Consider the following 40,433-nt stretch of genomic DNA (forward strand, 5'->3'; position numbering starts at 1 on the left):
ACGTTCAACATTGGCAGTACTACGACGAATCTGTCCACTTTCACGCACACCATCACGGTAAATATCACCTGAATCAGCACTGAACCCACGCAGCATAATGCCATCACCACGCATGTCATAGCTGGTTGAGACACCTGGTGTTCCCTGTAACATCACGCTTAAATCATTTGCGCCGTACAACTTATATTTGGACACATCAATTGTATCTACAGTTTGTGGGATATCTTTTTTATCTAAACCATTTCGCGTGACATTGGCTTGTTTATAGTCCACATACGTTTTAATGGGGTCACCATCAGCCATTGCTTCAATCGCAATGGTCGGAAGTGTGGCCGTATTGGCTCTTTGCTCTTCCTTGGCAATATCAGAATTAGAAAATACCATAGGAGATACAAACAGGCATCCCGTTGATAGCATCATGAGTGTTAAGCTTTTTTTGACAAAACGCATTCCATTCCCCAAAAATAGTAATGATAATAATTATCATTATAATACAATTTTTCATAAAAATTTACACAAGTATGCCAATCCCTTCACACAATGGTCTATATTGCCTTCGCTCAAAAGTATTTTTTATTGAAAAAATCTAATCACTCTCTTAAATAAAAACTAAATAATTAAAAAAACATCATTAAAATTCAAAAAAATAATTAAAATGCCATATATGGTTCATGAAGTATTATTCACTTGAATAATTTTTTAATTATTTGATTCAATTGATTAAATTAACAACAATTAATTTCGTTGAGCCAACCAAACGGTATGACCTGTACAGTTAGGATCTTCGGCTATCATTATGATCACTTTAAAACCAAAGCGATTAAGCAGTTGGGTATATTGTTCTGAGGACAAACTGGCATGGTATAGAGGTTCTCCGAATAAATCGCCAATCTGCTCCCCATATGCTGGACCACTAGTAAACATTAAAACGGTATCCTGCATTGAAAAATGATCAAATTGCTGAAACATGGCACTTTGATGTTCCGGTGATAAATGGAAAAAGCTGTCCCAAACTAAAATTCCCTGAAACTTTTCAATCAGTTTAACTGTACGCATATCCCCTTGAATCCAATTACATTCTGGAAACAAGTGTTCTGGAAAATTCTGCCGAGCCATCTCCAACATTGCTTTTGAACTATCTACACCCGTAACACGATGCCCTTGCTCAATCATATAAGCCGCTATGGGTTTTGCGGAACCACAACCTAAGTCCAGTATATTGGAGTGTTGTGGAAGTAATGCCAAAAACCGATCCAACCATACTTTTTCATATAGGTACGTCCCTCTTAACCTAACCCATACATGAGCTTTCTTCTCATAAATTTCAATAATATTTTCAGCTAGATGAGTATGGTCTTTCATCATGCAGCAAATCCCATTCAAAGATTTCATTGTCAAATAAGTATAAAGTTTTTAGCTTGAATAAAATCGTAAAACTTTAGCCTAAAAATCCATCAAAGCCACCACAAAACAAGCAATATCACGTATAATTCTGCCCGCTAGCTAACAGCCCGCTCAAGAGATTTTTGATATGACAACTATTATCAAGCAAGATGACTTGATCACATCGGTCAAGGACGCGCTTCAGTTCATTTCGTACTATCATCCACAAGACTTTATCCAAGCGATGAGCCGTGCTTATGATCGTGAAGAGAACAAAGCTGCAAAGGATGCAATCGCACAAATCTTAATTAACTCACGTATGTGTGCAGAAGGTCACCGTCCAATCTGTCAAGATACTGGTATTGTTAACGTATTTGTTGATGTGGGCTTAGACGTTAAATTTGATTTAACCATGAGTTTAGACGATGCAATCAACGAAGGTGTACGTCAAGGTTATTTAGAAAATACCAACGTACTTCGTGCATCCGTCCTGGCAGATCCTGCTTTCGGTCGTAAAAATACTAAAGATAATACCCCTGCTGTGATTCACTATAAGCTTGTTCCGGGTAACAAGGTGGATATCACTGTTGCTGCCAAGGGTGGCGGTTCTGAAAACAAATCTAAACTTGCGATGTTAAACCCATCCGACTCTATCGTCGACTGGGTACTTAAAACTGTTCCAACAATGGGTGCAGGTTGGTGTCCTCCAGGTATGCTGGGTATTGGTATTGGTGGTACTGCTGAAAAAGCCATGATGCTTGCAAAAGAATCGCTCATGGAAGAAATCAATATGGATGAATTACTTCGTCGTGGTCCACAAAACCAGATTGAAGAACTTCGTATTGAAATCTTTGAAAAGGTAAACGCTTTGGGTATCGGTGCACAAGGTCTGGGCGGTTTAACCACAGTGCTTGATATCAAGATCAAGGATTACCCTTGCCATGCGGCAGGTAAACCAGTGGGAATGATTCCAAACTGTGCTGCAACACGTCATGCGCATTTCCAATTAGATGGTTCAGGTGTTGCACATATCCAAGCACCAAAACTTTCAGACTATCCTGAAGTGACGTGGGATTCATCTACCTCTAAACGTGTAGATTTAGACAATATCACTCAAGAAGAAATGAATGCTTGGCAACCGGGTGATACCTTATTGCTCAATGGTACAATCTATACAGGTCGTGATGCTGCACATAAACGCATGGTTGACATGCTCAATAAAGGCGAACAGCTTCCTGTGGATTTAAAAGGCAAATTCATTTACTACGTTGGTCCTGTCGATCCTGTTGGTGATGAAGTGGTTGGTCCAGCAGGCCCAACAACTGCAACACGCATGGATAAATTCACCCGCCAAGTACTCGAAGCAACGGGGCTATTTGGTATGATTGGTAAAGCTGATCGTGGTCCTGCTGCGATTGAAGCCATCAAAGACAATAAAGCCACCTATCTTATGGCTGTAGGTGGTGCTGCCTACCTTGTGTCTAAAGCAATCCGTGAAGCTGAAGTTGTCGCATTTGCTGACTTGGGTATGGAAGCAATTTACAAATTCAAAGTACAAGATATGCCTGTATCTGTTGCTGTGGATGTAAATGGTACTTCTGTTCACGCGACAGCACCAAAAATTTGGCAAGCAAAAATTGGAAAAATTCCAGTGGTTGATGCTGCACAATAATATCCATAAAGCTTAGATTAAGCTTGAGGATTACTTGAAAAGCACTCTATGATTAGGGTGCTTTTTTATTTTGAGCCAGATCATGAACTTTATAAAATATATTATTTTTTCTGTGCTGTTTTCATCTTCGATCTCAATTCAAAGTTTCGCATCAACAACTGAAAGTGAAGCACTTGACCAACTCGCGCAAGGTATCATTAATAATCAAATATGGCGTCTACAATACAATGAAAGCGCAAAAGAGATTTATCAGCATCAAGCAGAAAATCTAATCAAAAATGGCTTAAGTACGATAGAACTCACAGATCAAGAAAAACAACTCATTCCACAAATTGTAGAAATTTATCAGGCAATGCCCGAAAAAATTCTCCGGGATCCACAATTTATCGCCCAAACCAAACGAATTCTTTTAGAATCGTTAAATCCTCAAGAGATTGAAACCTTATATGATAGTACTACGACTCCAAGTCAGCAGTTATACACAAAACTGACAGATGCTGACACGAAAATATTCCTAGAAAGCAATGCTGCGATTTCTAAAGCAGTCAATGATCCTCATTTTATCCAACCATATCGCAATAAAATTGGACAAATTATTCAACAACTGCCTCAGTTAGATGAAAATAAATAAAGGAAAACCCATGAAAATTAAGCAGTTCATTTTTACTTTAAGTTTATGCTGCATCACAGTGTCAAGTTTTGCTTCTCCAGCAACAGATAAAAGCGTCGACAAATTGATGCAACTTTCCAATATTACTGAAATATTCAGACAAAGTACTCGTGATATGCAACCCTATTTTGATGAGCAAGCTGAAGATCTTGTTCGCCAAGTGACTGGGGCTCAGACTCTCAACATTGATCAGCAAAATGCTGCACTGCAAATTAGTGCCCTTTATAGCGATATTCAGCAGAAACTGATTACAGATCCAGAATATCTTGATCTATTCAAATCGCTTTTTAAAAAAACCTTTACTGAAGAAGAAATCCAAGCCAATATTGCGTTTCTCAGTACACCTTTAGGGCAATCAATTAATCAGAAGATGAACCTATTAATGACTGAAGTCATGCAAGAAACCACTCAATTTTCACAGAGACAAATGCTCAAAGCAGAAAATCAACAAGTGATTAAGGATAAAATGGAAGCCATTTTAAAACCGATACTGCAAGCTCAATAGAGCTTTATATGGTTTTTTCAGTGTGGGTCCCCCCTTGTCGTATAAATAACAACGTTATCCTATAGGTATATTATGAAATTATTACAACATTTAGTGCTTCTTGGTTCATGTATATCCGCCAATTTTGCTTTTGCAGCACAAGCATCAGATCAGCAAGTACAGCAATTGCTAAAAGTGATGAATATTGATCAACTTTTACAAGAAACCATGCAGCAGATTCGTCCTCAATTAGACCAGCAGGCATATCAGATCATTCAAATGACCGTAAAAAAGGAACAATTGAGTCCACAAGAACAAATCGTTGCCAATGAACTGGCAGATAAAATGTATGCCCAAAGTCAAAAAACGGTATCTTGGGAACAGATCAAACCGCTTTATCTAAAAATTTATAAAGACGTTTTCAATGCTGATGAAGTACAAGCACAAATCGACTTTTATTCGAGTGCTATAGGTCAGTCCATACTGAAAAAATCGCCTCAGGTTGCTCAAGAAACTATGAAGATTATGAATGCTCAACTCAGCAAAACGCTTCAAAATACAGAACAGGATTTTAAAGACATCAATAAAAAACTCGCTGAGTTAAAAAAAGCAGCGAATACACCGTAAGCTTTAAAAAAGAGAGCTAAGCTCTCTTTTTTACATCTGAATGTTTATTAAAAAAGCTTACCAAGTCGTTGGATTCCAAAGCTTAAAAGGTTGTCCTAAATGCACATCATCACTTACCTTATATGGTGCACCTTTAATTTTCTCTTGCGGTTTAATTACTCGCCCATCCGCTGTTACTTCAGCAACAAAATTCAATCCAGGCGTTTTAAGTTGCGTCATGGCAATTTCTTTTAAACCCTGTCGTGTTGGCATTTGCATCAATGGTCCAACTCGTAATAGCCCGGCCTCACCGTTTGGTCCACCACGGAATTTCTCTTCCTCGTATTTAACAAAATATTGCCCGCCTGCCTCTACAGAAAAATAGGCAACTTTAGGCTTCTGAAAATGAAAAACTGTTAAGGGTCGACTTAGACTTAATTTATAATCACCTTCAGCAAGCTCAATCCAATAGTAGTGATTGCTGATTAAACTTGGAATGCGTTTACCATTTAAAAAGAAATTGGTGGGAATGATTTCCTGCCTATTCCAGCGACTATCTGGGCGATAGAAATAAATCACAGCAGCTTGAGGATTCTGTGGTTTCACCAAATGAAAGTATTGACCTGGTTTTTGATTTACCCAAGAGCCAACGGAAAAAGATTTCACTTTATATTGATCAAGCTTTTCATGAACCAATGATTGTTCTTTTTTAAAATCAATAGGATCTAAAGTTGAAACAACTTTGGTTGATTGCTGTTCAACAGATTGATGACTTTGACAAGCTGCTAATCCACAACTCATCAAAACGAATAAACCGATGTAACGCATGATTTTCCCTCACCGCGTATTTTTTATTTTCATTCTTAATAAACAATATTCTGCACAGTGAGCTTAACATTACAATGACAATTTAAAAATAAAAAAACGTGTAAATAGTCAAACTACTTACACGTTTCAGATAAGATGCAAAAGTGATGTTGAATAAAATCCAACATTTAAGCCGATTTACTGTCCAAAACCTTTAGATCTACTTTTTCAACTTCATTGCTTTCTTGCTTGGGCTGTCTTTCAGGTTTGAACTGAGGTACAGCTTTGTCATTGATCACAGCTTCGTTGATAATGACTGTACCAATATCAGAGCGACTTGGTAAATCATACATCGTCTCAAGTAGAACGTTTTCTAAAATAGAACGTAGACCACGCGCACCTGTATTGCGCTCTAAAGCCTTTTTCGCAATTGCACGTAATGCAGAGTCTTCAAATAAAAGATCGACATTTTCCATTTCAAACAAATATTGATATTGGCGTGTTAATGCATTTTTTGGCTCAGTCAGAATCTGCATTAATGCTTCTTCATCAAGCTCTTCCAAGGTTGCAATCACAGGTAAACGACCAATAAATTCTGGAATTAGACCAAATTTCACTAAGTCGGCTGCTTCAACTTGACGGAATAATTCAGAGACTTTTTTAGTATCATCCTTATTCTTCACATCTGCATTAAAGCCGATTCCACCTTTCTCTTGACGTTGCTGCACCACTTTCTCAAGACCAGAGAATGCACCACCACAGATAAACAAGATATTTGCAGTATCCACTTGAATAAATTCTTGCTGTGGATGTTTACGCCCACCTTGAGGTGGAATAGATGCAACTGTACCCTCAATCATTTTCAACAATGCTTGTTGTACACCTTCACCAGAGACATCACGTGTGATTGATGGGTTTTCAGATTTACGGGTAATCTTGTCAATTTCGTCAATATAGATAATGCCTTTTTGGGCTTTCTCTACATCGTAATCGGCTTTTTGCAACAGTTTTTGAATAATGTTTTCAACATCTTCACCAACATAACCTGCTTCAGTCAATGTTGTTGCATCAGCCATTGCAAAAGGTACATCGAGTAGACGCGCCAGCGTTTGTGCAAGTAATGTTTTACCCGAACCTGTTGGTCCAATCAGCAAGATATTACTTTTTGCAATTTCAACTGCATCTTTAGGCTTATGACCCGTTTGAGAAACTTTCAAACGTTTGTAATGGTTATATACCGCAACTGAAAGCGTTTTCTTGGCAGTATCTTGACCAATTACATATTGATCTAAAGCCGCACGAATTTCATGTGGCTTCGGCAATGGACGTGATGCCCAATCGCCAGTTTCCACTTGTTGACTCGTTTGCACTAAGTCTAGACATACATCCACACATTCATTACAAATATATGCGTCCTCGCCTGCAATCAGCTTACCGACTTCAGACTGCGTTTTACCGCAAAATGAACAATGCTTTTGTCCTTGAGGAAGATCGGACATTTTCACTCCAAATTCTTAAATCGTATCTATAAATGCTTAGTTCTGTGGTCGTTTACTTAATACCTGATCCACTAAACCATATTCTTTTGCTTGCTGAGCGGTCATGAAATTATCACGATCTGTATCTTTAGCAACAGTTTCGTAATCCTGACCACTATGTTCAGCCATTAAACGGTTTAAACGTTCTTTGATGAATAGAATTTCACGCGCATGGATTTCAATATCCGATGCCTGACCACGGAAACCACCTAATGGTTGGTGAATCATCACACGAGCATTTTCCAGGCAATAACGTTTACCCTTCGCACCTGCATTCAATAAGAATGCACCCATTGATGCAGCCTGCCCCATACAATATGTCACAACATCAGGTTTGATAAATTGCATGGTATCGTAAATTGCCATACCTGCAGTCACAGATCCACCCGGTGAATTGATATATAAATGGATATCTTTGTCTGGATTTTCAGCTTCTAGAAACAACATTTGCGCAACGATAAGGTTCGCCATGTTATCTTCAACTTCACCCGTTAAGAAAATCACACGCTCACGTAAAAGACGTGAAAAAATATCGAAAGAACGCTCACCGCGTGAAGATTGTTCTACGACTACTGGCACTAAAGCGCTTTCAATTGATGGAACATACATACGTTATTTATTCCTGAATTTTTGTTACGTCACTCATGTTCACAATATGAGGGATAATTGCTGAAAATGCAAAATATTCCCAACTAAATATCCGATATTTTTTGCATAAGTATTGTGAACAGATTGACTAAGCCAATGTTTAAACTCATAAAAAAAGGCGCCAAAGCGCCTTTTTCAACATCAAACAGCTTAGCCTTGTTGACGTGCTTGTTGCTCTTTTAACAAATCTTGATAGCTTACAGCTTCATCAGTCACTTTAGCGCTAGCCAAGATGTGATCAACCACTTGATCTTCTAACACAACGCCTTCGATTTGAGCACGTTGTTGCTTGTCATTTTTGAAATATTCAATCACTTCTGTTGGATCTTCGTAAGAAGATGCCATATCTTCAATATAAGCATCAACACGTGCTTGATCTACTTCCAGTTTAGCATCAGCCAATACTTTACTCACTAGTACGCCAAGCTTCACTGCTTTCTCAGCTTGCTCTTTGAACAACTCATCTGGAAGCATGCTGCTGTCAAATGCTTTTGCACCTTGAGCACCAAACTGCTGAGTAAATTGTTGAATCATTTGCTGACGTTGACGGTCAATTTCTTGAGCCAACATAGACTCAGGAACTTCAACTTCGTTTGCTGCAACAAGTGCATCAAAAGTTGCACCTTTCACTTGGTTACGCAAACCATTTTTCACTTCACGTTCCATGTTTTTGCGAACATCAGCTTTTAATTTTTCAACGCCTTCCTCTTCAGTTAAACCAAAGATTTTTAAGAATTCAGCATCTATTTCAGGAAGTTTTTGTTTTTCAACAAGTTTAACTGTGATTTTGAATTGAGCAGCTTTACCAGCCAAGTTTTCAGCTTGATAGTCTTCAGGGAAAGTAACATCAATGACTTTCTCTTCGCCTTTCTTCATACCAACGATACCGTCTTCGAAGCCAGGGATCATACGACCAGAACCTAAAACAAGTTTAAAGTCTTCAGCAGCACCGCCTTCAAACTTTTCACCATCTACAGTTCCTTCAAAGTCGAAAGTCACTTGCATGTCTTTCTTCGCCATGCCTTTGGTTTCAGTCCACTCAGCACGCTGCTTTTGAAGGTTCTCAAGCATTACATCAACATCTTTGTCTGTCACTTCAGATGATTTACGCGATACTTCAAGACCATCAAATTTAACTTCAACTTCAGGATAAACCTCAACAGTTGCTTGATAAACTAATGCATCATCTTTATTTTCAACTTTGTCAATGTTTGGCATACCAACAGCATTGATTTTTTCTTGTTGAATCGCTTCGAATACTGTGTCACGAATAATATCATTAACAACTTCTTGATAAATACCCGCGCCGTATTCACGACGTACAACATTTACTGGCACTTTACCTTGACGGAAGCCGTTAATCTTCACAGTTTTAGCAGTGCGTTTCAAGCGAGCTTCAAACTGCTCGTTAATACGGCTCGTCGGTACAGATACATTTAAACGACGGGCAACGCCCGAAACCGCTTCAGAAGTTACTTGCATGGCTTCCTCGATAGAATTTAATAATTACAGTTTTTAAAAAAGTGCCACATTATATGACAACATTTAAATATATACAAAACACCTGTGTAAATCATTTTATTTTGATGATTGTTATTGCCTTTATGCTCACATTTCAAACAATAAATAGTAAATCAATCGATTTCTTACAATCGATTATATTTTGATAATTTTAGCTAAATCTAAAGTCTTATTCACAATAGGTTCATTTTTTTACATTTTAAAATATCAAAAAATTTTAATTAAATTTATTTTTTTCATGCAATTAGTTTGAAATTAGCGGTAAAACTAATTTATTTTTACTTAAAAACTCTTTAACTTCATCGACAAATACAATAACAAATAGATGCATGAAAAAATAAGAATCATTATTATTCGCATACAAATTTACACTACTCTTTGTGAGTTAAAGTATGTCATTTATCAAATCACGCAAAAAAATTGTTTCTACAGCAATTGCTTCATCACTGTCTGTTATTGCTACGTCAGCCATCGCTCAGGACGAAATTGCAAAACTGCCAACAATTAAAGCGCAAGCAACTGCAGAACAAAGTTTAAAAGTAGATGAATCTGCCAATCAAAAATTTGTGGCTCCTTTATTAGATACCCCTAAATCTATATCCGTTATTTCAAAAAAACTCATCGAAGATACACAAGTCACCACACTTGCCGATGCACTTCGCACAGTTCCCGGGATTACTCTTGGTGCAGGTGAAGGCGGTAACCCAAATGGTGACCGTCCATTTATCCGCGGATATAATTCCGAAAGTTCGATGTATGTAGACGGGGTTCGTAATTCAACTTCACAAAACCGTGAAATGTTTGCCGTAGAGCAAGTTGAAGTAACTAAAGGTTCTGCATCATCATTGGGAGGTGCTGGCTCTGTCGGTGGTAGTGTCAACATGATTTCTAAAGTTGCTAAAAAAGGCGACTACCTAGAAGGTTCAGTTGCAGGTGGTACAGATAATTACCAACGTATTACCCTCGACGGTAATAAAGATTTTGGTAATGGTATTGCTGCACGTGTTGCTGTGATGGGACATCACAACGAAAAAGCTGGGCAAGATGATGGTGCAGAATATAAACGTGCGGGTATTGCACCCAGTATTACTTTTGGTTTAGACACACCAACTCGTGCAACTTTAAGTTATTATTATTTAAAATCAGATGATACACCTGATTCAGGTGTGCCATATAATTATGATGCTTCCAAGAAAGCAACATTTGGAAAACCTGTAGATGTCAAACAAGGCATTTACTATGGATTACATGATCGTGATTTCCAAAAACAAGAAAATCAAATTGGTACGATTAAATTAGAACATGATTTAAACGAAAATTTAACGATTACCAATACTGCTGTATATAACAAATCAACCAATGATTATCTTTGGACTCAACCCGATGATTCAAAAGGTAATGTATTAAATGACAAAGTTTGGCGTCGTATCAATTCACGTATTACTGATACAAATATTTTCACAGATCAGTTGGCATTGACGGGTAAGTTTAATACTGGAGAAATTAAGCATAAATTTAATGTTGGTGCTGAGTATAGTGATCAAAAATCTGACAAAGGCAACTACACAATCACCTATCCTGGTTATACTGGTACTACGACTGGTGGTTTTAACAGCGATTGCAAAATCAATGATGCATGGTGTACGTCTTTAACCAATCCAAATTCAAAAGAAGAATGGTTAGGCTCAGCTAATGCAAATCGAAAAACGACGACAACTACAACAAAAGTGACCTCGGTTTATCTACTCGATAATATTGAGTTTAATCCACAGTGGTTACTCGATTTAGGTGTTCGTTGGGACAAATTTGATACTGAACAAGTTACAAATGCTACAGGTCTAAAGCTTGAAAACAATAAAGACTTTTTCACTTATCAAGCTGGATTAACATTTAAACCGATGAAAAATGGTTCACTTTATGCCAGCTATGCAACATCTGCTAACCCAGTTGGTGTAGATGGTGGTGATGGTTCCGAAGCAATTGGTCAAGCTTATATGGACTTAAAACCAGAAGAAGCGCGCACCTATGAGCTTGGGACAAAATGGGATTTCCTCGATGAACGCTTGAACTTGACTGTAGCAGTATTCCGTACTGAAAAACAAAATACCCGTATTCAATTAGATGCAGGCACCTATACCAATGGTGGTGAAAGTAAAGTTGATGGTGTTGAGTTTACTGCAACAGGTAAACTCACGGACAAATGGGACATAACTGCTGGATATTCTTATCTAGATAGCGAAATGACAAATCCTGGACCATCATGTACTCGTGCAGGTGTTTGTACCTTGCCTAACCCAGCTAAAGGCAAACAACTTCCAAACGTTCCTAAAAACAGCGCAACACTTTGGACAACATACCAGGTACTTCCGCAGTTGACTCTTGGTGCAGGCGCTTTAGCGATGGACAAAGTTTATGGCGATGCTGCAAATACCAAGTTTGTTCCAGGCTATGTTCGTTATGATGCAATGGCACGCTACAATGTTAACAAAAATGTAGATTTGCAATTAAATCTAAATAACCTTTCAGATCAACGCTATTTTACTAAAGCTTATGCGTCACACTATGCAACAGAAGCTGAAGGTCGTAACGCAGTATTATCGATCAACTTTAAATATTAAAATTTGACTTATCTTAAAGAGAATGGCTTCTATTTTATAAATAAAGCCATCCTCTTTATCTATCATCTAGCCATCAGCCCCCATTATTAAAATATATTAAAATAAAGCGCTATTACTCCCCAACATATGCAAAAAAAAATATAAATTTCATAAATATGCTAACCACCGCCAACTTTAATCATAGTTTTATTTAATTAAACTTAAAAATTTAAACAGTTTTTCCGTATAAATAGATCATTTCAGCTATTGTTAATGATAATAATTATCAATAAAATTCGCATTATTACATTCCTTAACAAATTCTCCATTATTGCAACACAAAGGTTGCTGTGCAGTATTGGATAAATTCAACATGATCTGCGATGGATGCAAAAATGGCTCAAAAATATGCTGTAAAAAACAAAAAAGTGAAAACAGTTGCACTAGCAATTGCTTTACCGAATTTAGCGTTTGCTGCAACTGAAGAAACAGTTACTCAACTGCCCACAATTCAAGCGCGTGCAGAACAAAATGCATCTTATTTGGCAGCTAAAACCTCTTCGACCAAGCGCACAGAAACTCTTCTAGACACAGCTAAAAGCGTTCAAGTGATCACTGAAAAAGCACTAAAAGATCAAGGCTTGCTTTCACTTCAGCAAGCACTTGCAACTACACCAGGGATCAGCTTTGGTGCGGGTGAAGGTGGTGGTGGTTATGGAGATAAAATCAATTTGCGTGGTTATGATGCAACCTATAACACTACAGTTGATGGTTTACGCGACGCAGCGTTGACCAACCGTTCAGATTTATTCAACTATGAAGCTGTTGAAGTCATTAAAGGCGCTAACTCTGTTGAAAACGGTGTAGGACAAATCAGTGGTGGCGTGAATTTAGTTTCTAAAACACCAAAAAAACGCGACAGCAATGAAGTAACTTTAGGTTTTGGTTCCGACAGTTACAAACGCTTCACTGGTGACTTCAATAAAGTGGTTGATGATGATTTAGCATTCCGCTTAAATGTCATGGGACATCAAAATACTTATGCAGGTCGTGAGGAGGAAATGAAACGTTGGGGGATTGCACCATCGCTTACTTTTGGAATCAGTGACACAACTAAGGCAACATTATCGTATCTTTATCAAAAAGATGAAAACGATCCACAGTACGGTGTGCCTTATTATAATGGCAAACCAGTGAAAGGGATTTCAGATAAAAACAACTATGGTTATAGCAACTTAGATCAACAAAATATTGAGAACCAGGTTGTTACACTAAAATTAGAGAGTGAAATCAGTTCCAACGCAAAACTCAACTCCATCACCCGTTATAGTGATATTCAACAAAAAGCAACTGTTTCTGCACCACAAGGTACATTTTGTTTGGCTGATGGTAAAGCACCAACTGCTTTCACAAATAACAATTTAACAGGGTTTATAAACTGCGCAACCGCAGGGCAATATGTTGTTTCTGGTCCACGTGGATATTATCGTGATACTCACAACAAGCAGTTTGCCAATGATACAAATATCAATGTGCAGTTTAAAACCGGATTAATTGATCATACCCTTGTTGCTGGAGTCGGTATGAGTCGTGAAGATTATGAAATCACGACTGCAGGTTATATCTACAATACGAATGGTACAGTGCCCACCAAGCCAAATATGGATGTATATAACCCAGATCATTATTGGAGAGGCGCAACTAAATTTACAAAAACAGGGGTTGCCGAAGGCTATTTAAATGTTTACTCAGCTTATCTATTTGACACTTTAAAGTTTGGTGAACAGTGGTTACTTAACCTTGGTGTACGTAATGATTACACCGATGGTCAATATCGTTCAGATACGATTTCAACAACCAATGCTGCTGTAACACGTGGTCAAAATTACAAACAGTCTGACAATTTAATTTCGTATAATACAGGTTTGACATTTAAACCAACACCTGCAACCAGTCTTTACTTGTCTTATGCCAATGCGCAAAAGCCTGTTCAAAATACCGCAAGTGGTGGCTGCGCTCAGACCATTACCAATAATGTAATCACAGCAAACACTTGTAATACTGATCCTGAAAATGCTGTTGCTTATGAAATAGGAGCCAAGTGGCAAGCGAACCCTAACTTCTTATTGTCTGCGGCAGTCTTCCGTAATGAACAAGATAAGGTACGGGTTAGAAGTGATATAGCTGGTCAACCAGATGCCAAACTCGATGGTAAGAACTATGTCCAAGGTGTTGAGCTTGGTTTAGCAGGTGAAATTACACCGAAATGGAACATCACAGCCAGTGCAGCTTATATGGAGGGAGAATATGATCAGACTAAAGTCAATGGTTCACCCAATATTGATTTCCAAAAAGGAGATAAGTTAGTCAATGTACCTAAAGTTTCTGGTAGCTTATGGACAACTTATCAGTTGAATGATCAATGGCAAGCAGGTTATGGCTTAACTTATCAAGGTGAAATGTATTTAAGTACACATTCTGCTGCAACAAACGATCGTGTACCACAGGTCAAATCTGAAGATTATTTAATTCATAATGCCTCTGTAACCTACAGCTACAACAGAGATTTAAGTTTTCAATTATTGGGTCAAAACTTAAGTGACGAGAAGTACTATACCCATATCCGTAACAATGGTTGGGCAATGCCAGGTGAAGGTCGCAAAGGCGTGTTTAACGTTAACTATAAATTCTAAGATTTAGACAAACTATGTTAAAATTCAGCGTTCAGCTTATTGGACGCTGTTTCTTTTTTGGGGAAGAAAATCATGATTTTACATATTCCAAATTTACTCAATCTGGATGAATTAAATCATTGTCGTCAAACACTTTCTCAAGCCAAATGGAGTGATGGGAAAGCCACTACAGGCTATCAGTCAGCACATTTAAAAAACAATTTACAACTTGCACAAGACTCCAATGAAGCTCTGGAGCTTGGTCAAATCATTCACCATGCAGCGAATTCAAATCCACTTTTTTTTAGTGCAGCTCTTCCAAAAACATTTTTGCCACCTCTGTTTAATTGCTATCAACATGGTGGCAACTTTGGCATGCATGTTGATAATGCGATTCGTCATCATCCTCAGTTAAATCAATATTTAAGAACTGATGTATCCTGTACTGTATTTCTAACTGATCTCGATGAATATCAAGGTGGAGAACTGGTGATTGAAGATACGTTCGGAACTCAAGAAGTAAAACTCCCCGCAGGCGATGCAATTGTCTACCCTGCCACAAGCTTGCATCAGGTTAACCCTGTCACTGAAGGTGTACGTATTGCATCTTTCTTCTGGGTGCAAAGCTTTGTCGCATCGGATGCTCAACGGCGAATTTTGTTTGACCTTGATCAAAATATTCAAAAGTTAACCATAGCGCTTTCTGCCACACATGAGCAAGTCATCAGCCTGACTGGGATTTATCACAATCTATTGCGTGAGTGGAGTGATTTATAAATTTAAATCACAGATTGTTTATACAGTTATTGATCTGCCCTTTTTGTGTAAATTTGGATAAATGAGAAATCTGCAATGAATAAAAACATCCTCCCTCCTTTCTCTCAAATCCCTCCCCATTTACAGACTATTGCTGATTATGAAAAACAGGCTGAACTGCACTTGGCTGAAAATACTTGGCACTATCTTCAAGGGGGGGCGATGGATGAGCAAAGTGTCCGAGACAATTTAGAACAATTTAAAAGAATTCAACTCGTCCCCAGATTACTAAATGATCTAACTCAAGGCTCAACACAATGTGAAATTTTAGGAGAAACATTTCCTCATCCGATATTTCTTGCTCCGATTGGACATCAGCAACTGTTTCATCCAGAGGGTGAAGCAGCAACAGCCCTTGCTGCGGAGGTACTCGGAAGTAATATGCTGCTCAGCACATTTACCAATACCGATATGCGCTTGATCAAGAAAGAAAATACATTTAAGTGGTTTCAACTGTATTGGCAAGGTGACCGAGAAAAATCACTCGCTTTAGTGCATCTAGCACAACAACAAAACTTTAAGGCAATTGTGATTACTGTGGACTCTCCACATACCGGTATTCGTGACCGTGAGCGCCGTGTGAACTTTCAGCTACCCGAAGCGATGCAGCATCCACATACGCCGACACACATTCCTTTGCCAGAAATCGCTGACAATCAACATCCTGTTTTTCAAGGCTTAATGCAGATTGCTCCGCAATGGGCTGATATTGAATTTATCATAAGGCATACATCCCTACCTGTAATTTTAAAAGGTGTCCTACATCCACTTGACGCTCAAAAAGCAGCCAATATTGGAGTAAAAGGGCTGATCATTTCCAATCATGGTGGACGGGTACTTAACACCTCCATGTCACCCCTCAAAGCACTGGAAAAAATTCGCAAAGTTGTACCTACCGACTTTCCCCTGCTTTTAGATGGCGGGATTCGTCGCGGCACAGATGTCTTTAAAGCATTGGCTTTAGGTGCCAATGCAGTGCTGATCGGACGTCCTGCAATCTATGGATTATCTGTTGCAGGTGCTTTAGGCGTAGCGCATGTTATCAAGATTTTGAAGGAAGAATTCGAAATCACCATGGCATTAATGGGAACTGCTACCGTAAATGAAATCAATCAAGAATATATTTTTCAAGATTGAGTCATTCAAAGGAAATTTTTCTCTCAACTGATATTTTTTGTGCAAATTAAGGAAATTATTTCCAGGATAACTGTTTTAGAATTAATCTCAAGTTAAACCATTTGCAAGTCTTCAGTGTTTAGATTTATATCGTGATATCCACGTTTGAATTTATGAAAATTTACTTTATTTTCACCATAAAAATACTTGTAAATTGAACAGATAGACACAATCTATATTTGTAGTAAGTTGCCTTTACCCAAGAAGCGAGCAACAACAACTACACAAGGAGTTCCCTCATGATGTTGGCTGATCCAAGTAAAAAATACCGTCGCATGTACCAACGTGTAGACTTGCCTGACCGTCAGTGGCCAAACAAGGAAATCAATAAAGCGCCGATTTGGATGAGTACCGACCTCCGTGATGGTAACCAAGCAATTTTTGAACCAATGAACATTGAACAAAAATTTAAAATGTTCCAAATGTTGGTCAAAATTGGCTTTAAACATATTGAAATTGGTTTTCCTTCAGCATCCCAGATTGATTTTGATTTCACACGTAAATTGATCGAAGAAGGTCATATTCCAGATGATGTTTATATTGAAGTTTTAGTACAAGCACGTGATCATTTGATTGCACGTACCTTTGAATCTTTACAAGGTGCTAAACGTGCTATTGTTCATATCTATAACGCAAATTCGCCGACCTTCCGTAAGAAAGTGTTAAATGTCGATGTGAATGGTGCCAAACAGTTGGCCATCAATGCAGCAAGCAAAGTCAAAGAATACGCAGCAAAACAACCTGAAACTGAATTTATTTTCCAATACAGCCCAGAATGCTTTACCGCGACTGAATTAGAAGTGGCAAAAGATGTCTGTGATGCCGTAACAGAAATTTGGGAAGCTTCTCCTGACAATAAAGTGATCTTAAACTTGCCTGCAACTGTGGAAGTATCTGGTCCACATGTCTATGCTGATCAAATTGAATGGATGCATCGTAATTTAGCCCGTCGTGATGGTGTGATCATTTCAGTTCACTGCCACAATGACCGTGGTTGTGGTATTGCAGCATCTGAGTTGGCAATCATGGCGGGGGCTGATCGAGTCGAAGGTTGCGTATTTGGAAATGGCGAACGTACAGGTAATGTGGATGTCGCTGCAATTGCATTAAACATGTATACCCAAGGTGTTGCTTGTGAATTAGATTTTTCCAATATCAATGAAATTATTGCGACTATAGAAGAATGTACAGGTTTGCCAGTACATCCGCGTCATCCATATGCGGGGGATTTAGTATTCACTGCGTTCTCGGGTTCACATCAGGATGCGATTAAAAAAGGCTTTGAATTCCAAAAAGATGAAGAAATCTGGGATATGCCTTATTTACCCATTGATCCTAAAGATTTAGGTCGTGACTATGATGCTGTCATCCGTGTCAACTCACAATCTGGTAAAGGTGGTATTGCGTACTTATTAGAATCAAACTACAACGTCGTGTTACCGCGCCGCTTACAGATTGAGTTCTCACAAATTGTGCAACAAGTTGCCGATGAAGAAGGTGTCGAAGTTTCAGCCCAACAGATCTGGACTCTATTCAAAGACACTTATGTTTCTGCAAAAGATGCTCATTACTCAGCGAAAAACTACAGATTATCGGATGAAAATGGCAATCAGGTCATTGAGCTTGATGTTGTAGTGAATGGTGAAAGTCAACGCTTACGTGGTGAAGGCAATGGTCCAATTTCAGCTATTTTAAACGCGCTTCAATTACCGATTGATGTCTTGAACTATGAAGAACGTAGTATCAGTTCTGGTGCGCATGCAAAAGCTTTGGCTTTAATTGAGCTTCAAGTTCAAGGTACAGGTAAATCAGCATTTGGTGCAGGGGTCCATGACAACATCGTGACCTCGTCTATTGAAGCGATTATTGCAGCGACCAACCGTTTAATTGATCAAGGTGTACTCAGCACAGATCAAGTAATTGCTGCTGCCGTATAAGCTATATCAATTAAATGACTTTAGAAAGGATACCCCCTAATGGTATCCTTTCTTTTATCTATTGATATTGATTGATGTTACGAATCAAAATGCTTTGATGATCCCTATCGTCAAAATATGTATTGAAAATGCCTTAACAGCGATAAGCGACATTTCACAACCTATGTTTTATTGATCCTGCCCACAGATTGCAAAACAAAATCTGAGTAAAATTAAAGTACTGGCTGAATCATCATCACATAAGACATTGAGATCTATTCGTTACACCAACGCTATGGTCATATACAGTTGAAAAATCACTTTCGTATCATTCATTTATTAGCAATAATCATGATAATGTAGGTATCCGTAACATCAGTTTATTCTTCTTCCTAAAATTTAAGGCGAACATTTCCAGTGTCTTTTCCAGCTGATTCAGTGGGGCTTGTTACTCCACAAAAGTTTGAATTTGAAGAACCGTTAGAACTTGAATGTGGTCGAGTATTGCCACGCTATGAAATCATGGTAGAAACATATGGTGAGTTGAACACGGACAAGTCCAATGCAATTCTTATCTGTCATGCACTTTCAGGGCATCATCATGCTGCGGGTTATCATCATGATGACGATAAAAAAGCAGGTTGGTGGGATGCCTGTATTGGACCAGGAAAAGCCATTGATACTTCAAAATTCTTTGTTGTCGCCTTAAACAATATTGGTGGTTGTAGTGGGTCCACAGGTCCCACATCACCTAATCCAGAAAATGAAAACCGCCCTTATGGTCCCGACTTTCCTTTAGTGACTGTCCGTGACTGGGTAAAAACTCAAGCTCTTCTCTCTGATCGTCTAGGCATACAAGTTTGGTATGCAATCATTGGTGGCTCATTAGGTGGTATGCAAGCTTTACAATGGTCTGTCGACTATCCTGACCGTTTACAAAAATGTGTAATTATTGCCAGTGCCCCCAAGCTTTCTGCACAAAACATCGCCTTTAATGAAGTCGCTCGTCAGTCTATTTTATCTGATCCAGACTTTCATAATGGTCGTTATCTGGAATTAGATAGTTATCCAAAGCGCGGCTTGATTTTAGCGCGTATGGTTGGACACATTACCTATCTTTCAGAAGAGGCCATGAAGCAGAAATTTGGTCGTGATTTAAAATCTGGCAAATTTATGTATGGTTTTGATGTTGAATTCCAAGTAGAAAGCTATTTACGCTATCAAGGTGAACAATTTAGTCGTAACTTTGACGCCAACACTTATCTAATTATGACCAAAGCCTTGGATTACTTCGATCCTTCTCGTGAATACGAACAATCATTAACCAAAGCATTGTCCAATACCAAATGTCGCTTTTTAGTGGTGTCCTTTACAACGGATTGGCGTTTTAGCCCAGAACGTTCTCAAGAAATTGTCAATGCATTGATTACCAATCAAAAACCAGTAAGTTACCTAGATATTGATGCAGAACAAGGGCATGATTCTTTTCTATTCCCGATTCCATTGTACGTCAAATCCTTACGTGCATTTTTAGGGGGTCCTGAACACCTCAATTCGACACCTAAGGAGGCTGTTTAATGCGTATTGACCAACAATTGGCTGAAAAATGGATCAATGCTGGTGCAAGTGTGCTCGATTTAGGTTGTGGTGATGGTGAATTATTGTCACAAATGAGCAAAAAACAGCAAATTCATGCTTATGGATTAGAAATTGATCAAGAAAAGATTGCAATTGCTGTCAGCAAAGGGTTAAATATTATACAACAAGACTTAAACCTCGGTTTGGGACGCTTTGCTGACCAGTCTTTTGACTACGTGGTGATGGCACAAGCTTTGCAAGCTGTAGATGCACCTGATGTGCTTCTGCGCGATATGGTGCGTGTGGGGAAACAAGCAATTATTACGTTTCCTAATTTTGCGTATTGGAAAGCACGTTCATTCCTTGCGCTGAAAGGAAAGATGCCTGTTTCTGATGCCTTACCGTATATGTGGTACAATACACCTAACATCCACTTATGCACTTTTCGCGATTTTGAGGCCTTATGTGCTGAAAATCAGATTCAAATTATTGATCGACTCGCTGTAAATGGGAACCAACAAGGGAGCTTTTTAAGTAAAGCCGTCCCGAATTTGTTCGGCGAAGTCGCTATTTATCGAGTGAGCGCTCTATGAAGAAATTATTATTAGGCAGTACATTATTTTTTGGGCTGCTCAGTATTCAAGCCCATGCGGACTATGTGCCGCAGCAGCAACAATCTGTTTCAGCAATGGCAGCTCAATATGCACATATGAATGTTTCAGATTTACAGAAAGCAGCAAAAGCTGGGCAACCGGCAGCACAGTTTTATTTAGCGACACATTTCCAAGCCGGTACAGGTGGTGTATCTAAAGATCTGAAACAGGCATTTACATGGTTTAAAGCAGCAGCTGATCAGGGCATCTCTGCGGCTCAGTTAAATGTGGGTCGTATGTATGCGGACGGTTTGGGCGTTGCTAAAAATGAAACCTCTGCACGCCAGTACTTTGAAAAGGCAGCAAGCCACGGCGATAATCGTGCAAGCTTTAATCTTGCCGTAATGGAAGAACAAAAGAAAAACTATATGGGTGCATACCAATGGTATGAGCTTTCCACACGTGATGGCATGTTAGACAATAAAGTCATTAATATGTCTCAAAGTAAAAAAACTGCTTTGGCTGCGAACTTGACTCAAGATCAAATTCGTACAGCTACACAACGTGCAGACCAGTGGATTCAAGCTCAATAAGCTTGAAAATATTTTAAAGCACCTTCGGGTGCTTTTTTTATGCAACAACGAGTAGTTACCATGACATATATGGTCCAACTTTTTCATAACACAAGAATTTCAATTATTCCTTAAAATGAGCTTACGGCTTATTTATTGCACAATATCAACAACCTGTTGAGTTTGACATTTGCTGAAATTATATAGAGCGGATTGCATTGTCTGTAGCATATTTAGAAAATGGAATTGCGGGCGAATTCATTCAAAAGTTTGCCAATTATAAAATCCGTTTGGCATTTGTGGGAAATATTAAAAAATATATCCACAACAGTAAAGCACTCACAGATTTTGTTTAAGAATCAAGTCATGGAAAAGCATGCTGGTTTATAGAAAATCATGCTGATTTGGAGCATAGACTTAAAGCAGAATTAAAAAACTCGTTTAAGTAGATAACACTTCGTGCACAACAAGGCTCATTTCAATCAGCAATGATGGTCAGACATTTAAATATTTCAATAGGAGTTCAACATCATGCAAGAAACGCTCGCACAATTAATCCAATTTGAATGCCAATTGCACCATTCTGAACGACGAAATCTTACAATATTAGATCTGCGCTTACACACCGATTTCAAAGAAATCACTAAATCAGGTCAGGTCATGAACAAAAGTCAAATGCTTGATGCACTTTTAAATGATCTAGACACAAATATGATTCATGCACAAGACTTCGAACTACAGCAACTCTCTGCTCATAGTGCTTTGTTGACTTACCTCAGCTATCAAGTCGATACCAATACTCAAGTAAAATATAATTCGGCTTTACGCTCGTCAATCTGGGTAATGAATGATCAGCAATTCTGGCAAATGATTTTTCATCAAGGCACGCTGTGCTCGTCAGCCATCTAATTAAGGTCACAACAAGTATGGGAAACATGGATAAGAAAAACTATTATGCTTCACGTCAACAAATCCTGCCACTATCAATTTTTATAGGTATTTTTGCATGCCCATTTTGGTTTACTACCCTACTCTTCACTATTGAACTATTTGAATTTAAGTATGGTATTAAAAGTCTTTTTTTGATTATTTTAATCGCATTATTGGGAAGTTTTTCATATTTCTTGAGCCGAAAAGCTGTTTTAATATTTAAAAATCAATCTCCTATTCTGGTTCTAACACAAGATAAAATTCGAACCATCGAATTCAAAGGCAGAGGTGTCATTAAGAAAGAAGTTTTGTTGCATGATATTGCTCAAGTAGAACTCAAAAAAACATTATTAGACCGTCATTATTATTTACGCTTGATCATGAAAGACCGAAGTATTCAAAAGCTCAATCTTGGCTTAGGGCTGATGCAGAATAATGACATCATTGATCTTAAACAAGCACTAGACTATTACATTCCGCCTAAAGCTAAAACTTATTGAATGATCGATATCTGATGAACAAATTTAGCCATATTTAAAACTACAGATTCAGTTAAAATAAGCTCATTTTAACTTTCTGAGTTTGGATCATGTCATCTAAAGATTGGTTATCCCAAGGAACTCTGGTACTTGCGAGCAATAATAAAGGCAAGATTGCTGAGTTTGAAAAACTGTTTGCTGAATTGGCATTACCTGTTGATGTAATTCCTCAAGGTCAACTGAATATCGAAGATGCGATTGAAGATGGCTTAAGCTTTGTTGAAAACGCAATTATCAAAGCGCGTCATGCAAGCCGTATTTCGGGTAAACCTGCAATTGCAGATGATTCTGGGATTTGTGTTCCTCTATTAGGTGGTGCGCCAGGAATTTACTCAGCACGCTATGCAGGTGAACATGGTGATGACGCAGCAAATAATGCAAAACTACTTGAAAACCTCAAACCTTTGCGCAAAGCGAATCAAGTGATTGAAGGCATGTTTGTGTGCGTTTTGGCATTGGTTGAACATGCCGATGATCCTTTACCTCAGATCTTCCAAGGTATTTGGCAAGGGGAAGTACTAGAACAAGCCCGTGGTGAAAATGGCTTTGGTTATGACCCTCTCTTCTGGTTACCAGAGCTTGGGATTTCCAGCGCAGAAATGAGCAAAGAAGACAAAAATAAAATCAGTCATCGTGGTCAAGCAATGCAATTGTTTAAAGCCAGTTTGAAATAGCATTTATTTCATAGATTCCTCCCCTTTTTTTTAAAGCGGGAGGAACACCATGAATAGACGCAAAAATTCATGATGATGTTTTTAAAGTCCATCTAAATTAAAAAAAAGAAGGAAAACTATAAAAAATGAATCAACACACCGTATAAGACACATACCACACAACTGACGATGGTTCCCGAAGCAATATACTTTGCGGAAACGCCAGTGCCTTGATAATGCGTTTCCAATGCCACAATATTAGCGGCAGGTGGCAAACAAAAGAGTAAGAACATCACGCCAATATAATCATGAATTTGTGGAACAGGTAAAATGAAATAGGCCAAACCACACAATATAAGCCCACAACACAGTTTTAGTATTGCAAGTCGGGTACTGATCATTAAGTCATCCATATGCACTTTGGTTTTTCTTAACCACATTCCCAATACGCACATCCCAGTGAAGCTCATGCTCCATTTAGAAGCGTTATATATCCAATCTACCCATTGTTGGGTTTGAAATTGTTGCACATCAAAACAGCGTAAAAGTCCTGCAATGATCAATGCAATCACAGGTGGTGATTGGAGCACTTTTTTGAAGAGCAATGTTTTAGATTGTGGCTCAGAACTGACAGAAGTTACAGCCCATGAATTGCCAAAAATCGAAACACCAATATAGAGTGGAATCATTGCCATACTATGCTCAGCGCCAAAAATTGCCAAAGCGATTGGAAAGCCCAACCATGCCATATTCGTATAACTAAAACACAGTGATGCCAAGCGATCTTTAGAACGTTTTAAATAAACAAAGAAAAGGATAAAGCAGGAGACAAAGGCAAATAGAATTAAAGCAATACTGCCCGATTTATAAAAAACCATATTGTAAACGATGACAATCGGAATAAAGACACGTGCCAACAATAAGGACATCATCGTCTTTAAATTGACTGAAAATTTGCTATTCGCCAGTATTAACCCACAAATAAATGACAGAACTGGAAATAACAAAGCCACAATATACCCCTTATTCTCAAATCATGATCATACTAGCACTTTCCAAAATCTATAGCGTTTAACATCGCAAAATATTTCAAAAAAATTTTCTGTCTTTAAATTGAAATATTAATGTCACTTTTCTGTCACGGATAACTGTTGTTATAGCTCTAAATAAAATAGGAGTTAAAACTATGGCTGGATTATCGATTTGGCACGTACTTATTTTTGCAATCGTTGTGATTTTATTATTTGGTACGTCGAAACTGAAAAATTTAGGTAAAGATGTGGGTGGTGCAGTAAAAGATTTTAAGAAATCAATCAAAGATGAAGAAGCGACTCAGGCTTCAATCACTGAAACTCGTACATTAGAACATCAAACGACCAATACTGATGTGAATTCTACTGTAAAACACTAATCGGTGAGGCGTAGATCATGTTAGATATTGGATTTTCAGAACTGTTAGTTTTCGGGATCATTGCACTGTTGGTATTGGGACCCGATAAGCTTCCTGAAGCTGCTCGTTTTGCTGCCAAATGGTATAGTAAATTTAAACGAGCGATCACAAGTGTTCAAAATGATATCGATCGTGAGTTACGTCTTTCCGAATTTAGAGAACAGATGCAACAAGAGATGCAGAAGATCCAAGAACTTGAACAAAAAATGCAGGCTCAGATGCAAGAGTTACAACAACAAAAAATTGCGATAGAACAAGAAACCCATGCAGAACAGCTAGGTCAACAAAATCCTTTCGCAACATATTATTACCACAAACTGGATACTCAAGTTCCTTATATTTATATGTCAAAAAATTGGTTAGATCAGCAAAGTTGCATAATGACCACTTCACAGATTATACCCATTGAAACAGTAACCATTCCAAAACTGAAGGTGGCGGTATGACAGATTTACTCGCACCTCAGGTACAAGACAATGCATCAACAGACCGTCCTCCTTTGGATGCGATGCCGATTACACAGCACCTGATGGTGTTACGTAAGCATTTATTTAAAATTGTCGGGGCGCTCATCCTGATCTTTTTTTGTTTATTGCCTTTTGCCAACAAGACCTATATTACCCTCTCAGAACCTTTGAGAAAACAATTGCCGGCAACATCCACCATGATTGCTACGGATGTTACTGCAACATTTATGGCACCGTTTAAGTTGAATTTTTTTATTGCGCTGATGCTGGCAATGCCCTTTATTATTTATCAACTTTGGGCATTTATTAAACCTGCCCTGTACGAAAAAGAAAAAAATCTGGCATTCCCGCTGTTATTTGGCAGCATTATTCTGTTTTATTCGGGTATCGCATTTGCCTATTTCATTGCTTTGCCGTCAATTCTACATTTCTTCATCAGTGTCTCACCTGAAACCGTTGCACCAATGACCGATATCAATAGTTATCTCAGTTTCTGTTTAAAACTATTCTTGGTGTTTGGTGTGACCTTTGAAATTCCAATTATTACGTTAGTGTTGATTCTTATTGGCTTTGTAAGCACAAAAACATTGGCCGAAAAACGTCGTTTTATTGTGGTCGGCTGCTTCTTTATCTCGATGTTTATTACCCCGCCAGACGCAATCTCAATGATTATGTTAGCCATCCCAATGTGGATGTTATTCGAACTCGGCTTGTTGCTCGGTAAAATGATTGAAAAACGTAAAACTGTAGCTGTCTAATCACGACAATAAAAACATATTCAACACTCAAATGGCTTTTTTAAAGCCATTTTTTATTTTCAAAATTTATCTGATCAGCTCCTTCTAACAAAATCTATATCACTTGATTTTTATTACTCATATTTAAAAAAATTTGATTAAAATTTAGTGAATATCGATATTTAACCTTCCACTTATTCTCACAATCAAATATACAACACGTCTTTAAATCACGATTAAACAATAAATTAATCTAGATTTATCTTTTTATGACAGTCCTATGACTTTCTTAAACTAAAATTAAATTTAACCAATATTAAATATAAAAGTAAGAGATTTTACATATTAGTTCGCTATGTTTTTAAGCTTGTTCAAAATCATATTTAATCAAGAGTTAAAGCTATAGGGAATCTTATGTCAGACCTCACGCCATATCATGAAAATCAAGAGTTAGACAACAATACTTCAAATAACATTCATTTCCGCGATATTTTAGAACAACGGATTTCTCGTCGTAGCCTAATTACAAAAACAGCCAGTGGTGCAGCAGCTTTAGCTTTGGCATCTAGCTTAACAGGTTGTAATGATGACAATGATCGTCAATCAAATACCGACAGCTCAATAAAAAAACCCGAAAAGCTCAGTTTCACACCTGTTGCAAAGAATCTCAATGATATTGTTACTGTTCCGACGGGCTATGAAGCCAATGTACTGTATGCACTAGGTGATCCACTTACGCAAAATATTGCTGAATGGGATGATAATAATGTCCCATCAGGCGTAAGTTTTACTGCACGTTCAGGAGACTGTCATGATGGGATGAGCTATTTTGGTTTAAATTCCAATACAGCCAAATATGATGCCAAAGCATCAAACCGTGGTTTATTGGTCATGAACCATGAATACATCAATCAAACCTTTTTGCATCCTCAAGGCGCGACCAAAGTTAATGGTCGCCGCCCAGAAGATGAGGTTATTCGTGAAATGAATGCACACGGCGTATCCATTATCGAATTAAAAAAAGATGCCACTACTCAAAAAGTAGAAGTTGTTAAAAGCTCACCATTTAATCGCCGTATTACCGCATCTACAGTGATGGACTTTGCAGGGACAGTTGCAGGTTCAGATTTGATTAAAACCAAATATTCACCTACGGCCAAGCAGACACGTGGTACACATAATAACTGCGGTAATGGTTATACACCTTGGGGAACCTATCTCACCACAGAAGAAAACTTTATTGGGTATTTTGTACGTAATAAGGGAGATGATTCAAAACGTTCCGCTTCAGAAATTATTGCACTCAATCGCTATGGCTTAAAAGATGGTGCAAGTTCTCGTTATGGTTGGGAAACTGCAATTGGTGCAATTGAAAGCCAAGATTTATATGATCGCTGGAATTCATCAACAATCGCAGAAACAGCAGATAAAGATTACCGAAACAGTGCCAATACCTTTGGTTGGATCGTTGAAATTGATCCGTTTGATAGTCGTTCAAACCCCGTTAAACGTACATCTTTAGGTCGTTTTGCGCATGAAGATTGCCGTGCCAGCCGTTTAATCGAAGGCGAGAATTTGGCTTTTTATATGGGTGACGATTCACGCGGTGAATACATTTATAAATTTGTATCGGATGCCAAATGGGATGCCAAAGATGTAAATGGTGGTTACCGTGCTGGCGATAAATATATGAACAGTGGCAAACTTTACGTGGCTCAGTTCAATAGCGATGGTACGGGTAAATGGATAGAATTGGCATATGGAAAAAATGGTTTAAATGACAGCAACACGATTTACCCATTTAAATCTCAAGCTGAGGTGACCACATTTGCTCGTCTTGCCGGCGATGCCGTCAAAGCAACTAAAATGGACCGTCCAGAATGGGTTGCAGTAAATCCTGAAAATGGTGAAGTCTATGTTACGCTCACCAACAACTCAAATCGTGGCACAACACATGCTTTAGATGCTGCCAATCCAAGAAACTATAGTGATCCTGAAGGCGGTAAAGGCAATGTCAATGGTCATATTATCCGCTTCCATGAGAAAGACAATAAAACCACAGCGGAAAGCTTCACTTGGGATATTTATCTATTTGGTGCTGAAGCAAAAATGGCGAGCAACATTAACCTTTCAGGTTTAAATGATAATAACGACCTATCTTCCCCAGATGGCATGTGGTTTGATCCACGTGGTGTTCTTTGGATTCAAACCGATGATGGTGCCTATACCGATACAACAAACTGTATGATGCTTGCCGCGTTGCCAGGCAAAGTGGGTGATGGTGCAAAAGCAGTCACTTCATCGGGACAGGAAACCATTGTCGGTAAGCAAGTGACCGATGAGAATCTGCGTCGTTTCCTTACAGGTCCGAAGCAATGTGAAATTACGGGTGTAACCATGACACCAGACTACAAGGCAATCTTCATCAATGTTCAACACCCTGGTGAAGATTCACCAAGCTATGATAAACCGTCAAGCCATTGGCCCGCTTCCCAGAAAGATGCAAATAATAAAGTTGCTCGCCCACGTTCAGCAACAGTCGTGATCACACGCAAAGATGGCGGCATCATTGTGGGTTAATCAACAGTATCTTCTTTTTAAAGCCATACAGGTTTCGGTTTGTATGGTTTTTTATCTTTCAATATTACACTTAATTTCCACACGTTCCCCAGCATGTTCGCCTTGTTGTGTTTTTTCGATCCAATCTATCTTCTTATGCCCAATTCTCAAAAAATTTGAACAACGGGTTCCATATATGGGACTTTGAATAAATGTTGAAGACAATAATGCTTCCATATCTGCATTGATCCCTGTGTTAGGAAGTAAATCGGGAATAACTTTACGCTCATCTTCCAAAATATCCCAGACAGCATGCTGTAAATCTGATTCAGGCATAACAGCAACTTGTAGCATAGGTAAAAATTCTTGAGTAAAACGTTTACGAAGGTGTCTGGTTTTCTCCCAATCATCAGACATTAACCCATTAGAAACCACAAATACGCCTTGAGATAAAACCTGAGGAGCTTCACCACGATTGCTCATATAAACGGCTTGATGTTGGTCACCTATAAATAAATTAAAACCTGCGTAATCTCGCTGGCGTTGTTCAAAGGCTTGAGCAAAACGGATAGGTGTTTGCTTCGATTCTAAAAAATTTTGCACCAAATCACCTCGCGTAGTGGGATAAATCTTTTTATCCGCACCATCACGATAATTAGTGACGATTGCCCATCGCCCCTGCGGAGTAACCCCCATCCATGTTCCACCCGACTGCAGATCTTGTCCGGCAATAATTGGACGATCCATCCACTGTTGTAATTGAGTACTTGGACGGTGATAGAACTCATCACGATTGGAGATCAAACATACAGGTAAGTCATCTAAAACCTGCCAAGCCAATGCCACAATACACATAAAACACATTCCATGAAGTTTACACATTGAATGTACAACATTTTTAATATCTTTCAGCTAAAATCTGTGCAAAATAGAAAATCAAGGATTAGGAATGCTCACCTACCCGAATATTGACCCGGTTGCGATATCACTGGGTCCAATCAAAGTTCATTGGTATGGACTCATGTACCTGCTGGCATTTTTGTGTGCCTGGGGGCTTGCCAATTATCGTGCCAAACAACGCGATCACTGGAATGCCGAAATGGTTTCTGATCTGGTGTTCTATGGCGCACTTGGTGTCGTTTTAGGTGGTCGTATCGGTTATGTCCTGTTCTATGAATTCGATAAATTCTTAGCGGACCCAATCTGGCTATTTAAAGTCTGGACAGGTGGCATGAGTTTCCATGGGGGATTTCTTGGTGTAATGATTGCCATGCTGCTGTGGTGTCATAAATATAAAAAGACTTGGTTTGAAACCCTTGATTTTATAGCACCTTGTGTACCCACAGGCTTAATGTTCGGTCGTATTGGCAATTTTATTGGCGGTGAGTTGTATGGTCGTCAGGTATCTGATCCTAACTTTGCTTTAGGTATGATTTTTCCAACTGACCCACTGCATTTAGTTCGCCATCCTTCACAAATTTATCAAGCATTATGTGAAGGTCTGTTGCTGTTCCTGATTCTCTGGTTCTATAGTGCCAAACCTCGTCCACGTTATGCAGTTTCTGCAATCTTCTTAATGGGGTATGGTTGTGCGCGTTTCTTTATGGAATTTTTCCGCGAACCAGATGCAGATCAGGGCTATATTTTGTTTGGTTGGATGACCAAAGGACAAATCCTTTCATTCCCAATGATTCTTGTAGGCCTATGGATGATTTGGTATGCGTACCAGAAGAAAATTTTCGATTGGGGACCACAAAAAAACACTTAATCATTTCGTTTTAAGTTTAAAAAGGTGAAGCTATGCTTCACCTTTTTTATGCTAAATTAGAAAGGTCCAATTTTAATGAAATTACTATGCTTGAATTTTGGTTTGATCCTAAAGTCTCAATCACCAAGAAATTAATTTTCTTCATCTTATCGGCAATCCTCAGTATTGGGTTGTATGGGTATCAACCTTTAACAACCGATAATATTTTGCTTTTTGCAGGCACAGGAATTATTTTTTTGATCTGTCGGTACTGCAAAATCCATTTTGCTGCGAAAAATCCAACTGGACTATTCTATCGTTTATTGACATGGATTCCCTTAGCCTTGCTCTTGGTATTGATTTTCAAAAATATGAATCACGGTGAAATTTTAATTCCGGGCGCACAAGGGATCGGTTTTATGGTTTTGACAGTATGTATTTTTTCGCCTTTATCCTTGCTCAATAAAAACACATCACAATCCGTGTCTAAATAATGTTAGATTTTTGGTATTCCTCACGTTGTACCCATGAAATTAAATTGATCAGCTCAATCTTGACCTGTGCAATCATTTACTCTTGTGCTTCGATTGAAAAGTTAAGCCCTATTTTCACAGTTGCATGTCTATTATTGGGTGTATTGATCCATATTCTGTTCCAATTGCGCTTAAAACTTTCCGTAGCTCACCCGAATAGGCAAGACTTTAAAATTATTTTTTCGATCATCCCAATTTTCGGTTTGTTGCTGATTTTGTTTTTATTGCCGCCATCACATAAATTATGGACATCAATTCAAGCGGTTGGTTTTACTGCATTGGGTCTATTTATTGTATCAATCTATCAAAATCGTGCTAAACGATTTAAATAACACTCATCCAATCAAAAATACCCAATATAAAAGCAAACGAATGATTTAAAACTTGCTTCTGTATTGGGTATTTTGAGAAAAGTGGGCGAGTCAACTAGGCTTCAAGACGATAATATTCATATGTTACATTGGGATCTTTATAAACATCATAACTACGTTGTCTGAAATCAGAAACCCATTGTGTGCCTGTAAAACCTGCTATATGCCCATAGCGATGCCGGCTTGTACTGTTGATGATATAAATATCACCTTCTTGAGGATTATCAAAATCTGGGCGTATTTGCTTATAACCAATTTCTGTCAGGGTTGAACCCCAATCCGATGCTGCTACAGGATGATCAGAAAAACGAGCACCTGCTGACTCTAGCGCAATCCTCACATATCTTGCACAGCGGTGTGCTGTGGTGCTTCTCGACATGCTGACAAGTTTTTCAGTGAATTTGCTAATATCGATTAGACTTTCTTTCTTAAACGCTTCGGTTTGATTTTTAAAATTTTCAAAGGCTTTACTTTTTAAGTATTCTTCTGGTCGAAAATTATTATTTTGATTTTCCGATCGAATCTGAATATGAACCGTGGGATTCACGTATTCATTCATATTAACATTGTGGTCGTAAATCATGTACTGTCCTCAAACTGCCCTTTTGAATTGATTCAAACCACCTTGTTTAAACCAATAACAACTTTTCACAAGCCATGAATACTAATCAGCAAATCTTAAAATGTAGACTTAAAACATGTAAAAAAATATGTAAGTGTTAATAAATCTCATTTGTATGCTTTCAACTTACTGAAACTCTTGAAATTACCTTAAAGTTTATAAGGATTTGTTTGAATAAAAAATAATCAACAATAATAAAATCAGCCGCATTGGTAAAACTTTTCCTTAATCTAATCAACATATTAAACTGTCAATTTAGTCACATTTTTTATATTTTATTTAATTTATACCCCGCTGAACTATTGAGCGGATGACTTAAAAAAGCTGATGTAAAGACATCAGCTTAGTCGCTCATCATAAAATGCTTAATAGCAATCCCAATTGTAAACAACTTTGGAAAAATCTCTCTTGGCGAGATCATCCGGGTGGATAAAGAAATTTCCCACCCCTGAATCTCCCCACATAATATCTACCTCACCCGCATCATCTGTATCAATCTGCAGTAACAACACATAGTCTTGAATCGACTCGTTGTATTCACGTGGGTCTGTTTGGGTAAAGAAGGGATAGCCACCTAAACGATGCCCATTTGCTGAAATAACTTCGGTATATTGATCACAAAAATCTTCCTCATCATCTCTGTCATAAGGATCTGTCACTTTTTCAGCAAAATCAAAGTTATTCATATCGATATAACTTTCAGATTTCTCAAACTGAATTGCAGCTTGACCTGAAATAGGACTATAAATGTCAGCTCCATCAAAGCTTGGAAAATCAGTTTGTAAATTTGCAGAATCTTGTTCAACGCTGTCATGAAAAATGATTTTAAAGCCATCTTGCTTTTGTTGATCATCAAAATTCATACCATATAAATCATCATGTGGATTGATAAAAAATTGCAAAATCCCAGACTTCGGATAAATCTGATTTTCAGGTAATTCCTCAAAATTAATCTGTGCCAACAGTTGTAGATTTTCACCCTCTGAACTTTGTGGATATTGCTGTGCTGAAGGTAAATAAGGATTCCCACCGACTTTGCTCTGCCAAATTTCTAAATTCTCAGCAGCCTGCAATGATATTTCGATGCTGTCTTTTTTAGTTGCGGCAATTTGTTGTTTATATGCCTGCAAAGCTGCTGGAAGTTCATTCAAATTTATACTCATTTTAAAATTCTCTAAATATTCGATTAAAGTCACAAACAGAAATAATCTTTGTTAAAAACAAAGTCAGATTAGTATAAACTCTGAGACTATTCAAAAGTATTACGAATGGGTCATGGTGCGACATAACCTGTCATTTGCATCATCAACCATTCTCAAATTGGAACTTCTATGAAAGCGTATTTAGACCTTCTACAACATATCCTAGACAATGGCGGTGACAAAGGTGATCGTACAGGTACAGGTACTCGTTCTGTATTCGGTCATCAGATGCGTTTTGACTTGTCTAAAGGCTTTCCTCTGCTCACGACTAAAAAAGTTCATTTCCGCTCGATTGTGGTGGAATTATTGTGGTTCTTAAAAGGCGACACCAACGTTCAATATTTACAAGACAATAAAGTATCAATTTGGGATGAATGGTCAACTGCGGAACAAACAGCCCGTTTTGGTCGCCCTGAAGGAGAACTTGGACCTGTTTATGGTCACCAATGGCGTAATTTTGGCGCAACTCAAAAAGACAATGGTTTATTTGAAAATGATGGCTTTGACCAGATCAGCTGGTTAGTCAATGAAATTAAGACCAATCCAAACTCACGTCGCTTGATTGTATCGGGTTGGAACCCAAAAGAAGCAGGTAACGTTGCTTTGCCCCCATGCCACACTTTATTTCAGTTCTTTGTTCAAGATGGAAAACTCTCCTGCCAACTCTATCAACGTAGTGCTGATGTTTTTTTGGGTGTGCCTTTTAATATTGCCAGTTATGCATTGCTTACGCATATGATTGCACAGGTCTGTGGTCTAGGTGTAGGGGACTTTGTCTGGACAGGTGGTGATACTCATTTATATGTAAACCACTTTGAACAAGCAAAATTACAATTAACGCGTGAACCACTACCGTTATGTCAGCTTAAACTTAACCCTGAAATTCAAGATATTTTTGATTTCAAATTTGAAGATATTGAAATCGTGGGTTATGAATCCCATGCTGCAATTAAAGCCCCTGTTGCTGTGTAATTTTTAATAATCTAATTTGTTATTTTCCTTCTTTTCAAGGAGAAGGTTCACCAAATGAATCATGAAGTAAACTGTGTATGACCTTTAAAAATTTTGAAATCGTCCATGTGGTTGCCATGGATCAACAGCACTGTATCGGTAAAGCAAATGATCTCCCTTGGCATATCTCGGCAGACCTAAAGCATTTTAAAGAAATTACTCAAGGTGGTGTGGTTGTCATGGGGCGCAAGACTCTTGAATCCATGGGGCGTGCTTTACCAAAACGCGTAAACTGGGTCATCACGCGTGATTCAGACTGGCATTTTGATGGTGTAAAAACTGCCAACAGTATTGAATCTGCTTTGGAGCAAGCGATTCCTGATGTTTTGGCTTCAGAAAAACCGACCAGTATTTTTATTATTGGTGGCGGTGAAATTTTCAAACAGACGCTTCACATTGCTGATCGATTGGAACTTACACATGTTGATCTGGACGTTCAGGGTGATGCACATTATCCAGAAATTCCTCTGGAATTTCACAAAGTAGCCAGTGAGTCACATGTTGATGACAAAACAGCTATTGCTTTTGAATTTGCAACATATAGAAAATAGCGCTGAACATGATCAATAAAAATAGCGGCTTATGGATAGCTTAAAAACGAAATCAATGCTACACAGATTAGGAATGGGTTTACTTCATTGCTTATTTAGCCTATTTGTTGTCATGACGAGCATTTGGTTCTGTCTTGCCATTTGGATTCAGCAACCGCTGGGGCAAATCTTTAGCTATGTTATTATTATCATATGGGCGTTTTTTGCGCTGAGCATTCTTGGAATCTATTTCACCAAGAATCTGTTTAGTCGAAAAATCGACAGTTTGATTTATCTCATTGCATTTCTTCTAAGTTTAGTTTGGTATTTTAATATTCCAGCTAAGCAAGACCGTGAATGGAGCCCTGAAGTTTCCAGAATTTTTACTTATGAGAAGCACGGTGCTCAAGTGACTATTCATAATGTTCGAAATTTCAATTGGCATACAACAGATCGATATGATGAGCGATGGGAAACACGGACATATAATTTAGATGATATTACAGGGGTAAATATCATCACCTCATACTGGATGGGGCCGCAAATTGCGCATACATTGGTGAGTTTTAATTTTTCAAATCAACGACCTTTAGTCTTCTCAATCGAAATTCGCAAAGAGAAAAATGAAAGTTTTTCTGCAATAGGGGGGTTCTTTAGACAGTTTGAGTTAAGTCTCATCGCAGCTGATGAAAAAGATATTGTTTATACACGCAGCAATATCCGGGGTGAACAAGTCTATTTTTTCCCTGTCAAATTACCAAAAGCTGAAAGCCAGGCATTGTTTGAAGAATATTTATCGAAATCCGCAGATTTAGCACAGCATCCAAAATGGTATAACACCTTAACCAGTAACTGCACAACTTTGGTTTTTGACATGGTACAAGCCATTTCAGCTGAGAAGCTTCCGACAGATTATCGTTTGATTGCTTCTGGTTATTTGCCCAATTATTTGTATGATCTTGGCGCTTTAAATCACCAGTGGTCGATGCACGAATGGTATGAAAAAGCTCATGTGAATCCTAGAACTGATGAATATGCACATTTTAAATATCAAAGTAGTGTTAATTTCTCTAAAGTCATGCGCTTGGGTTTACCCGAAGAACGGGCAAAATAATATGTAACGATGTTTAAATTAACCCAGTGATATACTTCATTTCTATTGCAATAAAATTATGACAAGATCAGGGAGAACACTCATGTTCAAAGCCATCATTGCAGCAACATTAATAACTTCTACATTTTTTGCCACAGGATGTACCTCAACACCGAATAGCACCCAGCAAGTGCAAAACCTGAGTTTATTACAAAATAAAAATTGGACACTCACCCATATTGGTGCAACGGAATACAAGCCAGACTCAGGCTCACGTAATGTACCCAGTATTCAATTTGGTTCAGATCTGCGTATAAGTGGTAGTGATGGCTGTAATCGCATCATGGGACAATATGCACTGAAAGGGCAACATATGACAATCGGACCATTGGCTTCGACCAAAATGTTTTGTCAAAACAGCATGCAGATCGCAACGCAATATACTGAAGCTTTAAATAAAGTGAAGGGCTTTCAAGTCTATGACAAGACGTTAAAGTTAGTCGATCAATACGGTAATCGTGTTTTACAGTATACGACACCTTAATTTTTTGAAAGTATGATTGACGTCAATGCTAAAAGTCTCAATATTTAGGCTTTTAGCTCTATGTGCTTATATCATCACCTGACTTTAAGGCCAAATCAGCATTGAGTATAAAAATAAAGACAATAATTTTACTACACACGCAAATGAATGATTCGAATTAAAATAATGGTGATTTAAAATTTGGATATTTCAATGAAAGTAATTGGTCTGATCTTAATCTCTTGCCTATTTTTGTCTGCGTGTAGCTCAATGAATGTTAGACCTACGGTGGGTGTAAGTATGGGTACATCCGTCAAATAAAAAAACAGCGCCGAAGCGCTGTTTTTTATTATTTATAAAGTAATAGTTCGAGTTGTCACTTTATTAGGCGCAGTAATGGTAATTTTAACATCATCACTTACTGTACAACCTTTCATTTTGACACTGTATAAAACATCTTGACTATTGTCTTTAAATGTTGTTGGTGTAAATAATGACATTATACTAGGTACATCAATACTACCAGTTATAACTTCAGCTTCACAGGTTTTGTTCGTATACAAAACTTCTGGTGTACCACTAGAGTTAACTGGGATAATGACACTACCAGTTCCATTCGCATTAATAACCGCGTAATAGTATGAATCATTCAATTTAACTTGAGCATTTGAATATGGCTCAGCTCCAGTAACAGTTATGATCTTAGTAACTGCACCATTTGCATCTTTAGAATCAGACAATTGTGCTACAGGAGTAAACTCTGAATTATCTTTTGCTGTTACGTTCACATTTGTTCCAGATGGCATAGGAACAGTTTGAGAAGTATTACCAAAAACTTTAAAAGTAAAGTTTGTAAAGTTTGAAATAGCAGTCATACTTTGATTTACGCCTGATACTCCATATAATGTTGGAGTATCACTTGCAAATGCAAACAGCATTTGTTTACGTAATACTGCATCTAATTTATTATCACAGGTATTAGCAATATTAGGTTGACCTATAGAAGATAGTGCACATGCAAGTTTACCAGCACTGCGCTTATAGATATATTCACCTAGATTAGCATTATAAAAATTATCTTCATTATCATCTCTGAAAAAATCACCAATATTATTGGTTAAAATATCAACGCCCTCAGTGTAAATGTTGTCACCATCAACATCATTATATGATTTATCCCCTTCCACATACGCTAGTACTGTAACTCGATTATCCACTGGTCTTGGGTTTTGTGTGGTAAGGGTCACACTACAAACTCCTTGTACTGTTGCACAGTTCGGCGTAATACTTCCTCCTTCAGAAACAAAACTAATTGTTGTGCCATCAGGAACTGGATTACCATTACGATCAGCCATACTTGCTCTGATTGTTGCCGTATCACCATCTTTATCACCTTGTAGTGAATTTTTAGATGTTGATAAACTTAGCGCATCTTGAGAAACTCTTCCTGTAGAAACTGAGACATTTTTAGACAAAGCCGAAATACTATTATTTGATGCTAATGTTGCTTTTATTTCTACAGGTCCAGGTTTATTACCAGGATATAAAGTGACCACCACTTTACCATTTGGATCACTTTTAACAGTTCTAATTAAGCGATTACCTAATAATATAAAGCTTAAATCTTCTGGCGCTCGAACTAACTCAATATTTACGTCCTTATTCGCAGCGGCAACACCGTTGGCGTATAAAGTAAACTCTATTTGACCAGATGCAGTAGAACCACTATTTTTTATACCCAAATTAACCGCATTAGGCGTGGTATACACTAAAGAATTTGCATCAGCAGCCGCAATATTTACTTCAATTGTTGATGAGGTAATATTCGAGCCAGAAGCTGTAATAGTTTGCTTATCTCCACACAATTTTCCATCAGCACCAATGGCTTTGTACGATGTCGTTACATCCCCTTGATTTGATGAAACTACTGTTGCAGGCTCAAATGTACCACATGAAGCATTAAAATTCACAGTAACATTATTTTGATTAACGTTGGTATTGGTATCCTGTGTTTTTAACGTAATATTAGTTGATGCGCCTGATTCTAAATTAGTTGTAGCAGCAGCCATTCCGACTAAGACTATATTGGCTGCTTGTAGTGCAAAACTATGTGGCTGTGATGTAGCAGATGTTCCATTATATTCAGCAATCGCACTAATTTGATAAGCACCATTAGTATTTAAACTCTCAGGCTTAACGGAAATACTCGCCTCCCCATCTGCATTAGTTAAAACTGCACCGTTTGTTGTACCAAAAACTACTCCGCTACCACTAAAAGTAACAATAGCCCCACTGATACCTTTTCCAGCTTTATCCGTAACTTTTACTTTTGCAGTAACGCCTGATGCAGTAATAGACGTTGTAACCGTATTATTTACATCATATAAAGTAATATTTGTAATATTTACCGCGGCAATAACCGTACCACCATTATTACCATTATTATTTGAGCCGCTATTATTACCGTCATAATAACCACCACCACCGCCACAACTTGCTAACAAAATTGAAATTGCTATAGCACTTAACTTGCCAGTAACCTTCTTAGTGTCCATAATTTTACTCAACGTAAGAATCCCCAAAAAAATTGTTGTAGATTATTTTGAGTGCTATGTAACCATAGATATTTATATGTGTAAATATGCTATTTCAAAATGTTTTTTAATGTAATTTTTATTATTTAAAATCAGGTTTATACAATGTATGACATCATTATCATTGGTGCAGGAACAGCAGGCATCAGCGCATATAAAGAAGCCAGTAAATACACCTCTAATCTCTTGATTATTAACAAAGGACCATGGGATACCACTTGTGTTCGTGTCGGATGCATGCCAAGTAAAGTTTTAATTTCGACAGCCAATCGAATGCATGATATTCAACATGCAGACGAAGTTGCCTTAAATGTTCAGTCAGAAATTAGTACAGATCAAGTGATGCACCATGTCCAAAATTTACGTGATCGTTTTGCACGAGCCACACTAAAAGATGTGGAAAGCTGGGAAGAAAAACACAAAATTGAGGGTGAAGCGAAGTTTATAAATGCCAATACAGTTGAAGTGAATGGTCAACATTATCAAGCGAAATCATTTATTCTTGCAGTTGGTTCAACCCCGACCTATAACCGTGATTGGAAAAAAAATATCGGAAAGAAACTCATCACATCTGATGAAGTCTTTGAACTTAAAACCCTACCTGAGTCAATCGCAGTCATTGGTAGTGGTGTGATTGCCATTGAGTTGGCACAAGCAATGCATCGTTTAGGGGTAAATACGACTATTTTTGCAAGAAGTAAAAAAGTCGGGGTACTCACAAGCCCGAGTTTACAAGCAATTGCGCAAACAACACTTTCCAAAGAGCTCAATATTAAATTCGAGGTTTTACCCAACACAATTGAAAATTTAGAACATGGTGTTGCAGTTTCATTTGTAGAAAATGATCAACCCAATACCATAAGGGTAGATTATGTTTTAACAGCAACAGGGCGAAGTTCAAACTTATCAACTCTTGCTTTGGAAAATATAGATAGTTCATTTTCAGATCTAAAAAATCTTCCTATTCATCAAGGTACTAAACAACTTTCTAATTTTCCAATATTTATTGTAGGTGACGCATTTACTCAAACTCCGTTACAACATGAAGCAGCACATGAAGGAAGGAATGTTGTTTTAAGCTGTTTAAATTTCCCAAAAATTCAAGACTTAAATACACTGGCGCCATTGGGTATTGTCTTCTGTAGCCCTGAAATGGGAATGGTCGGTCAAAATTATGCAGCACTATCCAAATCAAATATAGAATTTATTACAGGATTCGCCTCTTATGAAAAACAAGGGCGCGCATTAGTTTTAGGAAAAAATAAAGGTGCCATTGAAGTTTATGTGGATAAAAAAACAAGGAAACTGCTCGGTGCTGAGCTTTTTGTTGAATCTGCGGAGCATATGGCACATTTACTGTCTTGGATTGTCTCCGAAGAACTCACGATCGATGAAATATTGGCAAAACCATTCTATCATCCAACACTAGAAGAAGGCATAAGAACAGCTTTAAAACACGCAAGACGGCAATTAAATCAAGCTTGATATAAAAGTTTCCACTTTATTAAAAGCTCACCCCAGATGAGCTTTTTATTTACCTTATGTACTCATCTTTCCAATTTTTCTTGTTGTTTCATTTCATCTTTTTATTTTCTATCACGCATAAAAAAACACCCTCAACAT

The 40,433-nt window shown here is 38.0% G+C and carries 39 protein-coding genes (1 of these 39 cut by a window edge); 28 read left to right on the forward strand and 11 right to left on the reverse strand.

All coding sequences use genetic code 11. The annotated features are described in order from the left end of the window. Positions 1-450 carry the beginning of a TonB-dependent receptor gene (locus tag OSH00_RS17485; RefSeq protein WP_196076503.1) on the reverse strand. The gene continues 1,740 nt to the left of window position 1, outside the view, so 450 of the gene's 2,190 nt are visible here — the first part of the coding sequence; the start codon lies at positions 448-450; its stop codon lies beyond the left edge, outside the window. 285 nt (positions 451-735) lie between these two features. After that, the gene (locus OSH00_RS17490; RefSeq protein WP_266131520.1) at positions 736-1,362 is read right to left on the reverse strand and encodes a class I SAM-dependent methyltransferase; all 627 of its coding nucleotides are present in this window, start codon (positions 1,360-1,362) and stop codon (positions 736-738) included. A gap of 169 nt (positions 1,363-1,531) precedes the next feature. Here OSH00_RS17490 and OSH00_RS17495 point away from each other — a divergent pair, with 169 nt between their 5' ends. From OSH00_RS17495 to OSH00_RS17510, 4 genes are all read left to right on the forward strand, one after another. Next, positions 1,532-3,055 carry a fumarate hydratase gene (locus OSH00_RS17495; protein ID WP_266131488.1) on the forward strand — a complete coding sequence of 508 codons (1,524 nt, stop codon included), beginning with the start codon at positions 1,532-1,534 and terminating at the stop codon, positions 3,053-3,055. Positions 3,056-3,137: 82 nt separating this feature from the next. Further along, the gene (locus OSH00_RS17500) at positions 3,138-3,686 is read left to right on the forward strand and encodes a hypothetical protein (RefSeq protein WP_266131489.1); all 549 of its coding nucleotides are present in this window, start codon (positions 3,138-3,140) and stop codon (positions 3,684-3,686) included. A 10-nt stretch (positions 3,687-3,696) separates the two neighbouring features. Beyond that, entirely contained in the window at positions 3,697-4,230 is a 534-nt protein-coding gene (locus OSH00_RS17505) for a DUF2059 domain-containing protein (RefSeq protein WP_266131490.1), read from the forward strand. A gap of 72 nt (positions 4,231-4,302) precedes the next feature. Further along, positions 4,303-4,836, forward strand: coding sequence for a DUF2059 domain-containing protein (locus OSH00_RS17510; protein WP_266131491.1), 534 nt, complete (start codon positions 4,303-4,305; stop codon positions 4,834-4,836). A gap of 57 nt (positions 4,837-4,893) precedes the next feature. On the opposite strand, the gene OSH00_RS17515 is transcribed toward OSH00_RS17510, so the two are convergent. The 4 genes from OSH00_RS17515 to tig form a co-directional block, all read right to left on the reverse strand. Further along, entirely contained in the window at positions 4,894-5,643 is a 750-nt protein-coding gene (locus tag OSH00_RS17515; protein ID WP_266131492.1) for a DUF2846 domain-containing protein, read from the reverse strand. 167 nt (positions 5,644-5,810) lie between these two features. Continuing rightward, a complete protein-coding gene (gene clpX / locus OSH00_RS17520; protein ID WP_266131493.1) occupies positions 5,811-7,121 on the reverse strand; it encodes an ATP-dependent Clp protease ATP-binding subunit ClpX in 1,311 nt (436 codons plus the stop codon). A gap of 36 nt (positions 7,122-7,157) precedes the next feature. Beyond that, the gene (gene clpP, locus OSH00_RS17525) at positions 7,158-7,769 is read right to left on the reverse strand and encodes an ATP-dependent Clp endopeptidase proteolytic subunit ClpP (RefSeq protein WP_196076510.1); all 612 of its coding nucleotides are present in this window, start codon (positions 7,767-7,769) and stop codon (positions 7,158-7,160) included. A gap of 189 nt (positions 7,770-7,958) precedes the next feature. Beyond that, positions 7,959-9,290 carry a trigger factor gene (gene tig / locus OSH00_RS17530; RefSeq protein WP_266131494.1) on the reverse strand — a complete coding sequence of 444 codons (1,332 nt, stop codon included), beginning with the start codon at positions 9,288-9,290 and terminating at the stop codon, positions 7,959-7,961. Positions 9,291-9,721: 431 nt separating this feature from the next. Between tig and OSH00_RS17535 the strand changes: the two genes are divergently transcribed. The 12 genes from OSH00_RS17535 to rdgB all read left to right on the forward strand — a co-directional run bounded on the left by OSH00_RS17535 (position 9,722) and on the right by rdgB (position 23,392). Further along, complete coding sequence (locus OSH00_RS17535; RefSeq protein WP_266131495.1) at positions 9,722-11,947, forward strand: TonB-dependent receptor; 2,226 nt, start codon at positions 9,722-9,724, stop codon at positions 11,945-11,947. Positions 11,948-12,321: 374 nt separating this feature from the next. Then, positions 12,322-14,619 (forward strand): TonB-dependent receptor, encoded by a 2,298-nt coding sequence (locus OSH00_RS17540; RefSeq protein ID WP_266131496.1) that lies wholly within the window; start codon positions 12,322-12,324, stop codon positions 14,617-14,619. Positions 14,620-14,691: 72 nt separating this feature from the next. Then, complete coding sequence (locus OSH00_RS17545) at positions 14,692-15,375, forward strand: Fe2+-dependent dioxygenase (protein WP_266131497.1); 684 nt, start codon at positions 14,692-14,694, stop codon at positions 15,373-15,375. A 75-nt stretch (positions 15,376-15,450) separates the two neighbouring features. Continuing rightward, positions 15,451-16,551 carry an alpha-hydroxy acid oxidase gene (locus OSH00_RS17550; protein ID WP_266131498.1) on the forward strand — a complete coding sequence of 367 codons (1,101 nt, stop codon included), beginning with the start codon at positions 15,451-15,453 and terminating at the stop codon, positions 16,549-16,551. A gap of 278 nt (positions 16,552-16,829) precedes the next feature. Next, on the forward strand, positions 16,830-18,527 hold the full coding sequence (gene leuA / locus OSH00_RS17555) for a 2-isopropylmalate synthase (protein WP_266131499.1): 1,698 nt from the start codon (positions 16,830-16,832) through the stop codon (positions 18,525-18,527). A gap of 396 nt (positions 18,528-18,923) precedes the next feature. Beyond that, complete coding sequence (metX, locus tag OSH00_RS17560; protein WP_266131500.1) at positions 18,924-20,084, forward strand: homoserine O-succinyltransferase MetX; 1,161 nt, start codon at positions 18,924-18,926, stop codon at positions 20,082-20,084. After that, complete coding sequence (gene metW, locus OSH00_RS17565) at positions 20,084-20,677, forward strand: methionine biosynthesis protein MetW (protein WP_266131501.1); 594 nt, start codon at positions 20,084-20,086, stop codon at positions 20,675-20,677. Before metX ends, metW begins: the two co-directional genes overlap by 1 nt. After that, positions 20,674-21,270: a tetratricopeptide repeat protein gene (locus tag OSH00_RS17570; protein WP_004830183.1), complete on the forward strand. Its 597-nt coding sequence runs from the start codon at positions 20,674-20,676 to the stop codon at positions 21,268-21,270. Before metW ends, OSH00_RS17570 begins: the two co-directional genes overlap by 4 nt. Positions 21,271-21,467: 197 nt before the next feature. Next, positions 21,468-21,605, forward strand: a complete 138-nt coding sequence (locus OSH00_RS17575; RefSeq protein WP_266131502.1) for a DUF4180 domain-containing protein — start codon at positions 21,468-21,470, stop codon at positions 21,603-21,605. Positions 21,606-21,780: 175 nt separating this feature from the next. Next, the gene (locus OSH00_RS17580) at positions 21,781-22,158 is read left to right on the forward strand and encodes a nuclear transport factor 2 family protein (protein WP_266131503.1); all 378 of its coding nucleotides are present in this window, start codon (positions 21,781-21,783) and stop codon (positions 22,156-22,158) included. A gap of 26 nt (positions 22,159-22,184) precedes the next feature. Continuing rightward, positions 22,185-22,679, forward strand: a complete 495-nt coding sequence (locus tag OSH00_RS17585) for a hypothetical protein (RefSeq protein ID WP_266131504.1) — start codon at positions 22,185-22,187, stop codon at positions 22,677-22,679. Positions 22,680-22,768: 89 nt separating this feature from the next. Continuing rightward, positions 22,769-23,392, forward strand: coding sequence for an RdgB/HAM1 family non-canonical purine NTP pyrophosphatase (gene rdgB, locus OSH00_RS17590; protein ID WP_266131505.1), 624 nt, complete (start codon positions 22,769-22,771; stop codon positions 23,390-23,392). A gap of 116 nt (positions 23,393-23,508) precedes the next feature. Here rdgB and OSH00_RS17595 read toward each other — a convergent pair whose 3' ends face one another. Then, on the reverse strand, positions 23,509-24,384 hold the full coding sequence (locus OSH00_RS17595; protein WP_266131506.1) for an AEC family transporter: 876 nt from the start codon (positions 24,382-24,384) through the stop codon (positions 23,509-23,511). Positions 24,385-24,557: 173 nt separating this feature from the next. On the opposite strand from OSH00_RS17595, the gene tatA reads away from it, so the two are divergent. The 4 genes from tatA to OSH00_RS17615 all read left to right on the forward strand — a co-directional run bounded on the left by tatA (position 24,558) and on the right by OSH00_RS17615 (position 28,605). Next, positions 24,558-24,782 (forward strand): Sec-independent protein translocase subunit TatA, encoded by a 225-nt coding sequence (tatA, locus tag OSH00_RS17600; RefSeq protein WP_004830191.1) that lies wholly within the window; start codon positions 24,558-24,560, stop codon positions 24,780-24,782. A gap of 17 nt (positions 24,783-24,799) precedes the next feature. After that, positions 24,800-25,267, forward strand: coding sequence for a Sec-independent protein translocase protein TatB (gene tatB / locus OSH00_RS17605; RefSeq protein WP_266131507.1), 468 nt, complete (start codon positions 24,800-24,802; stop codon positions 25,265-25,267). Beyond that, a complete protein-coding gene (tatC, locus tag OSH00_RS17610; RefSeq protein WP_266131508.1) occupies positions 25,264-26,046 on the forward strand; it encodes a twin-arginine translocase subunit TatC in 783 nt (260 codons plus the stop codon). Before tatB ends, tatC begins: the two co-directional genes overlap by 4 nt. Before the next feature lie 393 nt (positions 26,047-26,439). Beyond that, entirely contained in the window at positions 26,440-28,605 is a 2,166-nt protein-coding gene (locus OSH00_RS17615; protein ID WP_266131509.1) for a PhoX family protein, read from the forward strand. Positions 28,606-28,656: 51 nt separating this feature from the next. Here OSH00_RS17615 and OSH00_RS17620 read toward each other — a convergent pair whose 3' ends face one another. Beyond that, positions 28,657-29,439 carry an NRDE family protein gene (locus OSH00_RS17620; protein ID WP_266131510.1) on the reverse strand — a complete coding sequence of 261 codons (783 nt, stop codon included), beginning with the start codon at positions 29,437-29,439 and terminating at the stop codon, positions 28,657-28,659. Between the two features lie 94 nt (positions 29,440-29,533). On the opposite strand from OSH00_RS17620, the gene lgt reads away from it, so the two are divergent. The 3 genes from lgt to OSH00_RS17635 all read left to right on the forward strand — a co-directional run bounded on the left by lgt (position 29,534) and on the right by OSH00_RS17635 (position 31,196). Then, on the forward strand, positions 29,534-30,352 hold the full coding sequence (gene lgt / locus OSH00_RS17625) for a prolipoprotein diacylglyceryl transferase (protein WP_266131511.1): 819 nt from the start codon (positions 29,534-29,536) through the stop codon (positions 30,350-30,352). Positions 30,353-30,438: 86 nt separating this feature from the next. Then, a complete protein-coding gene (locus OSH00_RS17630; protein WP_266131512.1) occupies positions 30,439-30,825 on the forward strand; it encodes a hypothetical protein in 387 nt (128 codons plus the stop codon). Beyond that, complete coding sequence (locus OSH00_RS17635; RefSeq protein ID WP_266131513.1) at positions 30,825-31,196, forward strand: hypothetical protein; 372 nt, start codon at positions 30,825-30,827, stop codon at positions 31,194-31,196. The genes OSH00_RS17630 and OSH00_RS17635 overlap by 1 nt, the downstream gene beginning before the upstream one ends. Positions 31,197-31,290: 94 nt before the next feature. On the opposite strand, the gene OSH00_RS17640 is transcribed toward OSH00_RS17635, so the two are convergent. Continuing rightward, positions 31,291-31,818 (reverse strand): CHAP domain-containing protein, encoded by a 528-nt coding sequence (locus OSH00_RS17640; RefSeq protein WP_196074569.1) that lies wholly within the window; start codon positions 31,816-31,818, stop codon positions 31,291-31,293. A gap of 404 nt (positions 31,819-32,222) precedes the next feature. Continuing rightward, positions 32,223-33,020, reverse strand: a complete 798-nt coding sequence (locus tag OSH00_RS17645) for a YwqG family protein (protein WP_266131514.1) — start codon at positions 33,018-33,020, stop codon at positions 32,223-32,225. Positions 33,021-33,188: 168 nt separating this feature from the next. Between OSH00_RS17645 and thyA the strand changes: the two genes are divergently transcribed. From thyA to OSH00_RS17665, 4 genes are all read left to right on the forward strand, one after another. Beyond that, on the forward strand, positions 33,189-34,031 hold the full coding sequence (thyA, locus tag OSH00_RS17650) for a thymidylate synthase (protein ID WP_196074571.1): 843 nt from the start codon (positions 33,189-33,191) through the stop codon (positions 34,029-34,031). Between the two features lie 77 nt (positions 34,032-34,108). Further along, positions 34,109-34,621 (forward strand): dihydrofolate reductase, encoded by a 513-nt coding sequence (locus OSH00_RS17655; RefSeq protein WP_196074572.1) that lies wholly within the window; start codon positions 34,109-34,111, stop codon positions 34,619-34,621. Between the two features lie 31 nt (positions 34,622-34,652). Further along, positions 34,653-35,714, forward strand: a complete 1,062-nt coding sequence (locus OSH00_RS17660) for an Lnb N-terminal periplasmic domain-containing protein (RefSeq protein ID WP_266131515.1) — start codon at positions 34,653-34,655, stop codon at positions 35,712-35,714. Between the two features lie 82 nt (positions 35,715-35,796). Beyond that, positions 35,797-36,237: an META domain-containing protein gene (locus OSH00_RS17665; RefSeq protein WP_266131516.1), complete on the forward strand. Its 441-nt coding sequence runs from the start codon at positions 35,797-35,799 to the stop codon at positions 36,235-36,237. 332 nt (positions 36,238-36,569) lie between these two features. On the opposite strand, the gene OSH00_RS17670 is transcribed toward OSH00_RS17665, so the two are convergent. Then, entirely contained in the window at positions 36,570-38,771 is a 2,202-nt protein-coding gene (locus tag OSH00_RS17670; RefSeq protein ID WP_266131517.1) for an Ig-like domain-containing protein, read from the reverse strand. A gap of 144 nt (positions 38,772-38,915) precedes the next feature. On the opposite strand from OSH00_RS17670, the gene OSH00_RS17675 reads away from it, so the two are divergent. Continuing rightward, a complete protein-coding gene (locus OSH00_RS17675; RefSeq protein WP_266131518.1) occupies positions 38,916-40,295 on the forward strand; it encodes a dihydrolipoyl dehydrogenase in 1,380 nt (459 codons plus the stop codon). The last annotated feature ends 138 nt before the right edge of the window (positions 40,296-40,433 follow it).

Source organism: Acinetobacter nematophilus (assembly GCF_026344175.1).
Taxonomy (GTDB): Bacteria; Pseudomonadota; Gammaproteobacteria; order Pseudomonadales; family Moraxellaceae; genus Acinetobacter; species Acinetobacter nematophilus.

What these genes read in the sequence shown, in the direction of transcription:
- OSH00_RS17490 (WP_266131520.1), bottom strand. Translation starts at nt 1,362, where the DNA reads ATGAAAGACCATACTCATCTAGCTGAAAATATTATTGAAATTTATGAG.
- OSH00_RS17495 (WP_266131488.1), top strand. Translation starts at nt 1,532, where the DNA reads ATGACAACTATTATCAAGCAAGATGACTTGATCACATCGGTCAAGGAC.
- OSH00_RS17500 (WP_266131489.1), top strand. Translation starts at nt 3,138, where the DNA reads ATGAACTTTATAAAATATATTATTTTTTCTGTGCTGTTTTCATCTTCG.
- OSH00_RS17505 (WP_266131490.1), top strand. Translation starts at nt 3,697, where the DNA reads ATGAAAATTAAGCAGTTCATTTTTACTTTAAGTTTATGCTGCATCACA.
- OSH00_RS17510 (WP_266131491.1), top strand. Translation starts at nt 4,303, where the DNA reads ATGAAATTATTACAACATTTAGTGCTTCTTGGTTCATGTATATCCGCC.
- OSH00_RS17515 (WP_266131492.1), bottom strand. Translation starts at nt 5,643, where the DNA reads ATGCGTTACATCGGTTTATTCGTTTTGATGAGTTGTGGATTAGCAGCT.
- clpX (WP_266131493.1), bottom strand. Translation starts at nt 7,121, where the DNA reads ATGTCCGATCTTCCTCAAGGACAAAAGCATTGTTCATTTTGCGGTAAA.
- clpP (WP_196076510.1), bottom strand. Translation starts at nt 7,769, where the DNA reads ATGTATGTTCCATCAATTGAAAGCGCTTTAGTGCCAGTAGTCGTAGAA.
- tig (WP_266131494.1), bottom strand. Translation starts at nt 9,290, where the DNA reads ATGCAAGTAACTTCTGAAGCGGTTTCGGGCGTTGCCCGTCGTTTAAAT.
- OSH00_RS17535 (WP_266131495.1), top strand. Translation starts at nt 9,722, where the DNA reads ATGTCATTTATCAAATCACGCAAAAAAATTGTTTCTACAGCAATTGCT.
- OSH00_RS17540 (WP_266131496.1), top strand. Translation starts at nt 12,322, where the DNA reads ATGGCTCAAAAATATGCTGTAAAAAACAAAAAAGTGAAAACAGTTGCA.
- OSH00_RS17545 (WP_266131497.1), top strand. Translation starts at nt 14,692, where the DNA reads ATGATTTTACATATTCCAAATTTACTCAATCTGGATGAATTAAATCAT.
- OSH00_RS17550 (WP_266131498.1), top strand. Translation starts at nt 15,451, where the DNA reads ATGAATAAAAACATCCTCCCTCCTTTCTCTCAAATCCCTCCCCATTTA.
- leuA (WP_266131499.1), top strand. Translation starts at nt 16,830, where the DNA reads ATGATGTTGGCTGATCCAAGTAAAAAATACCGTCGCATGTACCAACGT.
- metW (WP_266131501.1), top strand. Translation starts at nt 20,084, where the DNA reads ATGCGTATTGACCAACAATTGGCTGAAAAATGGATCAATGCTGGTGCA.
- OSH00_RS17570 (WP_004830183.1), top strand. Translation starts at nt 20,674, where the DNA reads ATGAAGAAATTATTATTAGGCAGTACATTATTTTTTGGGCTGCTCAGT.
- OSH00_RS17580 (WP_266131503.1), top strand. Translation starts at nt 21,781, where the DNA reads ATGCAAGAAACGCTCGCACAATTAATCCAATTTGAATGCCAATTGCAC.
- OSH00_RS17585 (WP_266131504.1), top strand. Translation starts at nt 22,185, where the DNA reads ATGGATAAGAAAAACTATTATGCTTCACGTCAACAAATCCTGCCACTA.
- rdgB (WP_266131505.1), top strand. Translation starts at nt 22,769, where the DNA reads ATGTCATCTAAAGATTGGTTATCCCAAGGAACTCTGGTACTTGCGAGC.
- tatA (WP_004830191.1), top strand. Translation starts at nt 24,558, where the DNA reads ATGGCTGGATTATCGATTTGGCACGTACTTATTTTTGCAATCGTTGTG.
- tatB (WP_266131507.1), top strand. Translation starts at nt 24,800, where the DNA reads ATGTTAGATATTGGATTTTCAGAACTGTTAGTTTTCGGGATCATTGCA.
- tatC (WP_266131508.1), top strand. Translation starts at nt 25,264, where the DNA reads ATGACAGATTTACTCGCACCTCAGGTACAAGACAATGCATCAACAGAC.
- OSH00_RS17615 (WP_266131509.1), top strand. Translation starts at nt 26,440, where the DNA reads ATGTCAGACCTCACGCCATATCATGAAAATCAAGAGTTAGACAACAAT.
- OSH00_RS17620 (WP_266131510.1), bottom strand. Translation starts at nt 29,439, where the DNA reads ATGTGTATTGTGGCATTGGCTTGGCAGGTTTTAGATGACTTACCTGTA.
- lgt (WP_266131511.1), top strand. Translation starts at nt 29,534, where the DNA reads ATGCTCACCTACCCGAATATTGACCCGGTTGCGATATCACTGGGTCCA.
- OSH00_RS17630 (WP_266131512.1), top strand. Translation starts at nt 30,439, where the DNA reads ATGCTTGAATTTTGGTTTGATCCTAAAGTCTCAATCACCAAGAAATTA.
- OSH00_RS17635 (WP_266131513.1), top strand. Translation starts at nt 30,825, where the DNA reads ATGTTAGATTTTTGGTATTCCTCACGTTGTACCCATGAAATTAAATTG.
- OSH00_RS17640 (WP_196074569.1), bottom strand. Translation starts at nt 31,818, where the DNA reads ATGATTTACGACCACAATGTTAATATGAATGAATACGTGAATCCCACG.
- OSH00_RS17645 (WP_266131514.1), bottom strand. Translation starts at nt 33,020, where the DNA reads ATGAGTATAAATTTGAATGAACTTCCAGCAGCTTTGCAGGCATATAAA.
- thyA (WP_196074571.1), top strand. Translation starts at nt 33,189, where the DNA reads ATGAAAGCGTATTTAGACCTTCTACAACATATCCTAGACAATGGCGGT.
- OSH00_RS17655 (WP_196074572.1), top strand. Translation starts at nt 34,109, where the DNA reads ATGACCTTTAAAAATTTTGAAATCGTCCATGTGGTTGCCATGGATCAA.
- OSH00_RS17660 (WP_266131515.1), top strand. Translation starts at nt 34,653, where the DNA reads ATGGATAGCTTAAAAACGAAATCAATGCTACACAGATTAGGAATGGGT.
- OSH00_RS17665 (WP_266131516.1), top strand. Translation starts at nt 35,797, where the DNA reads ATGTTCAAAGCCATCATTGCAGCAACATTAATAACTTCTACATTTTTT.
- OSH00_RS17670 (WP_266131517.1), bottom strand. Translation starts at nt 38,771, where the DNA reads ATGGACACTAAGAAGGTTACTGGCAAGTTAAGTGCTATAGCAATTTCA.
- OSH00_RS17675 (WP_266131518.1), top strand. Translation starts at nt 38,916, where the DNA reads ATGTATGACATCATTATCATTGGTGCAGGAACAGCAGGCATCAGCGCA.